The following is a 57,671-nucleotide window of genomic DNA, read 5'->3' as shown; positions in this document are numbered from 1 at the left end:
CAACGAAGGGCGCGACAAGCACCTTCGCTCGGACGATTTCTTCAATGCCGACAAGTTCCCGGCGATCACGTTCACGAGCACGTCGTTCGAGAAGACCGGCACCGATACCTATGTGATCAAGGGCGACCTCACCATCCGCGATGTCACAAAGCCGGTGGTGCTGAATGCCCGCTACACCGGTACCGTGAAGGATCCCAGGGGCAACACCAAGATCGGCTTCAAGGCGACCACCGCGATCAATCGCTTTGACTTCGGCGTGAAATGGAACAAGGCCGTGGAGGCAGGCGGGCTGGTCGTGGGCGAGACCGTGGACATCACCCTGCTGATGGAGTTCGCACAGGCGAAGTGATCCCCGGCAGTACACCGGAGCAGGACCAGAGGTGAAGGGCGGAGACGGCACAACGTTCTCCGCCCTTCGCCGTTCTTCCGTCAGGCCTTCCGTCCCCATTTCAGCCACTCCCACTGCGCCGGTCCGGCCGGCGTTTCCGGGCCTTCGTCCCCTTCACCCGTTTTCCTTTTGCCTTTTTCCCCTCCTTTGATATATTGCGTTCTCTCACATCCACCCCAGAGGAACATTCATGAGTGCCGCACCCGAACCCCTCCTGGTCGCCAAAGGCGACAGGGAAGTCTTTCTCCTCCCCACGATGGCCAACCGCCATGGCCTGATCGCCGGCGCGACAGGAACCGGAAAGACGGTCAGCCTCCAGGTCCTCGCCGAACACTTCAGCCGCATCGGTGTGCCCGTGTTCATGGCCGACGTCAAGGGAGACCTCTCCGGCATCTCGCAGGCAGGCGTCAGCAAACCGAAGATCGAGGAGCGCATCAAACAGCTCGGCCTGCAGGACTTTGCGTATGCCGCCTCACCGGCGGTCTTCTGGGATGTGTTCGGCGAGCAGGGCCACCCGGTCCGTGCCACCATCTCCGAGATGGGGCCGATGCTGCTGTCGCGCCTCCTCGCGCTGAACGATACGCAGTCGGGTGTGCTCACCATGGTCTTCAAGATCGCCGATGATAACGGGTTGTTGCTGCTCGATCTCAAGGACCTGCGCGCGATGCTCGAACACGTGGGCAACAATGCGTCCGAGTACAAGACAAGCTACGGCAACGTGTCGGCCGCCAGTATCGGTACCATCCAGCGCGGTTTGCTCGGACTGGAGGAGCAGGGCGGGGACACGTTCTTCGGCGAGCCCGCGCTTGACCTGGAAGACCTGATCCAGACCGACACCAAGGGGCGCGGGATCATCAACATTCTCGCCGCGGACAAACTCCTTCTCTCGCCGCAACTCTATGCGACCTTCCTTCTCTGGATGCTCGCGGAGTTGTTCGAACGCCTGCCGGAAGTGGGGGATGCCGACAAGCCGAAGCTGGTGTTCTTCTTCGACGAGGCCCATCTGTTGTTCAACGATGCGCCGAAGCCGCTGCTCACCAAGATCGAGCAGGTCGTCCGGCTCGTCCGCTCAAAAGGTGTCGGCGTCTACTTCATCAGCCAGAACCCGCTCGACATCCCCGACGTCGTTCTCGGGCAGCTCGGGAACAGGGTGCAACATGCGCTTCGGGCGTTCACACCGCGCGACCAGAAGGCTGTGAGGGCGGCGGCAGAAACGTTCCGGGCCAACCCCGGGCTCGATGTGGAGAAGGCCATCATGGAACTCGGCGTCGGTGAAGCACTTGTATCGTTCCTCGATGCGAAGGGAACGCCGGGCGTCGTGGAACGTGCCCTCGTGTGTCCGCCCCACGGGCAGATCGGGCCGGTGACCCCCGATCAGCGTGCGGCGATCATCAAAGGCTCCGTGCTCTACGGCCACTACGAGAAACTGGTGGACCGCGAATCGGCGTATGAGAAGCTCAGGGCCCGGGTGGCCGGGGCCGCGGCGGAACCGCAGCAGGCGCGTGGCGACGCGCCCGTGCCCCTCCCGAAGACGCGCGGGGGACGCGAGCCTGAATCGATCATGGCGTCGATGGCGAAGAGCGCACTCCGCGCCGCCGGCACGCAGATCGGCCGTGAAGTGATCCGGGGCGTGCTGGGATCGATCCTGGGGGGCAGGAAGAGGTAGCGGCCCACAGGCCAGCGACCGGGACATCGGCATCTGTGCCGGAGAATGAGAAGGGCGAGAGAACGTGTGGGTTCTCTCGCCCTTCTGCGTCACGGCCGGACCGGCAGCAGTTGCGCTACGATCCTGTTGTCTGCTCCGTCTATTTCCGGGGACCTGCTGCTTTCACTTCTGCCGGGCACCCGTCTTCGTACTTCTTGAAATTCTCCACGAACCGCGTGGCGAGTTCCTTGTATCTGCGCATATACTCGTTCTTGTCCGGCCATGAACCCGAGGGGTTCAGGATGGACTCCGGGACGCCGTCGCACTGCTGCGGCACGCTGAATCCGAATACGGGGTCGACCGTGTACGGCACATCGAGCAGCTTCCCGCTCAATGCTGCGTTCAGCAGCGCGCGTGTACCTGATGCTGATGCGCTTGCCGATGCCGTACGGCCCGCCGATCCATCCCGTGTTCACCAGCCAGCAGGTCGCCCCATGCCGGAGGATCTTCCGTTTCAGCAGATCAGCGTAGAACGCCGGGCGGTGCACCATGAACGGCGCACCGAAACAGGTGCTGAAGGTCATCTCCGGTTCCTTGCTCAACCCCACCTCGGTCCCGGCGATCTTCGATGTGTACCCCGAAATGAACTGATACAGCGCCTGGTCGGGCGTGAGCTTTGCGATCGGCGGCATCACCCCCGATGCATCGCAGGTGAGGAGGATGATGTTCTTCGGATGCCCGCCCATCTTCTCCGGCACCGCGTTCGCGATGAAGTCCAGAGGATACGAGGCACGCGTATTCTCCGTCAGCGATTCGTCATCGAGGTCGATGATGCGCGTGACCGGGTCATACACGACGTTCTCGAGCACCGTGCCGAACCGGTGCGTCGCTGCATAGATCTCGGGTTCGGCCTGCGCGGAGAGCTGGATCACCTTCGCGTAGCATCCGCCTTCGAAGTTGAACACGCCGTCGTCACTCCACCCGTGCTCGTCGTCGCCGATCAGCCGCCGCCCGGGATCTGCCGAGAGTGTGGTCTTCCCGGTGCCGGAGAGCCCGAAGAACAACGCGGTGTCCCCCTCCGGCCCGATGTTCGCCGAACAATGCATCGGCATCACCGTCTGAAGGGGGAGGAGGTAGTTGAGGATCGTGAAGACGGACTTCTTGATCTCGCCGGCATACCCGGTGTTGCCGATGATGCAGAGCTTCTGCGCGAAGTTCACCACGATGAAGGTGTTCGTCGCCGTGCTGTCGATCTGCGGGATGCCTTTGAACGACGGTACAGCGATGACGGTGAACTCGGGCACATGGCGCCGCAGCTCTTCGTTCGTGGCGGGCATGAGGAACATGTTCCGCGCGAAGTGGCTGTGCCACGCGTACTCGGTGATGATGCGCACCGGCAGGCGGTAGTTCGGATCGGCACCCGCGTAGCAGTCCTGCACGAAGACGTCCCGCCCCTGGAGGAACCCCTGCAGCCGGTTGTACAGGTCGTTGAACTTGTCGGGGTTGAACGGCCGGTTGTACTCGCCCCACCAGATGTGGTCCTCGGTCGACGGTTCGCGCACGACGAACTTATCGTTGGCGGACCGCGCCGTGTGTTTCCCGGTATTCACAATGATCGGGCCGTTCTGTGCGATGCGCGCTTCGCGGCGGAAGGTGATCTCTTCGTACAGCGCCTCCGTGGGGAGGTTCCAGTAGGCCATGCGCAGATTGCTGAGCCCGTGGGAGTCGAGGCCGAAGTCGCTCTTGACCGCGGAGGCCTCGCCCTGTGCCGGGGTCTTGATATCCAGAATGTTGTTCATAGCCAGTCCCGTGTCATTTTGCGTTCGCCGATGTAGATCTCGTTCGGAGCGGTCGGGTCGAGTGCCCACTTGATCCGCTCGATGCCCTGCTTGATATCCTTCACCGTGGTGGCATAGCTCAACCGGAGGTGACCCTCCATGCCGAACTCCTTGCCCGGGACGGTGACCACGAGGGCCTTCTTGAGGAGGAACTGGGAGAGCTCGACGGAGCTCTTATTGTAGGCGCGGAAGTCCGGCAGGCAGTAGTATGTTCCCTCCGGCGGTGTGATATGGATGCCGTTGAACGCCCGCAACTCCTGGATCATCACGTTCCGGTTGTTCTCCAGCGTCATGCGCAGCGTCTCCACCACGCTCTGGAGGCCGATGAGGGCACCTTCGGCCGCGGCCTGCAGGATCACGGAGGTACAGGAGGTGGTCTGTGCCTGGACGTTGGTCATGACCTCCACGATCTTCCGGGGAGCAACGACCCAGCCGATCCGGAACCCGGTCATGCCGTACAGCTTCGAGATGCCGTTGATCGAAATGACCTTGGTCGAGTCGAGGTCCTTCGTGGTGCAGCTATAGGCGGACGTGGTACGCTTCCCATCGAACACCAGACGGTGATAGATATCGTCCATGATGAGATAGATGCCCTTGCGTTCGCACAGCTCGACAAGTTGTCCGATCAGTTCCGCCGGATACACCGCACCCGACGGGTTGTTCGGGCTGTTCACGATGATGGCCTTGGTGTAGGAACTGACCGCGCGCTCGATGTCCGCCATGCGCGGAATGAACTTGCCATCCTCGGGCGTTACGATCACCGGCACGCCGTACACCATCTTGATCATCTCGGGATAGCTGACCCAGTAGGGGGCGAGGACGATCACTTCTTCCTGGGGGTTGACGATGGTGAAGAGGAGATTGAAGAGTGCCTGCTTCGCGCCGGCGGAGACCAGGATGTTCTCGGGTGCGGCGATCCGGTCGTAGTTCTCTTCCGTGTACCGGATGATCGCTTTGCGGAGCGAGGGAATGCCCTCGGTGGGCGTGTACTTGATGTCGCCGGTGTTCAGCTTCGCTGCAGAACTCAGGATCGCGTTGATCGGCGCGCGGTTCTTCGGTTCTCCGGCGCCGAGATGGATGACCGCTTCGCCACGCTCCCGGAGCAGCCGGGCCTGTTCATTGAGCGCGAGGGTCGGGCTTTCGGCGATGGATCGTGCCAATTGACTGATGCTCATGCGTACGTTCGCCTCCTGATGACTTGGGTTTGGAACTGGGAGAGCAAATTGTGAAGGGTAGAAGAACGGGGTACCAGTGACCGAAGTTACCGAAATCGACTCTGGGAAGCAACCGTGCCGCGATGCCCGGTCCGGGTGCGGGTGTTGAGACTTTCAACGCTCGCGCGAGTGGCCAATTGTGACCTCCTGCATGATAGAACACGCAGGGTCGGGGTTCTCCATGCCCGAACATGTCAAAACTGTGAAGTATCTCTGGACATACAGTTGGCACTCCGCTTGCAAGGATGAAGCGAGATGCAGGGGGACACCGTCAGCTACCACGCTCAACCACACCTGGAGGTCGTATCCATGAAGAAGATTTGGCTCATGCTGTTGTTCGCGGTCCTGGTCACCGGTCTGCTCTTCACCATAGGCGGATGTTCGAAAGATGACGACGGCCCGTCGGGGCCGGCGACGACCTCGATCTCCGCGAACGGTACGCTGGCGCCGACCTCGCGTACGCAGGCCCAGGGTACATTGTTCGTGACCGATCAGGATGGGAACGCGATCACCGGTCTGACCTCGTCGAACATCACCGCTCGCTTGCGTTGGGGGACGGCGAAGGTGACGGTTGCCGACTCACTCACCGGCACCATCATTCTGCAGACGCTGTCGCAATCCGGCAAGAATATCGCCGTCGCCATGACCATGGATTACAGCGGCAGCATGTACTACGGTGCATATGACTCTGTTGCGAGGAAGTATGTGACGATCAAGAATATGGAGACCGCCGTGAAGACGTTCGTCACGGCCATGGGCACCTCGGACCGCGCCGAGATCATCAAGTTCGGTGACCTCGCACAGGTGTCCGTCGTCCAGCCGTTCACGTCCGACAAGAACCTGCTGTTGCGGGCCGCGGACACCCTGTCGTTCGACCGCAATCTGACCGCGCTGTACAGCTCCATCGTCCGCGGACTGATCGACGCATCCGGGCAGTCCTCCTCGAGCTACGCCCGTGCCGTGGTCGCGTTCACCGACGGTGGTGAGAACGACTCGAATGTCCCGCGGGATTCGATCTTCCGCGCGTCGCGGCGGAATGCGATCCCGGTCTATACGGTCGGACTCTTCGACAGCGCCTATCACTCGACACCTCCGGGTGCCTACAGCTCGGAGCGGGATCTGGTCCAGATCGCCGACAGCACAGGCGGGTTCTACTTCTACGCGCCGAATCCGGCCCAGCTGGTCCAGGTCTATCAGCGTATCAGCGGACAGTTGTCCAACGCGTACGCCATCACGATCAATTGGCCGGGCACGGGTCTGCCGCCGGCCGGCACGCAGGTGAGCGTCATCATCACCATCACGCATAGCGGATTCACCTCGACCTTCACACGGACCTACACCATGCCGTAAGAAGGAGGCGGGACGCTGAGCCCGAAACCGGCCTCCGCCTTGGCGGGGGCCGGTTTTTTGCGTATATTATCCCACCGGTAACGCCTGTTCTGCTGCAACCCCCCAGTGGAGATCCCCATGTCACAACGCCTCGTGCAGGAATGCAATGCGCTCATCAAGCGCCACAAGATCGAGATGATCGATCTGAAGTGCATCGACCTTACCGGTGCACTGCACCACATTTCACTCCCGGTCCACCCGGGCCTCCTTCAACGCTTGCTCAATGAAGGTGTCGGGTTCGATGGATCGAGTTACGGATTCCGGAAGGTCGAGAACAGCGATATGATCATGATCCCCGACCTGAAGACCGCGGTCCTGGATCCCTTTCGTACCATGCCCACGCTGAGCTTCTATGCGAATATCTTCCTCACCGATGAGGCCCGCACGCCGTTCTCGCAGGACGGACGGGCGCTGGCCGTGAAGGCCGAGCAGCTTCTGCGTGATGCTGTCGGCGTCGATACGTCTCTCTGGGGTCCGGAATTCGAGTTCTACATCTTCTCGCGTGTGCGCTTCGACACCCGCACCTCTTCTTCCTTCTATGAGGTGGAGCACGCCGAAGAGTTCTTCAAGAACGCATATCATGCCGCGAATCCGTTCGATGTCTATGACGATTTCCGCGACGATGCCTGCGCGCTGCTCAAGCGTTTCGGGATCAAGGTGAAATATCATCACCACGAGACGGGTGAACGCGGACAGCAGGAGATCGAGACACACTTCGCCGATCTGCTCACGACCGCGGACAATATCATCACCGCGAAGTACGCGCTGTTCAACTTCGCGCGACAGCGCGACCTCTTCATCACGTTCATGCCGAAGCCGATGTACCAGCAGGCGGGGAACGGGATGCACCTGCACCTCTTCCTCACGAAGGATGGAAAGAATGCCTTCTACCAGAAAGGGGAGTACGGGAACGTGAACGCCCTCGGACGGCACTTCATCGGCGGGTTGCTCAAGCATGCCCCCGCGCTGTCGGCATTCACCAACCCTTCCACGAACTCGTACAAGCGCCTTGTGCCAGGCTTCGAAGCTCCTGTCGCCCTCACCTACGGCATGGGGAACCGTGCCTCGGCGATCCGCATCCCGAAGTATGTGTCCAATCCGGCGGAGACGCGCTTCGAATATCGTCCGCCGGACGCCACCGCGAATCCGTATCTCTGCCTGTCGGCCATGCTCCTCGCGGGGCTCGACGGCATACGCAAGAAGATCGATCCGGTGAAAGAGGGGTACGGGCCGTTCGACAAGAACATCCAGGACGATTCAGCGCGCGAGCATATCCAGTTCCTTCCGCGCAACCTGGATGAGGCGCTCGATGCCCTCGCGGCCGACCAGGAGTTCCTCAAGCAGGGAAGCGTCTTCAGCCAGGAACTCATCGACCAGTGGGTGAAGTTGAAGGAGCAGGAGATCAAGTCGATCGGGACGATGCCTCATCCCTTCGAATACAAAATGTACTTCAATCTCTAGGAAGAATGATGGTCATGAGGACAGTGGTATTCTGGACCCTTGCCGTGGTTGTGACCGTGGCATCCGGCATCTATCAGCGGAGGACGGGGCCGACGTACCCGCTCTCGGGAACGGCCGACCTCCGGGGAGGATCGATCGCATACTCGCTTCCCCGCAGTCACGGCGGCGATGGGGATCAGGAGGTCCGCATCACGACCGGTGCTGTTCCGGCGACGGGCACGCTCGCATGGAAGCGCCACAAGACGAACGATCCGTGGATGGCGGTGGAGATGACACAGGAGAACGGTGCGCTCGTCGCGAGTCTTCCGCACCAGCCCCCGGCAGGGAAGTTGGATTACAGGGTCACCCTGCGATCAGGTGAGACGAACGTGCAGTTGCCCGTTGAAGGTGGCGTGGTCATCCGGTTCCGCGGCGATGTGCCCGCGGCGGTCCTTGTCACGCATGTCGCCGTGATGTTCCTCAGCATGCTGTTCTCGGTGAGGGCGGGATTGGAATTGTGGGGGACCGGCAAGAACCTGAAGCAGATGATGTATGTGACGCTTGTCCTGATGGGTATCGGTGGGTTGATCCTCGGGCCGATCGTACAGAAGTACGCTTTTGATGCCTACTGGACGGGGTGGCCGTTCGGACATGATATGACGGACAACAAGACCCTTGTCGCGTTCCTGGCATGGGGCGTGGCCGTCGCCATGTTCCACCGGGGGAAGCATTCTGCGCGATGGGCGTTCGGCGCGGCGGTCGTGACGCTGATCGTCTTCCTGATCCCGCACAGTGTGCTGGGATCGGAATTGAACTACGAAGAGATGGACAAGGCTGCGAAGCCTGCGGGTGCGGCCCTCACGTTGCCGGCGCGGATCGATCGGCCGGGACAGGGCATCGATGGGGGCACGGCCACCCGGCCGGGCACTGCGTCAGAAGTGCTCGCATTGCCTGCGGCCTGACCGGCGAGCGGCCATACTATCTCTGTATCCTCAGGTCAAAGATGCGGTCGTCCCGCTGCAGGGCGCGGACGACCGCCATCCCTTCCGTCACCCTGCCGATGATCGTGTAGCGCCCGTCCAGATGTGGCTGTGGTGAGTGTGTGATGAAGAACTGCGACCCTTCCGTGTCCTTTCCTGCACTCGCGATCCCGATGGTCCCTTCCCCGTACTGCAATGCAGAGAACTCCGAACGGAGTGAGAACCCCGGGCCGCCCCAGCCGTCGCCGCGCGGGCATCCGCCCTGCGTGACGAAATTGGGGACCACGCGGTGGAAGGTGAGGCCCCTGTAGAATCCCCGTTGCTCCGAGAGCTTGACGAGTGCCATCACCGTGAACGGCGCGGCATTCTTGTAGAAGGACGCCTGGATGGTCCCGCGTGCGGTCTCGAGCGATACCTGTAACGTCTCCGGGAGAGCGCGCAAGAATGTGAAGTCGAAGTCCGTGTAGAATGCTTCCTGTGCGACGGGGAGGCGTGAGACATAATCCGTTCCCGTGATCCGGCCCAACGCTTTTGCCGCCGCGATCGCGATGGTCCGGTCGGAGGAACGGAGGTGGTCCAGCAGCGGGAGCACCGCCCGGTTATCGCCTATCGTGCCGAGGGCGCCGATGAGTTCCTGCATCGCCTCGAGCCCGTCAGGGAGTCGTTGGGCGCTCAGAGCCTTGAGCAAGAGCGGGACGATCGACTGATCGCGGATGATGGAGTCCGTCAGCGCACCGGCGGCCGTTCCGGTGATGGCGACATCTTCGGATGACACGGCCTCGAGCAATGCGCCCCGTACGGATCCGGGAATGCTCTGGTCCCACGTGCATCTGCGGGCGAGCGCACTGAGTCCGTCAATGGCACCACATGCGCGCACCGGATCGGAGGAACGCGACATTTCGGTGAGCCGGCGAAGCCCGGACGGATCTCCCGTTGCTCCGAGGGCCCGGAGAAGATCTGCGTGCAGGTGCCGGGGCGTGGTGGCAGTGGGGAGTCCATGCGGGAACGCGGCCGGACCGAGCAACGCCGCGGCCGACTGTGCGGCTTCAGACTGCACGGTCCAGACGAAATTCCCTGATTCGTTCATCGCGAGCCGCCGGAGGTGCTGGAAGAGCTCTGCTGCACCTCCCAACGTGTCGGCCGCAACGAGGTCGGAGTTTCGCAACGCCGCGAGCGCCGTGACGGCGACCATATTGTCACTGTCATAGAAGGCACGCCGGAAGATAAGCAGCGTGCTCGGGTCGGTCCTGACCGGGAAGGCCGTGAGTGCCCTGAGGGCATTCACGCGGACGCGCCAGTCGCTGTCGAATTCCGCGAGCCGCCGGAGGGGGTCCAGTCCGACCCGGGTGTCTTTGAGCTTGCCAAGGAGAGCCGCGAGGTTCATGCGGACGAGCGGATCCGGATGCTGGCGGAGGAGCGCGAGGTGTTCGATCTCCGCTGCGATCTCCGGTGTCGCCCCTGTCCGCTGAAGGGCGTACATGGTCTGCCAGGTCGTTGCATCCTGTGGATAGGTATGGCGCAGAAGATACCTGGTTGCCGCAGGGCTGGTGACCCCACGGATCGCGAACCGAACGAGGGCCATGGTCAGGCCATCGGTATGCTGTTCGTTCGCACTGTTGCCGTACCGGATGAGGAGGTCGGAGAGCGCATCGGCAGATGCGAACTTGCCGAGTTCTTCCATGAGTTCCGAGGGCGTGCCAATGTCGGGAAGACGCTTCCAGATCAGTTCGCGTTCGAGCGATGCCCGTGCGCTGGATGAAAGAGGGAGGGCGGTTTGCCCAATGGCGAGACAGGCGGACCGCTGGACGTCACGATCCGGGTCCTGCAGCCGGCCCATGATCACTCCGAGCGCGTTGCTGTCCTGGATGCTGGCGTACGCACGCACAGCCCGTTCCCGGACGATGGGGTCGGCATCCTCGAGCAGGGCGCTGAGCGAGCCATCGTTCTGCGTCCTCCGGTCCTGGATCCTCAGGATCGTCTCCAAACGCTCGATGCGCTTGTTCGCCCGATCGAGGGCCGTCTGGGCATGGAGGGTGGGCAGGACAACAACGAGAAGCAGGACGAGTGTGGTCCGGGTGCGCATGAGAGCCCCTCAGGTGGTGGCAGATCTTCAGGAACATAGACAAATCGGGGGCAAAGCTCAAGGCTCGGTTTGATACTCTGTCTTCAAATCTCTATATTAAAGATTCACTTGAAGGAGTAAACGGTGGCGACTTTCACGAAAAGAACACACACCTGCGGTGCATTACGTCTGGAATCGACCGGGACACGGGTCACCCTGAACGGGTGGGTCGATGTCCGCAGGGACCTTGGCGGTGTCATTTTCATCGATTGCCGTGACCGTTACGGCAAGACCCAGGTGGTGTTCAATCCGCAGAATAACGCCGATGCCTACCAGCTTGCGAAAGAGCTCAGGAGCGAATTTGTGATCTCCGTCTCCGGGGTGGTGGAGAAGCGCCCCGCAGGAACGGAGAATCCGGACCTGCCGACCGGGATGATCGACGTCCTGGCGGACGATCTGCAGATCCTGAGCAAAGCCGACACGCCACCGTTCCCCATCGATGACAGCGTGGAGGCGAACGAGGATATACGGTTGAAATACCGCTACCTTGACCTTCGCCGGCCCGAGCTCCAGCGGAACATGATGCTCCGGCACCAGCTGTATCAGCTCGTGCATGCCTATTTCCACGAGCGGCAGTTCATCGAGGTGGAGACCCCTGTTCTCATGAAGAGCACGCCCGAGGGGGCGCGCGACTACCTCGTGCCGAGCCGCGTGCATCGCGGAAAGTTCTATGCCTTACCGCAGTCGCCGCAGACCTACAAACAGATCCTGATGGTGGCCGGGTACGATCGCTATATGCAGATCGTGAAGTGCTTCCGGGATGAGGACCTGCGGGCGGACCGCCAGCCGGAGTTCACGCAGATCGACGTGGAAATGTCCTTCGTGGATGAATCCGATATCCGCGACCTTACCGAAGGATTGATGCAGCGCGTCTACAAGGAATTCAAGGGCGTGGACCTGACGCTCCCGTTGCCGCGGCTCACGTACAAAGAAGCGATGGAGCGGTATGGCAGCGACAAGCCCGACACACGGTTCGGCCTGGAGATCGGCTGCCTGAACGACCTCGTGCGCGAGGCGCCGTTCAAGGTGTTCTCGGAGAACGTCAAGCGCGGCGGGGTGGTCGGTGGCTTTGTGGTCCCCGGCGGCGCGTCGTTCACGCGGAACCAGATGGACAATCTTGTCGACTTTTCGAAGTCGCTCGGTGCAGGCGGGCTTGTGTACATCAAGTGGACCGAGAACGGTCTGGAAAGTCCGAACGAAAAGTTCCTGGGCAAGGAGCTTCTGGAACGCATCACCACGCACCTGGGCGGGAAGCAGGGCGACCTGGTCATGATGATCTCTGACACATGGAGCCGGGCATACAATTTCCTCGGGATGCTCCGCCTGGAGATGGCGCGGCGGTTGAACCTGATCGACGAGACGAAGACCGCGATGCTCTGGGTGACGGAGTTCCCGCTCCTGGAATATGACGATGAGGAAAAGCGGTTCGTGGCGGTGCACCATCCGTTCACGTCGCCGCATGCGGATGATATCGCGCTCCTCGACACCGAGACGGGGAAGGTGCGCGCGCGCGCCTATGATCTCGTGCTGAACGGCACCGAGATCGCAGGCGGAAGCATCCGTATCTTCGACCAGACGCTCCAGAAGAAGATGTTCGCATTGATGGGGATCGGTGAAGAGGAAGCGAACCGGAAGTTCGGGTTCCTCCTCTCAGCGTTCCGGTTCGGTGCCCCGCCACACGGCGGGATCGCCTTCGGGTTCGACCGTCTGATGATGCTCCTCACCGGCATGAAGTCGATCCGGGACGTCATTGCGTTCCCGAAGACCGCCAGTGCGGTGTCGTTGATGGATGAAGCCCCGAATGAAGTGGACGAGAAGCAACTCCGGGAACTGCATATCCGTACGGTCTGAGCCGCGTCTTGATCCGTCTGTCAACCGCCCGAGGGCGGCAACTGTCTATACAAGAGTGTGAAGAAGGATACGACAATGTTCGAGAATCAGAAAGCAGGCATCAAGGAACTCACGGAACGGCTCAAGGGTCTCCGAGGTTATCTTTGACCTCGATGGCAAGGAAAAGATCGTAGCAGAGCTGCAGGCACGGTCGCACGCGGCGAGTTTCTGGGACGACAATGTTGCCGCCCAGAAGGTGATGCAGGAGATCGCCGGACGAAAGTCGTGGATCGATCAGTGGACGGCCCTCGCACGAAAACTGGATGACGCGCAGTCCCTGATCGAACTTGCGGAAGAGTCGGGAGAGGGTTCCTACGAAGCTGAGATCGTGGGTGAACTGCAGACCGTGCGCACCGGGATGGAGGAGCTCGAGTTCCGGAACATGCTCAGCGGTGTGGACGATGAGCGGAACTGCATCCTCGTGATCCATGCCGGGGCCGGTGGTACGGAGGCGCAGGACTGGGGCGAGATGCTGCTGCGGATGTACATCCGCTGGGCGGAAGCGAAGGGGTTCACGGTGGCGTTGGTGGACCGTCAGGACGGTGACTCGGCGGGGATCAAGAGTGCGGCGGTCGAAGTGACCGGGCAGTACGCGTACGGGTACCTCAAGGCGGAGAACGGTGTGCACCGGCTCGTCCGCATCTCGCCGTTCGATGCCAACGCACGCCGCCACACGTCGTTCGCTTCCGTGTTCGTCTATCCGGAGATGGAGGACGACGTCGAGATCGAGGTCAATCCTGTGGACCTGAAGGTCGACACGTTCCGTTCGGGCGGCAAGGGCGGGCAGAATGTGAACAAGGTCGAGACCGCGGTGCGTATCACCCACGTCCCCTCCGGTATCATCGTTGCCTGTCAGCAGGAGCGTTCGCAGTTCCAGAACAAGGAACGCGCCATCAAGATGCTGAAGTCGCAGTTGTACCAGCGACGCAAGGAAGAGGAAGAGGCGAAGCGGGATGCGATCGAGAACACCAAGAAGAAGATCGAGTGGGGGAGCCAGATCCGCTCCTATGTCTTCCATCCGTACAACCTGGTGAAAGACCACCGGACGGATATCGAGACGAGCAATGTGGCCGCCGTCATGGACGGCGACCTTGATGCATTCATGCGCGGCTTCCTGATGGCTTCAGGGACGAAGGGTCCATCATAAGATGCAGTACACCCACTTCATCGCGTCGCGTTACCTCCGGTCACGCCGCAATGCGGGGTTCTTTTCATTCATTGCCGGGATCTCGGTGCTGGGCGTGATGCTCGGCACCGCGACCCTCATCATCGCGCTCTCCGTTCTCGGCGGGTTCGAGAAGGAGATCACCGAAAAGGTGGTCGGCTTCACGAGCCACGTGCAGGTGAGCGGGTTTCAGAACTTGCCTTTGCGCGAGTACCGCGAGAACGCCCTCCGCATCTCCACCTGTTCACCCTCCGTCATCGGCGTCATCCCGTACGTCGCGCGCGAAGCGTTGATCCGGTCGCGCCACGGCGTGGACGGCATCCTTCTCAAAGGGATCGACGGGACCAAGGAGGAACTGGCCGCGCGGAAGTATATGGTCGCCGGTGAGTTCATCCTGGAGCAGCCGCAGGGTGCCACACCCGGGATCGTGCTCGGACGGAAACTCGCCTCGCGGCTCGCGGTCGACGTCGGAGACAAGGTCGTCGTGTTCGGCGTCGGGCGCATCCTGGAGGGCGGGCAGGGGCGTGCGATGGCGTTCAAGGTGACCGGGATCTACGAGAGCGGGATGGCGGAATACGATGATGTCTATGCCTACGCCCCGTTGAAGGAGGCGCAGATCCTCTTCCAGGTGCCGGATGCGGTCTCCGGGTACGACATCCAGCTCAGCCGCGCCGACAGCGCGGACGCTGTCGCAGAGCGGATCACCGACATGCTCGGATATCCGCATTTCGCGCGGACGGTCTTCGAATCCTACCGGAATCTCTTCAGCTGGATCGAACTCCAGAAGAAACCCATCCCGATCATCCTCGGGCTCATCATCATCGTCGCCACCGTGAACATCATCGGAACGCTGCTGATGATGGTGCTGGACAAGACGAGGGAAGTGGGTGTGCTCGCCGCGATGGGGGCGACCAGGTGGGGGATCACGCTTATTTTCCTCCGCCAGGGGCTCTTCATCGCATTGCTCGGCACCGCCCTCGGCGATCTCCTGGCATTCTCTGCGCTCTTGCGCAGCAGGAATTGCACATCTTCTCGCTTCCCAGCGACATCTATTTCATGACGTCGGTGCCGGTGCTGCTGCGGTGGGAGGATTTTGCGCTGGTCTCCGTGATCACCGTTGCGCTCTGTCTCCTGAGTGCCCTCGTGCCGGCGCGGCTCGCCGCACGCCTCGATCCTGTCTCAGCCATCAGGTTCTCCTGAATGTACTTTGAACGGTTCATAGCGGCCCGGCTGGTGCGGTCGAAGCGGCAGATCCGCTTCATCAATATCATCATGCTCGTGTCCATCATCGGCATCACCGTCGGCGTTGCCGCGCTGATCATCGTGCTGTCCGTGTTCAATGGCTTCAACAGCGTGGTGACGAAGGTCCTGGTGGGTTTCGACCCCCATCTCCGCATCGAGGCGGCCAGCGGGCCGTCCCTGGCCTCGACCGACAGCGTGCTGGATGTGGTCCGGCGTGACCCCCGCGTTGCTGCTGCCGCTCCCTACATCGCGGGGAAGGCATTGATGATCGCGAACAGGATGCATAAGGTCGTGATGGTCAAGGGCGTGGTCGATTCGACCATCGAGGGGGTCTCCGGAGTGAAGCAACGGACGGTCCTCGGAGCGTTCGCGTTCGGTGATACCCCCGGCGAGTCGGGTGTTGTCCTGGGGCAGACACTCGCGGACAGGATGGGGACGATGGTCGATGCACAGCTCGCGATCCTCAGTCCTGTGGGCGTGGATGCCATGATGGTGCAGCTGAGCGATCCCATCATCCGCCCGTGCGCGGTGCGGGGCATCTACGATTCGAACAACAAGGACTATGATGCCCACTATGCGTTCGTCTCCCTCGAGACCGCACGCGAGATCTTCCAGATGGATGGCACGGTGAACGGTGTCGATGTACGGCTGCACACGATCGAGGTGTCGGACGAGACGCGCGACGACCTGCAGAAGGCCCTGGGTCCGGCATACCGCGTGTCGACGTGGTTCGACCTGCACAAGGACCTGTATTCGGTGATGCAGATCGAGCGGTGGACCGCGTACATCATCCTCTGTCTGATCGTCGGCGTCGCGTCATTCAATGTGCTGGGGTCTCTGACGATGGGCGTGATCGAGAAGCGCCGGGACATCGGGGTCTTGAAGGCGCTCGGGGCGACACGCAGCAGCATCCTGCGCATCTTCATGGTGGAAGGGCTGCTGGTCGGTACGCTCGGGACCGTCCTGGGGTCGGTGCTGGGGTCTGTTCGTGTGCTATCTGCAGATCAGGTTCGGCCTGTTCCCCCTTGATCCGACCGTCTATATCATACCGGCGATCCCGGTCGAGGTGCGGTGGACCGATTTCATTGCCGTTGCGGGCGCGTCCATGCTCCTCAGTTTTCTTGCATCCTTGTATCCTGCACGGCGGGCTGCCAGCCTCACGCCCGTGCAGGCCATCCGATGGGAGTAGTCAGTCCTATGGCGACGACAGAGCTGGGACCGCTGATCAGTGCGCGGGAGATCACGAAGACGTTCTTCACCGGCGACCGGGCCACAGGGAAGTTGTGTGTGCTGCGCGGCGTGTCCCTTGACATCACGGCGGGGGAGATCATCGCGATCGTCGGCGCTTCCGGGGCAGGGAAGAGCACGCTGCTCCATATCCTCGGGACACTGGACCGCCCGACATCGGGCGAGGTGATCGTCGGCGGAAAGAACGTGTTCGCGCTGGATGACGAGGAGCTTGCGCGCTTCCGCAACCGGTCGATCGGCTTCGTCTTTCAGTTCCATCATTTGCTCCCGGAGTTCTCCGCTGTGGAGAATGTCGCGATGCCTGCGCTCATCAACGGTGCGAGGCTCGCCGATGTGCGGGGACGCGCGATCGCATTGCTCGAAGAGGTCGGGGTTGCCGGACGTGCCGACGCGCGCCCCTCGGAACTCTCAGGTGGTGAACAACAGCGCGTTGCCGTGGCGCGCGCGCTGATCAATGAACCGCATGTCATCCTGGCCGATGAGCCCTCGGGAAATCTCGACAGCGCGAACGCGGATCTGCTGCACCGTTTGATCTGGGATCTGAGCAGGAGGAAGGGGCAAACGTTCATCGTCGTGACGCATAACGAGTCGCTTGCAGGCAAGGCTGACCGCGTGATGAGGATCGCCGATGGGGCGATGCACCAACGATGAAACGCACGCAAAAACCTGCGTTTAGATTTTTTTATGGGAATTTTGCGTCAGACCACTTGACATTGAGAATGAATCCCTTATATTTACGGTTGACCTATACGACAGTTTCTCCCCTGACTGTTGTACGTAACATGGTCAAGCCCGGCGTTCCCCCCAACGCTGGGCTTTTGTTTTGTGGGGGGGTCACCTTGTAACGGAGAACATACCCGTGGCAAAAGCAATCAGGACCAAGGGTCGGACCCGGAAGTCCCTGGCCGACGATCATCTGCCGTTCACGAAACATAATTTCATGATCATGGGTGCAGGCCTGGCCTCCATTGTGCTGGGCTATGCGGCAATGGCCGAAGGAAGTGTTGAAGGGTTCCTTCCGCTTGTTGCAGCACCGATCCTTTTGTTGCTGGGCTACTGCGTGCTGATCCCGCTCGGCATTCTGTACCGCCCGTCCATGCTCTCACGGCAGTCCGGACAGAGCGCCGCATCACAGCAGCAGCCCGCTTGATCCGGCGTCCGGAGAGCCTCGCATGAAGCGTATCCTCATGCTTCTCCTGGCCGGAGTTGCTGCCGTTGTCCCGGCGACGCTCCGCGCAGATGATCCGCCCGCACCGAAACCTACGGTGCGGGTCTTCCAGGAGTTGATGTCCGCCGTGGCCGATAGCCTGTTCGCAGTTCCTGCCACTCCGGGAAATGCGACTGTTCGCTCCGTGGTCCAGCCCGCTGCACATGCATGGTACCTTGAACACGTCATTCATTCGTCCGCACGCGCACATGGGCTCGTGCCGTCCGAAGATCTGCGGCACAGTGTGATGCACGCTTCGGCCTCGAACAGATCGGGGTGACCTATGAGGATGCGCGCCGCACGTGGATCTTCGGTGAACAGGTGATGGACCGCACGGTGCGTCTGGCCGGCACCGTGAAACTCGTGGAAGTGGGAACCGGAGCGATCCTCGTGTCCCGCCCCTTCACATCCTCCGTCCGTGATACCGTGCCCGTGGTGGGTTTCGAATCCCTGGAGTCTCCCGGCATACCCTCCACACACGGTGTGGCCCCTCCCTCCGGCATGTTCTCTTCTCTCGTGGAACCGATCGTGCTCATCGGGAGCGTCGCTGTCGCAGTGTATCTCCTGTTCAGCGTGAGGAATTGACGGATGCACGCGTTGCTCGGCGTAACTCTTCTGCTGGTCCTCTTCACCTTCGCGGGCGACGTCCAGCACGACACCCTGCGGGTTGCTTCCGCGCCCGTGGCTGTGGTGAGCGACACCTGTCGCGTCGAGCTTCTTGCGCTCGGCGACATCAATCTCGGCCGGCGCGTGGGCCGCATCCTCCTCACGGGAGATACGCTTCATCCCTTCGTGAACGTTGCCCCGGAACTCGCCCGCCACGACATCGTCTTTGCGAACCTTGAGTGTCCGGTATCCGAACAGGGGGGACTGACCGAACATCCGCGGAACAACCTGATCTTCACCGCACCACCGGTCGCGGCATGGTCCTTACTGCGGGGCGGCGTGACCGTTGTCTCCACCGCGAATAATCATGCGCTCGATTTTGGTGCCGGGGCAGCGCGTGAGACGCTCCGGTGGCTTGATTCCGTGGGGATCGCGTACGCCGGTTCCGCGACTCCCGCCGGGGACGTGTACCGGCCCGCCGTGATCATACGCAATGGCATCAAAATCGCCGTTTTTGCGGTCACCGATTTCGTCAACGGCTCGCCCCGGGGATGGGAACACGTTGTCGCCCCTGCAGATACGGGCCGGCTGTTTCCTCGCCTCAGGGTATGGCAGGATTCCGCGGATTTCCGTATCCTGAGTTATCACGGTGGTGATGAGTATACCGGGCGTGCGCCCGAGCGTGTGCGTGCATTCATGCGTGCGGCACTGGCCGCGGGGGCTGATCTTGTCCTGGGCCATCATCCGCATGTGCCGCATGGCCTTGAACGCCGGGGCGACAAATGGATCGCTCACTCCCTGGGCAATTTTGTGTTCCGTCAACCGGGGAAATTCTGGGCGGAGCACGCGATCGCTCTGTCGGTGAGCATCGAAAAGGCCGATTCGGTGTGTCGCGTCGGAAGGATCCGGGTCCTTCCGGTGCGTTGTGATTTCCAGCCTTCGTGGCTGGCCCCCGGACCTGAATTTGACAAAGTCCGTGCGCGCATCAGCGCACTTTCATCCGATGGCGTAGAGGAGTTCGTACAATGGTAGTCCGGAGTTGGATCGTAGCCTGTGCTGCAGCGCTTGTACTCGCCGGGTGTGGCGGCGGTGAGGTGACCAGGGTGATGTCGGTGGAAGACCGGTTCGCCCACGCGAAGGAGCTCTTTGAGAAGGGAAGCCACCTCGACGCGGTCAATGAGTTCACGGTGATCACCCTCCAGTACCAGGGGAGCGCTTTCGCCGCCGATGCGCAGTTCTATCTCGGCGAGTGCCGCTTTGCGCGGGAGGAATACCTGCTCGCGGCATTCGAATATTCGGTCGTGAAGCGCAACTATCCGGCAAGCCCGCGGGTGGCCGATGCGCAGTATAAGCTGGGCGTGTGTTATTACTCGTTGTCCCCACGCTCATCGTTGGACCAGCAGTACACGCGTCGTGCCCTCGACGAACTGCAGAGCTTCGTTGAGTACTATCCGTCGCATGAGAAGGCGGTGGATGCAGAAGGGAAGATCAAGGACCTCACCGTCCGGCTGGCAAAGAAGCAGTATGAGACCGCGAAGCTCTATCGTACGATGGAGTACTACCGGGCGGCATTGTATTACTACGATGACGTGATCGAGAAGTACCACGACACGGAATACGCCCCGCTCTCGTCGATCGACAAGGTGGAGCTGCTGATGAGCAGAAAGCGCTACACCGATGCCGCCACCGAAGCAAAGCGTTTCCTGGAACGATATCCCAATTCGGTTCTGCGCGGACGCATGGAATCCCTGAAGAAGGACATCGACGAAGAATTGCTGTCCCGTCAACCTGCTTCCGCCTCGGGAGGCAAGGGAGGAACGCTCTGATGGACCCCCGGCCGGTTGCGGCGTCACAGGTGACCACCACCCAGCTGGTTCTCCCGAATGATACGAACCAGCTCGGGAACCTTCTTGGCGGCACGCTCATGCATTGGATCGACATCGTTGCGGCCATTGCAGCGCAGCGTCATGCCGGCCGCGTGTGCGTCACCGCCTCGGTCGATGAACTTGCCTTCCATTACTCTGTGCGCCTCGGGGAGGTCGTCACCCTCGAGGCTTCCGTGAACCGCGCCTTCCGTACATCCATGGAGATCGGGGTCCGCGTCACCGCGCACGGAAACGCTTCCGCGCCCACGCGTCATGCGAACACCGCCTATCTCACATTCGTGGCGATCGACGAGGCCGGGCATCCGGTCCCGGTCCCACCCGTCGTGCCCGGCACTCCCGAAGAAACGCGCCGCTACGAGCAGGCCCTCTCCCGCCGGGAGAACCGTCTCGCCCGGCGGCGGACGGAACAGGAGTAGACCTCTCTCCGATGGTTGCACCGTACAGCACATTGCAGCACCGCATCCGTAGCTCACGTGACCTCGTCATGGGCGTGTTCGCGGCTCATCTGTTCTGGGCGTACGCCGCGTATTCGCAGCGCTCCGGCGTATCCTTCGGCCCGTACGTTGAAACCGGTACCCCCGGCGTTCCCGTCGCTGTCGCAGTGCATGTCTCAGCACTCGCACCATTGCCGACCATCCTGGTCGCATACAACGGGCGCACCGGCGTGGATGAATATTCTCTGACCTCCGGCGGGCATTGCGTGGCGGTGGCCTCGTATGCCACTGCTCGCCAGCCCGGCTTTCTGTCGCTCGCCGATATCGATGCGGATGGCAATGAAGAGCTGGTCATCCTCAGCGAAGATGGGAGCCACATCGAGATACAGCGGCCCGGAGAAGGACAGGGGCAACGTACGCTGTTCCGTCTCGACCAGCGTGCACAACGCCTCGTCGTTGCCGACATCGACAACGATGGGAGGAAAGACATTCTCTATTTCGGCAGGAATATGGCGGGGGTGGGCACCCTCGTGGGGGGGACGGTACGGTTCGTTCAAGCAGGGGCCGTTGCTCTTTCCGGAGACGTCGGCCGGCGACCTGGTGGCCGCAGACCTGAACGGCGACAGGATCATGGACCTCGTGCTCGTGCAATGGCTCTCGGACCGGCTTGCGGTGTACTTCGGGATCGGTCAATATCAGTTCTCCGAACAGGTGACGCTCGCACTTCCCGGTGAGCCGGGCCGCATCGCATTCATGCCCGTGCAACGAAAACAGGTGCTGCGCTTCCTCGTGACCCTTCCTGCGAACAATGCCGTGCTCCATGTCGTTGGCAATCCGGCAGGGGAACTCGTGCTCCGGGATACGATCCCGCTCTCCGGTCATCCCGGTGCCGTCAGTTTTGCGCTCGTCAACGAAGACCAGCTTCCGGATATGGTCGTGAGTACGACGAATGGTCTCGCTGTGGCACTGGGTACAACAAGCACCACGTTCGGGCCACTCACACTGTTCGGCGCCGGCGCCGGAAGCCCGTCGTGGACGCTCGCAGATGTGGACGGTGACCGGAAGACCGACATTGTCCTTGCTGATGAACGCGATCGTCGTATCGTCATCCTCGGGAATGCACAGCAAACCGGCCTTGCAGCGTGGCCCGCGGAGTATGCCACCGGAGTGCGGCCGGCAGCGGTGACCGTGACGGACTGGACAGGCGATGGTGTCGAGGATATCCTCGTCGCCAACAATGGGTCGGCGAGCATCGGTCTGTTCGAAGGGACGACGCCAGGCAGGCTCTTCGGGCAACGGACACTTACCGTGCCGGGTGAGCCTGAAGATGTCCGCGTCGTACCCGGAGAATTCCCGCGTCCGTGGACGATCGTGACGGTGGATCCGACGACGGATCAGATCGGCGTCATCCGTCGCGCCGAACGCTTCGAACGCTCCCGCGTCCTGATGGTTCCTACACCGCCGGGACCCCGGTTCCTGATGGCCGAGACCGACCGCATCACAGGGCGGCTCGTCATAGGGATCAGAAGTGGCAACGGTACGTCCGGCAAGCCACCACTTCTGTTGTATCAGGAGATCTCCGGCCAGCAGTTCGTGGAACGCTCGTACCGCTTTTCCCTGCCTGTGACGATCACCTCGATGGCCTCCGGGTCCTTCGCGGGACATGGCAAGCCGGACGTCGTTCTGGCGTTCCGCGAACGTCCGCCCAGAGCGTCGTCGGTCGCATTGGCGCCGGCGCAGGCGAATTATGACTTTCGAAAGATCCAGCGCCTGGTCACTCTGCCTGACTCGACCCTGAGCATCAAGCTGTTGGGGAGCGGCGCCGTTGATGGCGACAGTCTTCCTGACCTTTTGATGTTCACCGGCGCACCCTCGCGCAGGATGTACGTTGCGTATGGCGATTCGGGGGGAAGCGTGCAGCTGGACCCCATCGTGGTCGAAGGCATCGATCCGATCGATGAGGATGGCATGGTTGTCCGCGATGTGAACGGAGACGGCCGGGCCGACGTTGTCTACATGGATGGTGCGCGGGACGGGGTCTACGCGTTGTTCGGCCTCGGGCACAGGCGCTTCTCCGAGCCCGTCCTTGTCCTGCCGGCGCACGGGGCGGAGCACTTTGGGCTTCGGATCTCGCCGGTCACCGGACTGCTTGACGTCGTCCTCAGTCATCCACGGAAACATACCCTCACCGTGCACGCGGGGGCGTTCTCGCAATGATCACACTCCGGCTCCTGTCTGCGCTTTGCATCCTCGGCGCGTGTGCCCTCACCGCGCACGCGCAGGAGCGAAGCATGGTGCATGATGCCGCCGCGCAATTGCTCGGGAACAGCGCTCAGTTGCCCCCCGAAGGTGAGCCGATTAAATGCGGCCTCTCTGCCGTGACCAACGCGCTGAGCGTGAAAGGACGCGTGCTGGCAGGTGCCGCATCCACGATGCTGTCGCGTCCACTCCTGCAGACCAGCCTGGTCCGTTCCGGGTTCCGCGTGCATTTCGATACCACGGGGTTCAACACGCCCACGCTGCTCGATGGCACCGGCGCGGCGGTGCCCGGAACTGCACGCGCCTATGTGGACTCCGTCTTCGCGAGCCTGGCGTACGTGGCACCGATCGAGACACAGGTGCTCGGGTATGGCGTCCTTCCGTCCGACGATACGTTGAACGGGGGCCCGGAATACGATGTCTTCATCATGGAACTGGGAAGCATGTACGGATACACGACGCCGGATGGCTCCCCGCCGGATGGCGGGACGGCGACCACGTTCATGACCATCGACAACGACTACGCGTTCGTCCATCCGGCCGTGAACCGTGGGCTCCCTGCATTGCACGTCACGATCGCGCACGAGTTGCATCATGCCCTCCAGATCGGCAACTACGGGTATTGGCAGAACGACGTGTTCTTCTATGAGATCACATCCACATGGATGGAGGATGTGCTGTATCCGGAGGTCAACGATTACTACGAATACCTGAAGGCGTCCTGGGGGCATTTCCGGACACCGGAGAGGGCGTTCACTTCCAACGACCTGATCTGCTATAGCCGGAGCATCTGGGGGCATTACATCGCCGCACGGTACGGGCGCGATATGATGCGAACGACCTGGGAGCAGATCCGCGCGATGGCGCCGATGGCGGCGATCGACAGGGCGCTGAGAACGAAAGGGTATGATGCGCAGGGAGCCTTCGCCGATTGGAGTTTGTGGAATCATTTCACCGGGACACGCAGCGAGCCCTCGAAGTACTATCCGGACGCCGCGGACTATCCTTTGATGATGGAGATCCCGGTGGAGTACAGGCCTCCCTCGCGCGAGATCACCGGGAGCCTCGCACCGTTCGCTGCGCGGTATTATCAGCTCATGCGGTCCCCGGATACCATGACCGTGATCGTGGCGAACGTGGACCTTGCTGCCGCGACGGCACAAGCGGCGGGGAAGGATTACGCATTCGATTTCCGGTCGACGCGGCCGAATGACGGATACCGCATAACACCGATCGGACTGTTCGCACATCTCGGCGTCGCCACGCCCGTGCACTGGGCGAGCTGGTTCGTCGTAGGCGACACCGTCCGACGGAACATCGATGCGTCGCAATTTGCCGAAGGCCGGGCCTTCCCGAATCCGTTCTTGCCGGGGAACCACGCGCGTGCGGCCATGCCGGTGGATGGCACGGATCAGGTCACCGGCAGCGTATCCGTCTTCTCCAGCGGGCTGGACCCGGTCTACACGTCCGGGACAAGTTCGTCGTCCTGGTATCTGGACCGCCAGATGTTCTTCTGGGATGGCAAGGGAACGGATGGATCCGCGGTCCCATCCGGCATCTACATCTACGTGATCGACCTCGGGGACAGGCGGGTGACGGGCAAGATCGCACTGGTGAGGAGGTGAGCGTGGCGCTACACATCAGCGGTGAGAATATCCGGCACTCGTTCAACAGGAAGCTGATATTCCGGGACGTGTCGTTCGATGTGCACGCGCGCCACTCCCTGATGATCGCCGGCCGGAACGGGGCAGGGAAATCGACGCTCATCAAGATCCTCTGCGGCGTACTGACGCCCACATCGGGCAGGGTCACCGTGCACGCGGATGATGCCGGCGATCATTTCGCGGTGCTGGGCCGCCTCGGTCTGGTCGCACCGTATCTCCAGGTGTATGAGGAGTTCTCGGCAATGGAGAACCTCCACATGAGCATGACCCTCCGGGGAGCCCGGCCGGATGATGGACGCGCATCGCAGCTGTTGGAACAGGTCGCTCTCGACCCGAAGCGCACGGACCCTGTCCGCGGATTTTCCTCCGGGATGAAGCAGCGGTTGAAATATGCCATGGCGCTGATACACCGGCCACCGGTGCTTGTGCTGGATGAACCCATGTCGAACCTGGACGCCGATGGCATCGCGATCGTACGCGGGATCATGCAGGATCAATTGCGCGAGGGGATCCTGGTGGTGGCAACCAACGACAGGACGGATCTCGCGGCACCGGACAGGGAGGTGGATCTCAATGCCCGCCGTTGAACGCTCTGCCGGCCGGTGGCTACGGTCCACCCTTGCGGTGTTTCTCAAGGATTGGCGCTCGGAATTGCGCACGCGGTACGCGATCAGTGCGCTCGGAATGTTCGTCGTCACCACCCTCTCGATGATCATGTTCTCGCTTGCCGGTGAGGCCCCGTCGCTCGAGGTGCTTGCCGGGATGCTCTGGGTGGTGATCTTCTTCGCGGCGATGTCCGGCCTGTCGAGGACGTTCGTCATGGAGGAAGAGCGTGGGACCTCGATGACGCTGCAGTTGCAGGCGCCACCGAGTGCCGTCTATTTCGGGAAGCTGCTCTTCAATCTGCTGCTCGGTGCCGGCCTGACGCTTCTGACCGTGGCACTGTACGCGGTGTTCATCTCCGGATTCGTCGTCACCTCCTACGGGGTGTTCGCGGCCGGGATCGCGCTGGGAAGCATCGGGCTCTCTGCGGCATCGACGATCATCGCTGCGATCATTGCGCGGGCGAACACGAAGGGAACCCTCTACCCCGTTTTATCGTTCCCAATATTGTTACCTGTCCTGATGACCGCGATCCGGACCACCCGGATGGCCTGCGAGGGGACCGCATGGACGGATGTCGGGGGTGAATTTCAGGTCCTGATTTCGTATATTGTCGTCGTGGTGACTGCGTCGTATATGCTCTTTGAGTACATCTGGAAAGACTGAGTATGGTGTGGCGGATTCTTCTCGGTATCCTTCTCACGCTGGTGATCGTTGCCGCTTTTGCACTCCCCATCGTCCCGGCGCCGACATCACTGCTGGAGTTCCCCTTCATCCCCGGCCTCGAAGAAAAGGCCCGCATCATCTTCTTCCATGTCCCGACGGCATGGCTGAGCGTCATGGCGTTCTTCACCGGGATGTTCTACGGGATCCGCTATCTCCGGAAACGCGATATCCGGGATGACCTCCGGTCCTCGGCAGCAGCGGGACTGGGGCTCCTGTTCTGCATCCTGGCGACGGTGACAGGAATGATCTGGGCGAAGTTCAACTGGGGTTCGTTCTGGAACTGGGATCCCCGTGAGACATCGATCTTCGTGCTGCTCCTGATCTACGGCGCCTACTTCGCGCTCCGTTCGGCAGTGGAGGTGGAAGAAAAGCGCGCAACGCTCTCCGCCGTCTATTCGATCATCGCCGCCGTGACGGTCCCATTCTTCGTGTTCATCATGCCGCGCATCATGACGGGGCTGCATCCCGGTGCGGCGGGCGACCCCGATGGCGCGGGGCCGGTGATCGAGTTCAAGATGTCGCCGGGCATGCGCATGGTGTTCTTCACGTCGCTCTTCGCCTTCACGCTGCTCTTTATCTGGATGTTCACGCTGCGCGTGCGCGCCGCGTTGCTTGAGTATCATCATCAGTCGAAAGGATGACCGTGGAGTTCCTTGCCGAACATCAGCTGTACATCGTCATGATCATCGTGGTCGGGATCTGGCTGGGCCTGTTCGCCTATCTCTGGCGCCTCGATGGACGCTTGAAAAAACTGGAACGTACCACTGAGAACAACGGGTAGAAGGGAGGAGCGTCATATGAATGCTAAAATGATCATCGGGTCCATCGTGGTACTGGTCTTCCTCGGGTTCGGGGCGTATTCGTTCATGGACAGCAACGTGGAATATACCGACATCGCCGGAGCCATGGCGAAGAACAAGAAGGTCCAGTTGAAAGGCACGTGGAACCGGGAGAAGGACTCCGCGTTCAATCCCTCCACGAGCCAGTTCACGTTCTATCTGGTGGATGATGCCGGACGCGAGTGCAAGGTGGTGCTGGACGGCGCGGCGCCGAACAATTTCGAGATGGCAACGAGTGTCGTCGCAAAGGGGAAGTTCACCGGCGACGGCTCCTTCCACGCCTCGGAGGTTCTCACGAAGTGCCCATCGAAGTACGAGGCCACGGGGGCAGAGGTCACGGGCAAGGCATCGTGACAGTGCAGTGAGCGGGGAGGGCCGTCGTCAGACGGCCTCCCGGTGTGAGCGGTTCCGTTCTTTCCATCAGCAGGAGTCCCTATGCTCGGCGGCATATTCGTCAAGGTCGCATTCGTGTTCGCCCTACTCTCGGTCGCCGGCTACATCCGGCATCACCTCAAAGCCACGGACCGGTCACTCCTCTTCGGACGTCTCTTCTTCCACGGCACGGTGGTGATGGTCGCCGCCAGTGCCGCAACTCTGTTGTACCTCATCCTCACCCATCAATTCCAGTACTCGTACGTGTGGAGCTACAGCTCACGCGCGCTCTCCACACCCCTCCTGATCTCGACGTTCTATGCAGGGCAGGAGGGCAGCTTCCTCCTCTGGGCGCTGTTCACTGCGGTGATCGGCATCTTTCTCCTCCGCCATTCCTCGCGCGTCGGCTACGAAGCTCAGGTGATGAGTGTGTTCATGGGCATCGAACTCATTCTGCTCGTGATGCTGCTCGTGAAGAACCCGTTCCTGTACGTCTGGGAATCCTTCGCCGAGGTCGGACCCGGATTCGTTCCGGCCGATGGACGGGGCCTGAACCCCCTCCTGCAGAATTACTGGATGGTGATCCACCCGCAGGTCCTCTTCAGCGGATTTGCATCGATGGCTGTGCCGTATTCCTATGCAATGGCTGCTCTGTTGAAACTTGGCATGCTCTGCTTCATCCTGGTCGTGTATTCGACGTTCCTGACCCGGAGCGGTGTCCTCGGCGACACGTCGGTGCATTCCTTCGGGGAGCCCGGCATGGCAGCATACTGGCTCCTGATCGGCATGCTGATCATCACCATCGGTGCGCCCATCGTCCTCTTCGTGCGACGGTGGAAGGAGATCCCGCGGCGTCCGGCGAAACACAGCATCTACTCGCGCGAATTCGCGCTGTTCCTGGGAGCCTCGACCCTCGTCTTCATCGCCGTGTTCGTGATCGTCGGCACCTCGTCGCCGATCATCACCGAGGTGCTGTATGGAAAGAAAAGTGCCGTCGATATCTCGTACTATGCCACCACGATCGTCCCGCTCGGGATCCTCCTGGGACTGCTGATGGGACTCGGGCAGCTCCTCTGGTGGACACGCTCGGACCGGTCGGCGCTGCTCCGCACACTTCTCATCCCGGCAGGAGTCGCATTGCTGTCGGTGCCCGTCATGCTGTATGCCGGTTCCCGAGACCCGCTCCTCATACTGTTCGTGTTTGGCGCCTCGTTCGCGCTCGTGGTGAACCTGATGGCCGGTTGGACCATCGTGAAGGGGAATCCGAAGATGGCCGGCGGGGCGGTCGCCCACATCGGTATGGCGGTCATGTTCCTCGGGTTCGTGTCGTCCTCGCGGTTCGGCGGGACCGAGACGGTGTCGCTTCCCCTGGGAACACCGACGCAGGCACTCGGCTACACCCTGACGTATATGGGACAGCGGCCGACCGAGGACGGAAAATTCAGGTTCGATGTGCGGGTCGAGAAGGAAGGGCACGCGATCACGTTGTCGCCGATCATGTTCAACAGCGAGTACATGCAGAACGTGATGCGTAACCCGGATATTGCGAACCTGAAAGACCGGGACTTTTACCTTGCGCCCCTCGGGCTGGAAGAGTCCGGGGCGGCAGCGTCAGGGGCGTCACGTGAGATGCTGGTCGCCGAGGCGAGTGTCAAGCCGCTCATCAATCTTGTGTGGGCCGGATTGATCATTCTGCTCGTTGGTGTGGCGGTCACGATCGTGCGGCGGGCCGGCGATGTCAAGGTGCGCGGGATCCGGTCGGGGGCGTTACGGTCGGGGAGCAGCGATGACCCCGACGCCGAATTCGTGCACGAGAGTGCCACCGATGTGCGCCGTGATCCAGAGCAGGAGGAGAGCCGCGCCGGTGAGAAGAAGGAAGAGTTGCGGTGATCCCGGCGGGAGCTCGCGCCGGCACGAGAACCGCCACCCGGTGAGCAGGAGGAATGCCACGGACGAGGCGAAGGCGAGTTGTTCATGATCTGACAGGGCCGCTGCCGGCATCACCGGCAGCGCACCCGCGGCACTCTTTGCCATGAGGCCACTGGCAGCCGATGCCAGCACTCCTGCTGTTCCCGCGACCGCGTTCCACCACCCTACAACGCTTCCTTGTTTCCTCCCCCGAACGTACGCGAAAAGGTCCGCGAGCCATCCTACCGTGAGGAGCGCCACCGGAAAGTGGACAAGCATGGGGTGCAGGGACGGCATATCAGGTATTCAGTGTGAAGATGTCCGGGATGGCCAACGGCGCGGGTGAATAGAACGCTTCGCCGTACTGTACGCCGATCTTGTCGCCGTAGTACTCGAGGCGCGTACGCACCATTTCGAGGAACGCCGGTGTACTCAGCACCGTGCCGGGTTCATCGCTGTTGGGATCGTAGAATTGCGATCGGTACGCGCGCATCGCCTCGACGCGAGCTTCATAGGTGTCGCTGACGTCCACGATGAACGACGGCTGGAACTCGTGCCACTGCATGTAATGATACACCGCGCGCGGGCGGAACGATTCCTGCGGGTTGCCGTCGAGCGAAGTCTCGACCCGGCGCAATCCCGCATCGAACCACGCCTTGCGGCAGAGCGCATGGGAGCTTTCATGGTCGGGATGGCGGTCGATGGAGTGGGGGATGAGAAGGACGTGCGGTCGCACTTCCCGGATCACCGTCACAAGCCGGAGAACATTCTCCGGCGTCTTTTCGATGTTCCCATCGGGGATGCGGAGATTGGTGCGGTAGTGCACGCCGATAGCCTTCGCAGCGTTCTCCGCTTCCATGGCACGGATCTCACGGCTGCCGCGCGTTCCGAGTTCGCCTTCGGTAACGTCAACAATGCCCACCCGCCGGCCCTGCCGGACCGCCTTGATGAGGGTGCCACCGCACGACAATTCGACATCGTCGGGGTGGGCACCTATGGCAAGAATGTCAATATTCATGCGATAAATATACGGCCTTCGGGGATCGGATTCAATGTGTGCTTTCGTCTGATTTTTCCTATATTGCGCCCACTCGCATTTGCCAACACCGATCCACGTCAGGGGCTTCATGGCGGACCAGGCACCACTCAGCGTCAGCGCGCTGACACAGCGTATCAAGTTGTCCCTTGAGCGGACGTTCCCGTCGCTGGCCATCGTTGGCGAACTCTCCAATGTGAAACTCCATTCTTCCGGGCACCTCTACTTCACGTTGAAAGACGAAGCGGCCCAACTTTCCGGCGTGATGTGGCGAAGTCGCGTCCCCACGCTGAAGTTCCGCCCGGCCGACGGCCAGAAGGTCGTGGTCCAGGGCCGTATCACGGTGTATGAGGTTCGTGGGACCTATCAGGTCGATGTGACGTCGATGCGGACCCTTGGTGCCGGGGACCTGCAGCAGGCTTTTGAGGAACTGAAACGGAAGCTGATGGAGGAAGGGCTGTTCGATCCCGGGCGGAAGCGTCCGCTTCCGCCATATCCCGAACAGATCGGACTGATCACCTCGCCGACGGGGGCGGTCCTCCATGATATGCTGCATGTGTTCCGGAGGCGGTATCCGGTGGCATCGCTCGTGTTCCGGCCCACCCGGGTGCAAGGTGCGGGGGCGGGGCAGGACATAGCGGAGGCGATCGCTGATCTGAACCGGCTCGGCGGACTTGATCTTATCATCCTGGCCCGCGGCGGGGGGTCGCTCGAGGATCTCTGGCCCTTCAACGAGGAGATCGTGGCCCGGGCGATCGCAGGATCCCGGATCCCCATCGTGAGCGGTGTCGGGCACGAGGTGGATGTCACCATTGCGGATTTCGTGGCGGATCTCCGCGCCCCGACCCCCACGGCGGCGGCGGAGATGTCGGTTCCCGACCGGCGGGCACTGATTGAACTTCTGGAGAATTCTCGGTATACTATGTCGAGTGCCATCGAGGACCGGATCGCACTCCACAGGCGCCACATCCAGCAGATGCTCAAGAGTTACGCTCTGAACAGGCCTGTGGACCTGCTCGCCCGGCATAGCCAGCATCTGGATGAACTGACCCGCTCCATGTCAACGTCCCTTTCCCACCTGTTTGAACTCACCGCCGCACGAGCCCGCGGAACGACCGAGCGCCTGAATGCGTTGGATCCCCGGTCCGTCCTGAAACGCGGATATGCGATCGTCCGGAAACAGGGGAGGATCACGGGAAAACGGAAGGGTATCGCCGTCGATGATGCGGTCGAGATCGAATTCGCGGATGGGACTGTCCGCTCTACCATAACGGATATCTAAGATGGCCGGAAAGAAGCCCGCCGCCGGGAAGGGTTCGTTCGAAGAATCTTTGCACCGGTTGGAGGAAATTGTGAACCAGCTGGAGCAGGGAGATGTTCCATTGGAGGACTCCCTGCGCCTGTACGAGGAAGGGATCCAGCTTTCCAGGGTCTGCGCGGAGAAACTTACGCGCGCGGAAACGACCCTGAAGAAGCTGAACAAGGACCTCGACGGGAAACTCACATTGATGGATGAAGAACAGGAATGAGCGGTCAGCAATCATATCCGTACCTTGACAGGGTGAACGTGCCCGCGGATTTCCGCGGATTCACGGTCCCTGAACTCAAAGGCCTCAGCAACGATGTGCGGGAATTCCTCATCGAGGTCATCTCCAGGACGGGGGGGCACCTTGGTGCCGGTCTGGGCGCTGTGGAGTTGTCCGTTGCCCTGCACTATGTGTTCAACACACCGTACGACAAATTGGTGTGGGATGTCGGGCATCAGGCCTATCCGCACAAGATCCTCACCGGCCGCAAGGACCGGCTCCATACGATCCGCCAGTACAACGGACTGAGCGGCTTCCTCAAGCGTTCGGAGAGCGAATACGACACCTTCGGTGCTGGCCACGCCAGTACGGCCATCTCGGCCGCCGTCGGTATGGTCGCCGCACGGGAAACGTCCGGCAAGAAGTACAAAGTTGTGGCGATCGTCGGCGACGGCTCCATGACCGGCGGCATGGTGTATGAAGGGATGAACAATGCCGGCTTCATGAAGAAGGACATGATCGTCGTGTTGAACGACAACAACATGTCCATCGCCCCGAACGTCTGGGCGATCTCGAACTATTTCACCGAGCTGATCGCCGATCCGCGCTACAACCGTTTCAAGAAGAATGTGTACGATCTCACGGGCAAGCTGGACAGTGGGGCGACCGGATCCGCCGCGTGACGGCGCGGCTCGAAGAAGGCATCAAGGTCATCATCACGCCGGGCATGCTCTTCGAGGCCCTGGGTTTCCGATACTTCGGACCCATCAATGGCCACAACATGGCGCAGCTCGTCCGTATCTTTCAGGAGGTGAAGGACCTGTCGGGACCGATCCTCGTCCATGCGATCACGCAGAAGGGGAAGGGGTATCGTCCCGCCGAGCTGGACGAACAGCGGCTGCACGGTGTGACACCGTTCGACAAGGTGACGGGCGTGTCGCCGAAGAAAGCCAGCGGGCCGCCGGCGTACACCAAAGTGTTCGGTACCGCGGTGGTCGACCTTGCCCGGCAGACACCGAACCTTGTTGCGATGACCGCGGCGATGCCGGATGGGACCGGCCTCGACCAATTGCAGCGTGAGATGCCCGAACGTTTCTATGATGTCGGGATCGCGGAGCAGCACGGCGTGACCTTCGCTGCGGGACTCGCCACCCAGGGTGCGATCCCGATCGTTGCGATCTACTCATCGTTCCTCCAACGTGCGTTCGATCAGATCATCCACGATGTGGCGTTGCAGCATCTGCACGTGATCTTCGCTCTTGACCGAGCGGGGGTGGTCGGGGCCGACGGCCCGACGCATCACGGCGTGTTCGACCTGAGCTATTTGCGCCCCATTCCGGGCATGGTGATCATGGCGCCGAAGGATGAGAGCGAATTGCGGGACATGCTGTACACCGCCGTGAAGCATACGGGCGGGCCGGTGGCGATACGCTATCCACGCGGCAACGGTCTGGGTGTGCCCCTGAAGCCGGATTTCACATTGTTGCCGGTCGGCAAAGGGGAGATCCTCCGGACCGGGAAGGATGTCGCGATCCTGGCGATCGGAGACATGGTTGCGCCGTCGTTGCAGGCGGCGACGGCATTGGCGCATGAAGGCATCGAATGCGAGGTCGTGAACATGCGCTTTGTGAAGCCGCTGGACGGGGCGTTGCTGGACGACATTCTCTCGCGGTTCAAGGCCATCGTCACGGTCGAGAACAACTCTGTCCTGGGCGGATTTGGCGGCGCGGTCAGCGAATTCGTCGCAGCAGCCGGTCATGCGGGTACCCGCCTTACGATGCACGGCATCCCTGACCGTTTCGTAGACCACGGATCTCCTGCGGAACTTGCTGATGAACTCGGGTTGGATGGCCCCGGGATCGCAGCGGTCGTCCGCTCGGTCCTTCATCCCTCATCCTCACTCACCGTCGGATAGAATATGGAAAAAGTGCGCATCGGCATCGTCGGGGTCGGTTGGGTCGCCCAGGTGATCCATCTCCCCATCCTGATGAAGCTCCCGGAAGCAGAGGTCGTGGCCATTTGCGATAAGGACAAGGCCAAGGTGCGCCTGGTCGGTGAGAAGTTCGGGATCAAGAACCAGTTCACGGACCTCAACCAGATGCTCGCGATGGAAGGGCTCGACGCCGTCATCGTGTGCACGTCCACGAATGCCCATCAGGAGGTGGCCGTGGCCTCGCTGAAGGCCGGCAAGGATGTGCTCGTGGAGAAGCCGATCGCGCGGACGTATGCAGAAGCCGAAGCGATCGCTGCCGCGGCGCGCGAGTCGAAGCGGAAACTCATGGTCGGCATGAATCACCGGTTCCGGCCGGATACCATGATCCTGAAGAGCTTCATCGAGGGGAAGGAACTGGGCAAGATCTACTACGCACGTGTCGGGTGGCTCCGGAAATACGATCTCGATCGCGCGTGGCTGACCCAGCGGGAAAAGTCGGGCGGTGGCGTGTTCATCGATCTGGGCATCGTGATGCTCGACATGGCGCTCTGGATGCTCGGGTATCCCCAGGTCGTGCGCCTCAACGCCGCGAATTATAAGAACCGTACGAAGCAGGTCGAGGATACATCGGTGGTGAGCCTCGTCCTGAACACGGGTGCGACGGTCAACATCGAGGTGAGCTGGTCGATGTGCCTTGATGAGGATGTCTATTATTGCTACCTCCACGGTGCGGAAGGCAGTGCGTCTCTTTCACCGCTGAAGATCAATAAGGAGCTGCACGGGAACCTTGTGAACCTTGCCCCGGCAAAGATCGACTCCGGGCATCAGCTCTTCAAGCGTTCGTACGAGAACGAATTGAAACACTTCCTGGGAGCGGTGAAGGACCTGCACCCGGTGATCTCCACAGGCGAGGAAGCGGTGCAACGGATGCGCGTCGTCGATGCCGTGTACCGCTCCGCCAAGAAGGGGAAAGAGGTCGCTGTCACGCCATGAGCACGGCCCCGGACCCAAAGCGGATTCTCGTCGTCGACGATGAGCGGGACATCGTTGAGTTGATCCGGTATAACCTCACCAAAGAAGGGTATGAGGTTGCGACGGCCTACAACGGGAAGGAAGCTCTTGCCCAGGCAGGGAACGGCACCGCGTTGGTGATCCTGGACCTGATGATGCCCGTGCTGGACGGCTTTGCCACGTGCAAGAAGCTCAAGACCACGCCCGGGACCGCCGGCATTCCGGTGATCTTTCTCACGGCGAGTTCGCGCGAGGTGGACGAAGTGGAAGGGCTCGAGCTCGGAGCCGACGACTACATCCAGAAGCCCATCAGTCCGCGGAAACTCGTTGCCCGCGTGAAGGCGGTATTGCGCCGGCGCGAACAGAGCGGCGACGATGCGAATGAGCCCCCGACGATCCACCAGGGCCGCCTGACCATCGACCGGAGGAGTTACAGCGTCCGCATCGGGGAACGTGATGTGTTCTTTCCCCGTAAAGAGTTCGAGATACTGGCGCTGCTTGCCGCACACCCGGGGAAGGTCTTCACGCGCGAGATGCTCCTGAATACGATCTGGGGGAGCCAGGTGATCGTGGTCGACCGGACGGTGGACGTGCACATCCGGAAGGTCCGCGAGAAATTGGGCGATGATGCCGACGTGATCGAAACGATCAAGGGCGTCGGCTATCGCTTCAAAGCCTGACCCCGCCCCATGAGACTCCGCTCCCGAATCGCCGTTACCTACATATCCCTTACCGTTGCAGGTGTCGTCCTCGTCAGTCTCATCTCCTCCTGGCAGATCCGCCAATTCATCACCACACGAAGCACCGGGACCCTTGCGGCCCAGGCCGAGCTGTTCGGACGGCAGATGGAGCTGGGACTGCTGCCCTGTGACGGCCGGGCTTCGACGGATTCGATCCTGTCGATGTCGGCGGCTGCCATCGGGGTGCGCCTGACCGTGATAGATCACGACGGCAGGGTGGTATTCGATTCTGTCGTGCCGCGCGACTCGCTCCGCTTCCTGGAGAACCATGCCTTCCGGCCTGAGGTGCAGGCGGCGCGCGCGCACAGGACGGGTTCGGACCGGAGGGTCAGCCATACCAACGGGAACGAATATGTCTACGTGGCGCGCCGGCTCGCCATGCCGGGGGCAGATGTTCTCGATGGCGGCGTCCTGCGCCTGGCGCTTCCGGTGGCCGATATGCGGGCCCTGGATGGCCAGGTACAGACCATGGTATGGATCATCGGGTTCATCGTCGTGGTGATCGTTGCCGTTGTGAGCATGCATGTTGCCGGGAGGATCACGCGGCCCATCCAGCATATCGCGCGAACGGCCGCCGCGATCACGCAGGGGGACCTGAATGCGCGCATTGTGGAAACGGGGGGTGATGAGATCGCGTCACTCGCCGCGGGCATCAATGAAATGGCCCGGACTCTGGGAGCGGACCTGGAGCGACAGCGGAAGCTCGAGCGCGTGCGCACGGAATTCCTCGGCAACGTTTCGCATGAACTGCGCACACCCATCTTCTCGATCCAGGGATACCTGGAAACGCTGATGGATGGGGCCGTCGACGATCCCGCGGTGAACCGCGAATTCCTCGGGAAGGCCCACACGCATGCTGAACGGTTGAACGCGCTCCTGAATGATCTGATCGAGATCTCCCGGATCGAATCCGGCGAAATGAAGATGAGCTTCCGCTGGTTCGCGCTGAACCAGTTCCTTGACGCCGTGGAAGAGGACATGCGGCCGCTGGCGGAGAGGAAACAGATCTCGCTGACCACGGAATACCCCGCAGTGCCCGATCTCAGGGTCTGGGGCGATCGCGACCGCTTGAAGCAGGTGATGGTGAACCTGATCGAGAACGCGGTGAAGTATACGGAGCCCGGCGGGAAGATCCGTGTCGGGGTCGCGCTCGAAAAGGACCAGGCGAAGATCTCGGTGACCGATTCGGGGATCGGCATCCCCGGGGAGCATCACCAGAGGATCTTCGAGCGGTTCTACAGGGTGGATAAGGACCGGTCGCGGGATGTGGGAGGGACGGGCCTTGGCCTTGCGATCGTGAAGCATATCGTCGAGGCACACGGAGGAACGATCGGTGTGACCAGCGAGCCTGCAAGAGGAAGTGTATTCACATTCTCGGTGAAACGATGAGCAAAGCACTTGATGAGAAGTTCATGACGGCCGCTCTCGATCTGGCCGTGCAAGGCGACCGGGCGGTCAGTCCGAACCCGATGGTGGGGGCGGTCCTCGTGCGTGGAGGCCGTATCGTGGCACGAGGGTATCATCGGTACTTCGGTGGGGCGCATGCAGAAGTGGATTGCCTCTCACGCTACCGCGGCGATCTCACCGGCACCACGATGTATGTGACCCTCGAGCCGTGCAGTCATTACGGCAAGACGCCACCCTGTGCACAGATGCTTGCATCGACGCCGATCAAGCGGTTCGTCATTGCGATGGTCGACCCGAACCCGGCGGTCTCCGGTGCGGGTATCACGATCCTCCGCACAGCGGGCAAGCGTGTCGATGTGGGCGTGCTCGGAGGTGACGCTGCGGATCTCAACCGCCGATTCGTCCGGGCCGTTACCCGGCATCGGCCGTATGTTCATCTCAAAGTTGCACAGACGCTGGACGGGAAGATCACGAAGGGGGGTGGTGGCCGGGATCTGATCACCGGGCCGGAAGCCCGCCGTGTCGTGCATGCGATGCGTACCGACTTCGATGCCGTGCTCATCGGGGCGAACACCGTGAGGGTGGATGACCCGCGGCTGACGGTGCGCGACATGCCGGGCGATGATCCCCATGTCGTGGTGCTCGATGGTCAGTTGACTCTCTCTCCTGACGCCCGCTTGATCCGCGCCTCGAAGAAACGCACGGTCTATGTCATTGTGACCCCGTCAGCGTTGCGCCAGCGCCGGGCCCGTGCCGTAGCCCTTGCGCGGGCAGGGGTCCAGGTGCTTGCTGTCGATGCAACGAAAGGGCGGCTCGACCTCCGGAAGGTCCTTGGTGTGCTCTATGATGAAGGCATCGGGTCGCTGCTTGTGGAAGGCGGGGCAGATGTCTTCGGGCAGTTCGTGGCCGGAGGGATGATCGATGAGATGAGTGTCTTCATTGCACCGGTGCTCGCTCCCCGTGGGGTTCCCGCGTTTCCGTCGGGTGCTCTGGCCGCGGCGGTGAGTGAAGCGTCATACATGCACACACACGATGCGGGGCGCGATATCTGGCTCCATGTGATGTTTGATTGAGGAGGCGGCGATGTTCACGGGTATCGTACAGGAGATAGGTTCTGTCGCCGGGGTGGTGAAGCGTGCGGGGGGCATCGTGCTGAGCGTGCGGGCACCAGGCGCGGCGAAAGAACTCAGGGTCGACGACAGCGTTGCGGTCAGCGGCGTCTGCCAGACCGTCGTGCGCTGCGGCGGCGATACATTCGAGGTGGAGGCCGTGGAGGAGACCCTGCGGAAGACGACGCTGGGATCGCTGAACCATGGTGCAAGGGTGAACCTGGAACTGGCCCTCCGGGTGGGCGACCGTCTGGGCGGGCACCTTGTGCAGGGGCACGTGGATTGTGTGGGGGAGATCGTGGGGGTGGAGAAGAGGCCGATGAGCTGGATGGTGACCGTCGGGTTTCCGGAGGAATTTGCGCGGTACATCATTCCCGTGGGCTCCATTGCCGTTGATGGGATCAGTCTGACGGTGGCCGCGGTAGGGCAGCGCAGATTCACCGTATCGGTGATCCCGCATACATTGGAGAAAACGACCCTTGTGGATGTTGCGGCGGGGAGACAAGTGAATCTGGAGTTCGACCTGGTCGGGAAGTACATCGAGCGGCTGACAGCGGGGAGAACTGGAGGAGGGGGAGGGATAACCGGCGAAAAATTGAGTGGTTGGGGGTTTTAGTACTTGATTTTTCCACGGGAGTTTTGTATCATTCAATACTACGATTGAACAGGAACGGGGTTTATGTTCACACTTCTTATTGTGGTTGAGCTGGTCATCAGCATTCTGTTGATCCTTGCGGTACTGATGCAGTCGAGCAAGGGCGGCGGGTTGGCAGGATCATTCGGTGGCGGGAACGTTGGCGTGGTCTTCGGCGTGCGTCGCACGGCGGATTTTCTCACGCGTGCAACGCAGATCCTTGCCGGAGTGTTCCTTGTCCTCGCGCTCGTGATCAACATCTTTTTCCTCCCGCGCGTGTCGTCGAGCGGGGGCAGTGTCCTGCAGCAGCAGGGTCAGCAGAAGACGATGACGCCGCAGCTTCCGCCGCCCCAGCAGCAGGCGCCGGTACAGTAACGGAGAAGGTTCTTCTCCCCGTCATTGTTGTACCGCACCCATGGCTCAATTGGTAGAGCAACTGACTCTTAATCAGTGGGTTCCAGGTTCGAGTCCTGGTGGGTGCACAACCGATCGACAACAGCCTAAGGGGTATGGTCGATCACGTGAAGATGCAATGACGAAGACAGCACAGCCCGACGATGTTCGGGCTGTGCTGTCTTCGTTTTGAGGGGGCACAGTCCTCCTCCCGCGGTCACACAGGACGATATCAGCAGTCCGCTCAATAAATATTTTTCCGCAGATCGTCCATCCGATTCGCCAACGATAAGTTCAAATCGCGATGGCCCGGTTTGATGCCCGCATATCTCTTGCACTGTCGCACGACATCACTCCAGGAACGATCATCGCGGGGGAAGGTCTTTTCACCTTTTCTCGGAGAGATGTGCGTGATGCTTTCCCGATGCTCACAGGATTTCCGGCAAGACGGTTCTTGATGAGCGCGATAGGTTCGAGGACCCGCACTGGTGCTGGGAGTCAGCACGACATTTCACGCAGAAGACTTGAAACTGCATCACGGATTCTCTACACTTCATCTGCTTCGAACAATCCATCCTCGCCTTGCCTGCATGTATCAATCAATCGTCAAAGGATGCCGTATGAAAATGCTCTGCACGTTCATACTTCTGGTATGCGATGTGGTGTACGTCCTTGCCCAGGGTGTGTCTCCCGCCTCCGGGGGGCTCGGGCACCTTCCAGCAGCGGTCGATACCGCTCGCAGTATCGCGCCGTTCTTCACGCAAGCCCAGGCAACCCCCGGGGTTCCCGATGCCGATGGTTTCATCCAGCGCTGGCTCCTTCTCGAGCCGATCAACAAACCGAACCGCGGCAATACTGTCTTCACCGACTCGTATATCCGGAGAAATCTCGATACGGCCTACTTCCCTGGACAGTTCGCGACGTTTCCTCGCAACGGGGAAAAGGTCAAGGTCGGTGATCAGGAACTTGTCTGGCATGCCCTCGAAACCTCCAGTTTCAACATCAAGCTTTTCCGCTTCGCGTACGGACTGAACAAGCAGACATACGGGGTGGTATTCCTGGCTGCCACCGTCATCGATTGTCCCAAAGAACTGAAAAATGTCCGCATGGCAGTGGGATCCAATTCGGCTTCCATGTGGTGGCTCAACGGGAAGGAAGCCGTCATGCTCTCCGGTGACCGTCGCATGGTGATGGACGATGGTGTTTCAAGACGCCTCACACTCAACAAAGGCAGGAACATCATCCGCGGCGCCGTCATCAATGGCCCGGGCATGAGCGATTTCTGCGTCCGCTTCATTGATGAGCACGGCCAGGCGGTCAAGGATCTCACCATATCTCTTGATCCCCGGAAGTAGGACAGGTCTTTCCATTGCTCTCAATCGACATGATCTCGGAGGTTCAATGAAATTCAGAATTGTGGCAGTCATCGGTCTTGCTCTTCTCTCGTCCCGCCTGACGGGCTGGGCCCAGGCGTTGAACGGTCAGCCGTATATTCACGATCCTTCGACCATCGCCCAATGCGACGGCAAGTACTATACCTTTGGCACCGGTGGCGGCGGCCTGATCTCCGTCGATGGCTGGACGTGGAACCCCGGCGCTGAGCGCCCCGGCGGCGGATTGGCACCCGATGTCATCCACATTGGGGATCGCTACTACGTTTCCTATGCGAAGGGGGGCGGAGGACTCGCAGGCGGGCATGCGAGCAATGTGTACGTTATGTGGACCAGGAGTCTTGATCCCAAATCTCCCGACTTTGGATTCAAGGACGAGACACTTGTTGCTTCCTCTGACGGGATCGAAGACTGTGATGCCATCGATCCGGCATTCCTTCTCGATCCCACCGACGGACGGCTGTGGCTGACGTACGGAACATACTTTGGGTTCATTCGCATCGTTGAGCTCGACCCCACAACAGGCATGCGCATGCCTGGCAACAAACCGGTAAATATTGCGATCGACTGCGAAGCGAGCGCCATGATGTATCGCGATGGATGGTATTACCTTCTGGGCACGCACGGCACCTGCTGCGACGGCGCGAACTCCACGTACAACATCGTGGTGGGTCGCTCAAAGAAGATCACCGGCCCCTACCGGGACAACATGGGGCAGGACATGCTCAAGGGGGGAGGCAAATTTGTTGTCGGAGCGAGTGGCCGGTTTGTGGGTGCGGGCCATTTTGGACATATGGTCCTGGATGCATGTGTGGAAAGATTCTCATGCCACTACGAAGCCGACCTCGATCGCAGCGGCTTCAGCGTGCTCGACATTCGCCCACTGCTCTGGAGAGATGGCTGGCCCGTCGCCGGTGACAACTTCAGGGGCGGTGTGTTTGAGATTCAGTCTGAGCGGAGCGGATTTGCACTGGAACTTGCCGTGGATTTCGTTCGCATGCCGCGCATCTGGCGCGGACCCGCTGGCGGCCCCGGTCCGGGAACTCCGCCCCCGGCTCCTCAACCATCGGGAACCAATCCGCCAACCCCTCCGCCCCCGGGTGGGGGCTTCCCGATGATCCCTGGTTTCTTCAATCGGGTCCCAGATGGACCACTGGTTTCCATTCCTGCCCAGAGTCTCGATTCGGTGGCCAGGGGCTGGCCGTCCGGCACCATCGACATCAGAATAGGCGATTTCATGTCCCGGCCGCATCAGACATGGTCGATCACTCCGGTCGCCGATGCCGGTGGATATCCCGGTGCACCGTATTTCAAGATCACGATCGCGGGAACAGATCGCGCTCTGGCGGCTACCGCCGATGCTGAACTCGTGGCGGTTCCGGGATTTACCGGAGCACCTGAACAACTCTGGCGGATCGATCAGCTGACGGACGGTACATATCGCATCATGCCCAAACTCGTTCCCCAGTCAAAAGAACAGTTCGTGTTGACCGCAGTGGGGACCAGTACGGTCACGCTTGCACCTTTCGATCCCAGAAGTGACGTCTCGCGCTGGAATTTCAAGACGCCTTGAGGAGGTTGGACGCACCATCGCGTGTTCGAACGCTGAACCCGGATCGATCGCAGACCAAACGTATCACACCATGTGATTCTGTCACAGACGGAAATTGGATCGCCATGAAAACATTCTGTGTCTTTCTTGCGATATGGATGATATCGTCAGCAGTCTTCTGCCAGGATAAAGACGTGAATCCTGTGCTGACCATCGAAGGCGGAAACGTCGTGGGGGTGGTGACCCCAACGAAAGGTATAGTCGCGTACAAAGGGATCCCGTTTGCGGCTCCTCCGGTTGGCGACCTGCGTTGGAAGGAACCGCAACCGGTCGTGGCCTGGAAAGGAACACGAGTGGCAGACACGTACGGTGCCGCCGCCAAGCAGGTAACATGGGACCCGCAAAGTTTCTATGGCAAAGAATGGCGTGCCAGCGGTTCCGTCCCGTTCAGTGAGGACTGCCTCTATCTCAATATCTGGACGCCCGCTGCAGGCCAAGCGGACAAGAAGCTCCCTGTGGCAATGTGGATACATGGTGGCGGTTTTCGTGAAGGCTTTGCCTTTGAACCGGAAATGGACGGCGGTGAGGAATGGGCGACGCACGGCGTCATTCTGGTGTCGGTAACGTACCGCCTCGGCGTTCTTGGGTTCCTCTCACACCCGCTACTGTCGGCCGAAAGTCCACATGGCGTATCGGGCAACTATGGGCTCCTTGACCAGATCGCAGCGCTGAAGTGGATCCATAAGAACATCAGGCAATTTGGCGGTGATCCCAACAACATAACGGTCTTTGGTCAGAGTGCAGGTGCAGGGAGCGTTCAGGCACTGTGCGCATCCCCGCTGTCGAGACAATTGATCAGTCATGCCATAAGCATGAGCGGCGGGGGCCTGGGCAAGTTTCGGATGGGGAGTACGGATTTTGACACTGTCCAGTTGGCAAACAAGGCCTTGATGGATTTTGGGAACAAGACAACGCTGAAGGATATGCGTGCGCTTTCGTTTGAAGAGCTTCTCAAGCTGTCCAATGACTATGCAGCAGCAACGAAGAAGACCATCTTCTTTGGCCCCATCGTCGATCATTACGTGTCGGAAGGTTCCTTCGATGATGTGGCAAGAGCAGGGAAGATCGCCGACGTTCCATACATGTTTGGGTACACTGCTAACGACTTGTTCGACATGACGAAAGCGGTTGTGGACTTCTGCGCCCTGCGTGCCGAAACGAGCAGTAGGCCGGCGTATGCGTATGTGTTTTCCCGCCAACTACCAGGGGATTCCAGCGGCGCATTCCACTCTGCTGACCTGTGGTATGTCTTCCATTCGTTCAGATACAGCTGGCGTCCATTCACAGCCGGCGACCATGCATTGAGCACTAAGATGATCGGGTACTGGACGAACTTCGCGAAATGGGGCAATCCCAATGGCGCAGAAGATGGCATCTGGACATCGTACTCTGCCCGGGACCCAAAGCTCATGGAATTGAATGTGGATGGAAACGATGCAGACTGCACAATGACCAGCTCTCCCAAGTACCGAGGCAGTACATTCAAGTGGCGGTGACCACGAACGGCGCCACGACACCCTCCGCCCGTTGCCTGGCCGATCATTTCACGGTCAAGCTCATCAAGCGCCTTGCGAGCTGCCGAGGGCAACCAATGTCACACGAACCGCCGTGAACCGGCCTGGCCTCCCGGTCTTGGCGGATCATTTTCCTGGCAATGGACAAGCGGCAACCGGTCGTCGGTAACTGCTTGTGCAGTAGTAATCTTCGATCTTCGATGTTCAATCTTCAATTAGTCTTCGATCTTCAGCAAGCCTCGGTGATCACCGGGGCTTTTTCATACCTTGACACTCTCCGAACCATTCTCTACTTTGCTCCTCGAAGAAGAGCATTCCGATCCTTCGGGTCTTTCGTCACGAGTGCAGATGGAGGCACAAAGCCTGCCTGTCTCTCCCGGCGCTCAGGCGCCGGATGTTCGTGCTGTCGATGCGTGGTAATGGTAGAGTGCTGGGTTGAACATGGAACAACGGAGTTCTGATCGTATGAAGACACGTGAACGTACCGACGTTGTGAGCCGCAATCTCATGTGTTGTTCCTGGGGGATCGCCGCCGTTGCCATATGGCTGTGTGCCGCTCCCTCTGCGATCCTGGCGGGGGAGGGAAACCAAGACAAGCCTGCTCCGGAAAGGGATCCCCGACGGCTGGTCTATCTCGTGCCGAATTTTCACCCGGCATGCTGCGGCTGGCTGACCGACTGGTCCACCGAGCGGAACTACTGCGCCAACAACTACATCGATCACCTGGACCGTGTGCGCGACGACCCGAACTACGCATTCGCGCTCTCCGAGGTTCCGAATATGATCGCCATGTTCAACTTTCACCCGGAGCGAAAGGATGAGCTGATACGTCGCTTTCAGGAAGGGCGGGTGGAGCCGTGCAACGCCTTCTTCCTCGAATCGACGATCAACCTGTCGGGGGGCGAGGCGCTGGTCAAGAACGGCGTAGAGGGTTTGCGCTGGCAGAGCCAGGTGCTCGGAGTCCGTCCGCGTTTTGCCTGGATGATCGACGTGACGGGGACCCACGAGCAGATGGCGCAGATCACCGCCGGGCTCGGCCTGGACGCTCTGTTCTATACCCGCCACAATCCGACCGGTTCCACAATTCACTGGGCTGAATCTCCCGACGGCACGCGGGTGCTGGCCATCGCACCGGGGCACTACAGCGAGTGGAACCCTCTTTTCAAAACCCCGCAACTCCTCGACGACGTGGCGCTTCGGGAATTGAAGGAGGATCTCGATTACCGGATGGGGGTGAAGACGATGACTCCCGAGGAGATCGAGAAACGGCCCTTCAAGTGGGACGGCATGAGGCAGCGTGTTCCCGAGGGGGCTCCAGTGCTGATCCTGGCAGGCAACGGAGACTACAGCGTCGCCCCCGCGTACAAGGGATATCCGACCGAGTTCATCCGTCAATTCAAGAGCGTCGCTCCCCGGATCGACCTGTCCTTCGTAACCCCGGGCACATACGTGGACGCGATCCTGCCCGCGGCCCGATCGGGAGCAATGAAGTTGCCCACGATGCAGGGGGGAACGAAATTCAGCTTCAACTCTTTCTGGATAGAAAACCCGCGCGTCAAAACCGCGTTTCGCCGCGCGGAGCAGGAGCTACAGGCGGCCGAGATGCTGTCAACGATCGCCAGCATCGAATCCCGTTCCACCTACCCGGTTCAGCCACTGTATCATGCCTGGCTCATGCTGCTGCTGAACATGGACCGCAATTCCCTGTGGGGATCGGCAGGCGGCATGGTCTTCGAGCATCCGCATTCGTGGGACGTCCGCGACCGCTACGAAGCCGTGGGCGCCATCGCCCGCAGAGCGTCTGAGGAGGCGATGGGCGCCCTCAGTGCGGAGGGATCTTCTTTGGCGTTGTTCAACCAGCTCAACTGGGAACGACGCGATCCGGTACTGGTGAACCTCCCGGAAGGAAGCGGCCTGAAGGGCGTCCGGTCTCAGGCTGTGCCCGGGACGCCGTACGTCCTGTGTGAGCCAACGCTTCCTTCGGTTGGGACAGCCTCTCTTGAGCCCTCGTCAAATTCTCCCGAACTCCCGAAATCGGTTCCTTTGCCCGACTCGATCGATACCCGTTTTTACCGGGCGCGGATCGATCGGGGCACAGGTTCGCTGACAAGCCTGAAGCTGAAATCCTCAGGTCGGGAAATGCTGGGTGGGCCGGCGAACGTCATCGTGGCTGAGAAGCCGAAGACGCAGGCGGGCGATCCGGGGGACCATATGCTCGACCGGCCGGAGCGTCTGACGCTGGCAAATTCGAACCAGTTCCTCCCGAAGATCTCCGTGCAATCGGGGTCCCTGGCCACGATCGTCAGGATCGAGTCCGGATTCTATGGGGGCGGCGGCATGATCCGGACCATATGCTTCTACGACGATTATCCGCGCATCGATTTCGAGACCGACCTGAACGACATCCCCGACAGCACCGTGGTGGTGGCGGAGTTTCCGCTGAGCGAAGAGATCGTCGAGATTCGCCGCGGCATTCCTTACGGCTTCTCGCACGCGGCCTGGTCGAGGCCGAACCCCGGGCTGCACGGCCGGACCGAAGGGATCGTCCCGGCGGTGCGCTGGTCGCACTACGCGTTCGAAGGCGGAGGTGGAGTGGCGTTGCTCGACCGCGGTCTCTCCGGGCGCGAAACGACCGGCAGGACACCGATCATCTTCCTGCTCAACGCCACAGACAAGTACTACGGTTACGTCAATCCGTGGTTGAGCGGCAAGGGGAAGCACCGGCTCGAGTATGCCCTGGTCGCTCACGACTCTGCCTGGGACAAGGCGCGCATTCCACAACTTGCGTGGGAATTCAACTGTCCGCCGGTCACGGTGCCCGACCGCGGAACAACCGCTCCCCGATCGTTCGTCAAAACATCGGAGAACATGATCGTTGAAGCGATCCGCCGCGAAGGTTCGGATATCGAATTGCGCATGGCCGAGTGCCTGGGAATCGCTGGCTACGCCGAAGTGAAGCTCTCGATGCCCCATGAGCAAGCGGCGCTCACCGATCTCGACGGCGCCAATCGTGTCCCGCTCAAGCCCTCCTCCGTCTACCGTTTCCCCGTACGTCCGCAACAGATCGTCACGATGCGTTTTCGCACCCGGAATACCGTAGCCGAAATTCAGCCCCTGACCGATTGGAGTCCGCTGGTTCCCGGGGCAAAGCGTGCAGCACTCAGCACCCGCATCGACAAGAAGGGCCATCCACCCCGCGGCGATGTGCGCTAGGATATGGGGTCCAACGAACCCTGGCTCGTAAGCTGTATCGGGGGGCTATCGTGCAACTCCAGACCCCGTTGAACTGCCTGGCGGAGGGACTCTTGGACCCGCATGCGATCGTCGCCGATCCACGGAACCACGATGAGTTCGAGGCGGCGGCATGATGGAGGGAGAGCGTCCTCCGTGTGCGATGCTCAGAACAGAAGCACTATGTCAATCCAGAAAACACCGGGGCACCTAATGAACCAGAGTGAGATTCCTGCGGAAGAACATCTCGAGAACGTAACGCGGCAACAGTGGAAATGGTCTGCACTGGCGGGGATGGCGTCCTATCTTGATGCGGGGTCGATCGTCGCGCTGGGCGCGGGGCTTGCGTTGTTTCAGGCGTATCTTGGCCTGAGCTCCACGGCCGTGGGGGCTCTTGCTGCGATCGGCCCCAATGCACTGGGTTGTGCCCTCGGATCGGTGATAGGTGGGCGTCTTGGTGATCGGCTCGGGCGCAAGCGCATCTATCAGTACGACCTGCTCGTCTACGCGGCCGGGATCCTCTGCATTGCACTGGCCGTGAATCGTGAGATGCTGTTCGCCGGAACGTTTGTTGTCGGCGTCGCCGTGGGCGCCGATGTTCCCACCTCACTTGCCTTGGTAGGTGAAATAGCGCCCGCGAAAGCCCGCGGCAAACTCCTTGGCCTGACGCAGGTTGCGTGGTCGATCGGCCCGGTCATCGTCCTGCTGATGGCAGCGGCATTGGCTCCGCTCGAATTGCTCGGCATTCGCATCGTCTTCCTGCATCTCTTTGTGGCGGCGATCGTGACGTGGGCACTGCGCCAGGGGCTCGCAGAATCTGCTCGCTGGAAGTCCGCGTCGCGATCCGGCCGTATGCTGGTCCGGAATCTCTTCTCGGGTGCGAACTTGTGGGCGTTGCTCTGGACGGGGTCGATCTACCTGTTCTGGGCTCTCGCTGCGGGAACATCCGGGATCTTCTACCCCTACATCATCCGGACGCTCAACGCCGGCGATCAGGCCGCAAGTGTGGCGGTCACAAGCATTGGGTTTCTCGCTTCGATCCTGTTCACCACCACGATCTTCATGCGGTTCTCCGACCGCGATCATGCGACGCGCAAACGCCTGTGGGGGATCGGGGCCGTAGCCCAGACGGCTGCGTTCGGGCTCTTCCTCGTGCTGCCGTTCAGCATCCCTGTCATCATCGCCAACATCGTGCTGTGTGCGTTCGGTGGGTCGCTGGCCGGTGAGGCGTTCTATAAAGTGTTCAGCCAGGAACTGTTTCCCACTCTTCTGCGAGGGACCGCGCAGGGCCTGACGTTTGGCGTCGCCCGCACGATGCTGGGGATCTGGAGTTTCTTCGTGCCGACGCTTGCAGATGCCGGCTTTCGTCCCGTGGCAGCACTCTTGATGGTGTTCCTGGCGATCAGCGGCGGGATCGGTTTCTGGTTCATGCCTGATACTTCGGGCAAGACGTTGGAGCAGATCGCATCAGAGCGGGGGGGATGAGGCCCGCGTGTCATTAGTGGATCAGCGTGGGACGCCCGGTCCTCACACATCGAAGAACATGAGGATTGTCATTTAAATTTCGTTTGATTAGATTGTTGTGGATCGAAGGAACGCGGTGACTCCTTCTCGATCCTCCGCATTGTTGTGCCTTGCATTGTCTCTGCAATCGATAGCACCGTGGTTCTCAGCCCCGTCGTTCCAGGCGGCTGCATCACCTGTTCTTGCTCAACCCATGCGCTCACGTTCACCAACGCGATCCGGCGAGAACCGTCTTTCCTGAGATCGCATTCCGACCGCGCACGAACGAATCGCGATCCTCTGACCTAGAACCCAAGGACCATGACCATGTCGCTTACCCCGAAATTCCTCGCCACCGGCATCGGCAGCATGCCATTTGCCGACGTTGAACACGCAGTGAACGTCTCATTGACCAGACTCCATGCGCCGATCTGGCCGCAATTGCCGAAGGCGGGATTGCACGAACAGATGGAGATCCAGTACTCGGAAGGGATGCCCTGCAGCGTCATCGACGAAGTGAAAGGACGGATGTTCTTCGACACGTCAGTCGATTACTCCGAATCGTTTGCGCGCTTCTACGAAACGTACATGGAGGCCATGGATCCGGAATCAGGGTCAGGGGATTGTTCCTCCATGGCCATCACGCCGGCTTTCTCCAAAGGGATCTACGCCATGGAGAAAGCGTTGCATGGGCTGGGCCGGACGCTTCCGTTGCTTAAGGTGCAGACCACCGGACCGTGCAGTTTCAGCCTGACCATCGTCGATGAGAACAAGCGCGCCATCTACTACAACGAAGAATTCCGCGACATGATCATCAAGGCACTGGCCATGAAGTGCCGCTGGCAGATCCAGAAGTTCCAACCCTATGCCGATAAGATCATCTGCTTCATCGATGAACCCATACTGTCCGCATTCGGCAGTTCGACCTATGTCTCCGTGAAACGAACCGATGTGGTCGATCACCTCACCGAAGTGGTGGCTGCTGTGCATGCGGACAATGCCCTCGCCGGCGTTCATTGCTGCGGGAATACGGAATGGAGCATTCTGATCGATGCCGGTGTGGATATCGTGAACTTTGATGCGTTTCAGTACGGGGAGACCATCGCCATGTACCCCGCAGGCATCAAGTCGCTCTTTGCCCGTGGCGGCTGCCTCGCCTGGGGAGTGGTGCCGACGTCCCCGGCCATCCGGGAACAATCGGTGGCGAGCCTGATGACCCAGCTTGAAAAGGTTATGGATCATCTTGCCTCCAAAGGGATCGACAAGCAATTGATCGCGGAGCAGGCCATCATTACACCATCGTGCGGGACCGGCTCGATGGAGCCCGCGGATGCCGAGCGGGTGTTCGAAATGACTGCAGCCCTCTCGAAAGCGATGCAGGAGAAATATCATTTCTAGGATCAACCCATTGACACTGGCGATCTCAGGCAAGGGGGAGTTGGGAAATCAACGCTGGCGGCGGTGCTGGCACTCTTGCTGGCCCGGGGCGGGAAACGCGTGCTCGCCGTTGATGCGGATCCGGATGCGAATCTCGCCTCGGCTCTGGGCATCCCGGCCACCATGCAGCGGGGGATCGTGCCCATCTCCCAGCAGATCGCGCTGATCGAAGAACGGACCGGCGCGAAAGTGAAAAGCTATGGCCAGATGTTCAAGCTGAATCCGGACGTTGCGGATGTCGCAGAGCGCTGCGCATTCATGTACGAGAACGTGGCCCTGCTTGTGCTCGGTGCCATCGAGAAGGGCGGGACCGGCTGCGCGTGTCCCGAAAGTGTCTTCATCCGTGCGCTGGTTTCCGATCTGATCCTGCAACAGGGCGATGCCCTGATCATGGATATGGAAGCCGGAGTGGAACACCTGGGGCGTGCGACCGTTCGCGGGGTTGATGCGATGATCCTCGTGGTCGAGCCTGGCCTGCGGGCGATCGAATGCGCGAACAGATGCATCACCATGTCCGCGGATATCGGATTGACACGCATCAAGATCGTGGCCAACAAGGTGACGGGTCCTGACGATGAACGTTTCATCCGCGAGGCGTTCCCGTTGCATGAACTACTGGGATCGATCCCGTATTCCGGGCTGATCGGTGCTGCCGACCGCCGGGGTGAATCGGTGCTGAACGTTCTGGACGAGCATCTGCTCGGCATATTCACGGGCATTCTTGAGAAGGTGACCGCGTGACAGGAGGGAAGCCTGACAATTTTCTGATCGCTGTCACCGGAAAGGGCGGAGTAGGCAAGACCACGCTTGCTGCGCTCGTCATCCATTGCCTCATACGCGGGAATCGCAGGCCGGTCCTTGCCGTCGACGCTGATCCCAACATGTGCCTCAATCTGGCACTGGGAGTTGACGTCGGGAAGACCGTGGGAGGTGTGCGCGAAGAGGCGCGTGAAGCCGCAGGCAAGGGGCTGGCCACCGGCGTCGCGAAACAACAACTCCTGGAGATGAAGATCGCGGAGAGCCTTGTGGAAGGCGATGATTTTGATCTCATCGCCATGGGGCGACCGGAAGGTCCCGGGTGTTACTGCTACTCCAACAACGTGCTCAAATCGGTCCTGGGCCAGATCGCAGCGCAGTATCCGTATGTGGTCCTCGACAATGAAGCAGGATTGGAGAATCTGTCGCGCCGCCTCGTCCAACGGGTGGATCTGCTCATGATCGTTGCAGATCCCTCCCAGCAGGGCCTGGAGACCATCCGGCGCATCCATGCGCTTGCCGTTGAAATGGAGATCCGCTTTGAGAAGCTGGTGGTCGTCATCAACCGCGTGCGACGGGATATCCGGGCGGAGCAGCTCGCAACGATACGATCGGCAACGCATGCGGACGATGTCGTGATCCTCCCTGATGATGACGAGATCGCGGAGTTCTCTGAAAAGGGTACTTCTCTTCTGCTGCTGTCAGAGGGCAATACGGTCGTGCAACGACTGGACGCCCTGCTGGCCACGTACTGCCACACACCCTTGCATGGACAAGGGTCATGATCCCCATTGACAGGAGACGGTAGACACCCGATGAAAGCCGAAACGAACACGCATGGAGTATGGGATGTTGCTACTGCCGAGATGCTTGTCAAGGCGGACAACGACTGCATCGATACCTGCTTCTCCCGCATGGAGACGCAGAAGAATCAGTGCCGGTTCGGCAAGGAGGGGTTGTGCTGCCGCATCTGTCACATGGGCCCCTGCAAGATCACACCGAAGTCGCCCCTGGGAGTGTGCGGTGCTGATGCCGATACGATCGTCGCGCGGAACTTCCTGCGTGAAGTGACAGGTGGTACCTCCGCTCATTCCGATCATGGCCGGCATTTGATCCTCCGGCTGAAGAAGGTCGCCGAAGGGAAGGGGAATGGCTATCAGATCAAGGACGAAAAGGCGCTCCGCTACGCCGCGGGCTTGTATGATATCGAAGAACAGGGCCGGAGTGCGAACGATGTGGCGCTGGACCTTGCGAATCTGTTCATCGCAGAGATGACCTCCCAGGAAGAGATCCTCAAGACCCTGTCGCTCGCTCCGGACAAGCAACAGAGCATCTGGAAGCGCCGGCACGTGCAGCCGCTCGGCATCGACCGCACCGTGGTCGAGTCCATGCATCGCACCACGATGGGCGTCGATCATGACTACCGGAACATCCTGATGCATGCATTCCGGACGGCCCTCGCCGACGGATGGGGCGGTTCCCGCATGGCGGTGATCGCCTCGGACATTCTGTTCGGTACGCCCTCACCCGTCCGTAGCAAGTCCAACCTGGGCATCCTGCAGGAGAACACGGTCAACATCCTGGTCCATGGCCACGAACCGGAGCTTTCCGAGATGCTTGCGGTGGCTGTGCAGGATCCCGGGATCATCAGGGATGCGAAAGAAGCCGGAGCGGAAGGGATCACGCTGGCCGGCATTTGCTGCACCGCCAATGAGATCCTGATGCGGCATGGGATCCCCGTGGCAGGCAACTTCCTGCAGCAGGAACTGGCGATCATCACCGGAGCGGTGGAGATGATGATCACGGATGTGCAGTGCTGCATGCCGAGTTTGCCCGACATAGCGCAGGCCTATCACACGCTGATCGTCTCTACTTCCGAGATCGCACAGACGATCGGATCGGTGCACCATGTCTTCAAGGAGGATGACGGGCTCGAATCCGCACGATCGATCGTGCGTCGTGCGATCGAGAACTACAAGAACCGCGATCCGAAGAAGGTGAGCATTCCGTCCGCATCAAAGCCTCTGGTTGCCGGGTTCAGCGTCGATGCGATCAAGTACATGCTGGGAGGGCGCTTCAGGGCATCGTTCCGTCCCCTGAACGACGCCATCATTCAGGGACGCATCAAGGGGCTGGTGGGCATCGTTGGGTGCAGCAACCCCAAGGGGCCGTTGGAATACTATGTGAACACACTCACGAAGCGGTTGATCGAGAGCAATGTGCTTGTCCTGAAGACGGGATGTGCCGCGATCGCATCCGCCAAAGAAGGGATGCTCCTGCCGGAGACCGCTCTGGAGCACGCGGGGCAGGGGTTGCGTGAAGTGTGCGAGGCCGTCGGCATTCCGCCTGTGCTGCACATGGGCAGTTGCGTTGACAATGCGCGTATCCTTGAGGCCGCCACGGAAGTCGTGCTCGAGGGCGGCCTGGGCGATGACCTGTCGCAGATCCCGGCCGTGGGCGTCGCACCCGAGTGGATGAGCGAAAAGGCGATCGCGATCGGGTGCTACTTCGTCGCTTCCGGCGTGGATGTCATCCTGGGGCATCCGTTCCATGTCGCCGGATCGGAGAATGTGACCCGGTTCCTCACGGGGGAGGCCACGGAACTGTTCGGCGGTTCGTTCCATGTGTGTCCCGACCCGGACGAAGCGTTCGTGAAGATCATGGCATTGCTCGACGCTTCCAGGGAGAAACTGGGGATCAACAAGAAGGCGGAACGCAAGTTGTACGATATGAAAGACAGGAGAGAATTGGATGTCTAAACTGATATGCAGTAGTGCGATCGACGGTGCCGTCGAATGGGTCGCACAGGCGGAATTGAAGTTGGATGAAGCACTTCAGGCAAAAGGCGCACATTGTCCGGTCAGCTTTCCGGGCACTGCATATTACCTGCCGATCATCTATTCCTTCACCGGCGAGAAGGCGGAGACGCTCGGGGATCTGAGCAGGATCCTCCGTATCGCGAAGGGATATCTGCCGGAGCGTCCGTCGGACAAGGTCTGGCTGCCGTATCTGGGCAATACACTGGATGCAGGAGTGGCGGCGTTGTTCGCGTGCGAGATCATCGAGGCCTGCAAATATGTCGTCGGGCCGGATCCGGTCAACGGCATCTGGCTCGGTGCAGCCACTGATACGATCATGCGTGAACGGGGGATCGAATTTGTTGACGGGACTGCCCCCGGCTTTGCCGCGATCACCGGTGCAGCGCCGACCAACGCGATCGCCGTGAAGATCGCCCGGGAGTTGCAGGAGAAGAATCTCTACGTCTTCATGGCCGGCAGTCTGAACGGCAAGCAGTTCGCCGATCAGCTTGCTGAAGAAGGCGTGCAACTGGGGTGGGAAACGCGTCTGGTGCCGTTCGGCAGCGATGTCTCTGCCCTCGTCTATGCACTCGGGTTCGCGAACCGCGCGGCACTCTCTTTCGGTGGCGTGAAACCCGGCGACTTTGCCAGGAACCTGAAGTACAACAAGAACCGCATCTTTGCCTTCGTCCTTGCACTGGGCGAGGTCTCCCCGGCAAAGTACGCGGCTGCAGCGGGAGCCATCAATTATGGTTTCCCCGTTATCGCAGACACGGATATTCCGGAGATCCTGCCGACCGGTGTCTGTACGTATGAGCATGTGGTTGCCAACGTCCCGCATGATGTTCTCGTGGAAAAGGCACTGGAAGTGCGCGGCTGCAAGATCAAGATCACGAACGTGCCCATCCCGGTCGCGTACGGGCCGGCGTTCGAAGGCGAGAGGATCCGGCGGACCGATGCCCATGCGGAATTCGGCGGGAACAAGACGGCGGCATTCGAATTCGTGACGTCGAAAGAACTGGATGAGATCACCGACGGTGAGATCACCATCATCGGCCCGGATATCGACGCGATCGCGGAAGGCGCCTTCCTCCCTCTGGCCATATGGGTCGAGGTGGCAGGTCGCAAGATGCAGACGGATTTCGAACCCATTCTGGAACGGCAGATCCATCATCTGATCAATGGCGCGGAAGGTATCTGGCATATGGGCCAGCGCGACATTGTCTGGACGCGGGTGTCGAAGCAGGGGTTTGCCCGGGGACTGCGGCTCAGACACTACGGCGAGATCATCCACGCCAAGTTCCTCTCTGAGTATCCGGCGATCGTTGACAAGGTGCAGGTCACGCTGATCACCGATGGCGACGAAGTGAACAAGAGGCTCGCGGTTGCACGCAAGGTGTACGACGAGCGGAACCGCCGTCTGGAATCCATGACCGATGACGCGGTGGACACGTTCTACTCCTGCCTCCTGTGTCAGTCCTTTGCACCGAATCATGTGTGCGTGATCACGCCGGAACGCCTTGGCCTCTGTGGTGCGTACAACTGGCTGGACGGCAAGGCTGCCTACGAGATCGATGAGACCGGCCCGAACAAACCCATCCGGAAGAACGAGTGCCTGGATCCGGTGCGGGGGATCTGGAAGGGCATCGATGACTATGTCTACATCAACAGCCACAAGACGATCACGAGCTTTTCGGCGTACTCGATCATGAACAATCCGATGACCAGCTGTGGATGCTTCGAGGTCATCTGCGCGTATGTACCGGAGTGCAACGGCGTCATGGTGGTCAATCGTGAATATCAGGGAGAGACGCCGGTCGGCATGACATTCTCATCTCTGGCCGGCAACGTGGGCGGTGGTTTGCAGACGCCGGGTTTCATGGGATGCGGGAAGGTGTTCCTGACATCACGGAAGTTCCTCTTCTCAGAAGGCGGGCACAAACGCCTTATCTGGATGACGAAGGAACTCAAGACCCTCCTCGCTGACGATCTGCAGAGGCGATTCGGCGAACAGGGAGTGCCCGATCTGCTCGACAAGATCGTCGATGAAACCATGGCGATCGATGCGCATGAAGTGCGCCGGCACCTCGAGCGGAATGGCCATCCGGCCATCACGATGGAAGACATGGGCGAGTATGCACGAGCGGCCGCAGGAGCGCCGGAAGCCTCGGCACAGAGACCTGCATTGGTGACGGACACGCTCGCAAAGGAATCCCCATCAGGGATGTCCGCGGCGAGGGTCGCGGCCCAGGCGGTTGTGTCCACGAGTGTAGCTGAGGAGGAGGATCGTACGGCCATGCGTGTTTCAGCTGCCGATCTCGAGCTATTGAAGGCGGATCTGATCCGTGAACTGAAGAGGTCGATCACCAGTGAGGTCGTGGGTGAGATCGTCAATACGCTGAATGCGAAGTTCCTCGGAAAGGAACCGGAAGCCCCCATTGCGGCTGATGTGAGATCCATGGTCCCCCCGGCCGCGCCGATCATCCCGGCAGCAGCTCCACCTGCCCCCACCGCGGCCGAACGGATAAGCCAGGTGGAAGCATTTCAGATCCGGAAAGAAACGGCGGAGGTCCCCGTCTGGCGGGTATTGCTCGGAGCAACCAAAGCCGAAGGTGGTACGCGAGGCCGGACATACACCATCGGCGGCGAAACGTGCATGCCGTTCCATCTCTGGGAAGGAGCAATGCCACACCGTCCGCTGGTGGCCATGGAAGTGTTCGATGTCGTGAATGAGAAGTATCCACCGGTGCTGCGGACGGCGTACGGGGATCTTCTCCATCGCCCGGCGGAAATGGCACGGGCATGTGTTGAGAAGCACGGTGCCGACCTGATCAGCGTCCGCCTGGAGGGGACGCACCCTGAGAAGGGAGGTCGCACTCCCGAGCAGGCCGTTGCTCTGGTGAAAGAAGTGCTTGCCGCGGTCCCCGTTCCTCTCATCATCACCGGTCACAGCAATTACGACAAGAACAACGAAGTGATGAAGGCGGTGGCCCAGGCGTGCAGCGGAGAGAAGCTGCTGTTGAACTGGGTGGAGCAGGACAACTACCGGACCATAGCCGGTGCGGCGCTTGCATTCGGCCATGCACTTGTATCGCAAAGCCCTATCGATGTGAACATTGCGAAACAGATGAACATTCTGCTGACCAACATGGACGTCAAGCCGGAGCAGATCGTGATGGACCCGATGACAGGCGCCACGGGGTACGGCATGGAGTATACGTACTCCGTCATGGAACGGATCCGTCTCACCGCCCTGAACGGCGACCGTATGCTGGCGGGGCCGATGATCGTTTCCCCCGGACAGGAATGTGCAAAGATCAAGGAATCGCGCGCGACGGAGAAGGATTTCCCTGAATGGGGAGAACTCGAAGACCGGGCGGCCCTCTGGGAACTGACCACCGCGATCTCGTTCCTCTACGCAGGTGCTGATATCCTTATCATGTACAATCCGAGATCTGTCGCGGCTCTGAAGAAGACCATCTCTCAGTTGTTGGACCAACAATAGCAGACGAGGAAGCATCGCATGGCGCTTACCGGCTTGCAGATACAGAAATTGCTGCCCAAGACGAACTGCAAAGAATGTGGTTCCAACACATGCCTGGCATTTGCCATGAAGCTCGCAGCGAAGCGGGCGGAATTGGCGCTCTGCCCCTATGCGTCCGATGAGGCGAAAATGGTCCTCGGGGCAGCCGGCGAGCCCCCGGTCAAGATCATAGCCCTTGGAGCGGCGCGATCGCTCAAGCTTGGCGACGAATCCGTCCTGTACCGCCACGAAAAGACGTTCGTCAACAAGACCGCCTTTGCGGTGAATATCAACGACTCCGATGAGGATGCGACGATCGACGCCACGCTGGCGAAGGTCAGGGACTATGTGCTTGAGCGCGTCGGGGAAACCATCCGGATCGACATGGTGGCGGTGACGCACACGAGCAATGAGCCCGGTCGCTTTGCGGAAGTGGCAAAACGGGTGTGGGCGACACTGGAGCGGCCACTGGTTCTTTGCAGTACGGATGTGGAGGCGCTCGCAGAAGCAGCGCGTGCCGTCCCCGGTTCCCACAGCGTGCTGGCCGCTGCCACAGAAGCGACGTCGGACCAGCTCGTTCAGGTCGCCCGGGAATGTGAGCATTGCCTGGCTGTCACAGCACCAGACCTGAACAAGCTCGTTGCCTTGACGACCCGTGTAAAGGCGGAAGGATTTGATGATCTTCTGCTGCAGTATCCAACACTCTCACTGGCAGAGCAATTCCAGACCAATACAACCGCCCGGCGGGCAGCCATCAAAGACAGTTACAAACCTCTCGGGTACCCCGGTCTACATGTCATCCCGCCCGGCGATCTGCTTGACACGACGGTGGCGGCCCTGAATGAGATCTGCAAGTACGGTGGCATCTGTGTGCTGCCGGAATTCAATCCCGCGCAACTTGCGACGTTGCTCACGTTCCGGCTGAATCTCTTCACCGATCCGCAGAAGCCCATTCAGGTGGAGCCGAAGCTCTATCCGATCGGTGAACCGAAGCCGGATGCTCCGGTGTTCGTGACGACGAACTTCTCCTTGACCTATTTCATCGTGTCAGG

48 protein-coding genes, 1 tRNA gene and 2 pseudogenes (2 of these 51 running past the window's edge) are annotated in these 57,671 nt (G+C 60.6%); 47 read left to right on the top strand and 4 right to left on the bottom strand.

The features are described 5' to 3' along the window. Together IPI01_03190 and IPI01_03185 are read left to right on the top strand one after the other, a co-directional pair. Positions 1–349, top strand: the 3' portion of a protein-coding gene (locus tag IPI01_03190; GenBank protein MBK7256824.1) for a polyisoprenoid-binding protein. It extends 242 nt beyond the left edge of the window; the window shows 349 of its 591 coding nt (coding positions 243–591); its start codon lies beyond the left edge, outside the window; it ends in the stop codon at positions 347–349. Positions 350–578: 229 nt separating this feature from the next. Next, positions 579–2,054 (top strand): DUF853 family protein, encoded by a 1,476-nt coding sequence (locus IPI01_03185; protein MBK7256823.1) that lies wholly within the window; start codon positions 579–581, stop codon positions 2,052–2,054. A gap of 139 nt (positions 2,055–2,193) precedes the next feature. Here IPI01_03185 and pckA read toward each other — a convergent pair. Then, positions 2,194–3,832, bottom strand: a pseudogene (pckA, locus tag IPI01_03180) (phosphoenolpyruvate carboxykinase (ATP)). Continuing rightward, positions 3,829–5,046: a pyridoxal phosphate-dependent aminotransferase gene (locus IPI01_03175; GenBank protein MBK7256822.1), complete on the bottom strand. Its 1,218-nt coding sequence runs from the start codon at positions 5,044–5,046 to the stop codon at positions 3,829–3,831. The pseudogene pckA and the gene IPI01_03175 overlap by 4 nt, the downstream one beginning before the upstream one ends. 348 nt (positions 5,047–5,394) lie before the next feature. Here IPI01_03175 and IPI01_03170 point away from each other — a divergent pair, with 348 nt between their 5' ends. From IPI01_03170 to IPI01_03160, 3 genes are all read left to right on the top strand, one after another. Then, positions 5,395–6,435: a VWA domain-containing protein gene (locus IPI01_03170; GenBank protein ID MBK7256821.1), complete on the top strand. Its 1,041-nt coding sequence runs from the start codon at positions 5,395–5,397 to the stop codon at positions 6,433–6,435. 117 nt (positions 6,436–6,552) lie between these two features. Beyond that, complete coding sequence (glnA, locus tag IPI01_03165; GenBank protein ID MBK7256820.1) at positions 6,553–7,935, top strand: type I glutamate--ammonia ligase; 1,383 nt, start codon at positions 6,553–6,555, stop codon at positions 7,933–7,935. A 14-nt stretch (positions 7,936–7,949) separates the two neighbouring features. Then, positions 7,950–8,876 (top strand): hypothetical protein, encoded by a 927-nt coding sequence (locus IPI01_03160; protein ID MBK7256819.1) that lies wholly within the window; start codon positions 7,950–7,952, stop codon positions 8,874–8,876. A gap of 16 nt (positions 8,877–8,892) precedes the next feature. Here IPI01_03160 and IPI01_03155 read toward each other — a convergent pair whose 3' ends face one another. Beyond that, on the bottom strand, positions 8,893–10,977 hold the full coding sequence (locus tag IPI01_03155) for a peptidylprolyl isomerase (protein ID MBK7256818.1): 2,085 nt from the start codon (positions 10,975–10,977) through the stop codon (positions 8,893–8,895). 123 nt (positions 10,978–11,100) lie between these two features. On the opposite strand from IPI01_03155, the gene aspS reads away from it, so the two are divergent. The 21 genes from aspS (at position 11,101) to IPI01_03050 (ending at position 29,047) form a co-directional block, all read left to right on the top strand. Then, positions 11,101–12,867: an aspartate--tRNA ligase gene (aspS, locus tag IPI01_03150; GenBank protein MBK7256817.1), complete on the top strand. Its 1,767-nt coding sequence runs from the start codon at positions 11,101–11,103 to the stop codon at positions 12,865–12,867. 85 nt (positions 12,868–12,952) lie between these two features. Continuing rightward, on the top strand, positions 12,953–14,053 hold the full coding sequence (gene prfB, locus IPI01_03145) for a peptide chain release factor 2 (protein MBK7256816.1): 1,101 nt from the start codon (positions 12,953–12,955) through the stop codon (positions 14,051–14,053). Between the two features lies 1 nt (position 14,054). Continuing rightward, positions 14,055–15,131: an ABC transporter permease gene (locus IPI01_03140; protein ID MBK7256815.1), complete on the top strand. Its 1,077-nt coding sequence runs from the start codon at positions 14,055–14,057 to the stop codon at positions 15,129–15,131. Next, on the top strand, positions 15,128–15,271 hold the full coding sequence (locus IPI01_03135; protein ID MBK7256814.1) for a hypothetical protein: 144 nt from the start codon (positions 15,128–15,130) through the stop codon (positions 15,269–15,271). The genes IPI01_03140 and IPI01_03135 overlap by 4 nt, the downstream gene beginning before the upstream one ends. Further along, positions 15,272–16,342: an ABC transporter permease gene (locus IPI01_03130; protein ID MBK7256813.1), complete on the top strand. Its 1,071-nt coding sequence runs from the start codon at positions 15,272–15,274 to the stop codon at positions 16,340–16,342. Then, complete coding sequence (locus IPI01_03125; GenBank protein MBK7256812.1) at positions 16,302–16,502, top strand: hypothetical protein; 201 nt, start codon at positions 16,302–16,304, stop codon at positions 16,500–16,502. The genes IPI01_03130 and IPI01_03125 overlap by 41 nt, the downstream gene beginning before the upstream one ends. Before the next feature lie 8 nt (positions 16,503–16,510). Further along, positions 16,511–17,212 (top strand): ABC transporter ATP-binding protein, encoded by a 702-nt coding sequence (locus IPI01_03120; GenBank protein MBK7256811.1) that lies wholly within the window; start codon positions 16,511–16,513, stop codon positions 17,210–17,212. Between the two features lie 208 nt (positions 17,213–17,420). Then, the gene (locus IPI01_03115) at positions 17,421–17,711 is read left to right on the top strand and encodes a hypothetical protein (protein ID MBK7256810.1); all 291 of its coding nucleotides are present in this window, start codon (positions 17,421–17,423) and stop codon (positions 17,709–17,711) included. A gap of 22 nt (positions 17,712–17,733) precedes the next feature. Next, positions 17,734–18,048: a hypothetical protein gene (locus tag IPI01_03110; GenBank protein ID MBK7256809.1), complete on the top strand. Its 315-nt coding sequence runs from the start codon at positions 17,734–17,736 to the stop codon at positions 18,046–18,048. Further along, the gene (locus IPI01_03105; protein ID MBK7256808.1) at positions 18,045–18,353 is read left to right on the top strand and encodes a hypothetical protein; all 309 of its coding nucleotides are present in this window, start codon (positions 18,045–18,047) and stop codon (positions 18,351–18,353) included. The genes IPI01_03110 and IPI01_03105 overlap by 4 nt, the downstream gene beginning before the upstream one ends. A gap of 3 nt (positions 18,354–18,356) precedes the next feature. After that, a complete protein-coding gene (locus tag IPI01_03100) occupies positions 18,357–19,406 on the top strand; it encodes a CapA family protein (protein MBK7256807.1) in 1,050 nt (349 codons plus the stop codon). Further along, positions 19,400–20,200 carry an outer membrane protein assembly factor BamD gene (bamD, locus tag IPI01_03095; GenBank protein MBK7256806.1) on the top strand — a complete coding sequence of 267 codons (801 nt, stop codon included), beginning with the start codon at positions 19,400–19,402 and terminating at the stop codon, positions 20,198–20,200. Before IPI01_03100 ends, bamD begins: the two co-directional genes overlap by 7 nt. After that, the gene (locus IPI01_03090; protein MBK7256805.1) at positions 20,200–20,676 is read left to right on the top strand and encodes an acyl-CoA thioesterase; all 477 of its coding nucleotides are present in this window, start codon (positions 20,200–20,202) and stop codon (positions 20,674–20,676) included. Before bamD ends, IPI01_03090 begins: the two co-directional genes overlap by 1 nt. Before the next feature lie 618 nt (positions 20,677–21,294). After that, positions 21,295–22,911: a VCBS repeat-containing protein gene (locus IPI01_03085; GenBank protein ID MBK7256804.1), complete on the top strand. Its 1,617-nt coding sequence runs from the start codon at positions 21,295–21,297 to the stop codon at positions 22,909–22,911. 74 nt (positions 22,912–22,985) lie between these two features. Next, entirely contained in the window at positions 22,986–24,578 is a 1,593-nt protein-coding gene (locus IPI01_03080) for a hypothetical protein (GenBank protein MBK7256803.1), read from the top strand. 2 nt (positions 24,579–24,580) lie between these two features. Further along, positions 24,581–25,204: an ABC transporter ATP-binding protein gene (locus IPI01_03075; protein MBK7256802.1), complete on the top strand. Its 624-nt coding sequence runs from the start codon at positions 24,581–24,583 to the stop codon at positions 25,202–25,204. Further along, positions 25,191–25,886, top strand: a complete 696-nt coding sequence (locus tag IPI01_03070; GenBank protein MBK7256801.1) for a heme exporter protein CcmB — start codon at positions 25,191–25,193, stop codon at positions 25,884–25,886. The genes IPI01_03075 and IPI01_03070 overlap by 14 nt, the downstream gene beginning before the upstream one ends. A 2-nt stretch (positions 25,887–25,888) precedes the next feature. After that, positions 25,889–26,587 carry a cytochrome c biogenesis protein CcsA gene (ccsA, locus tag IPI01_03065; protein MBK7256800.1) on the top strand — a complete coding sequence of 233 codons (699 nt, stop codon included), beginning with the start codon at positions 25,889–25,891 and terminating at the stop codon, positions 26,585–26,587. Next, positions 26,584–26,727, top strand: coding sequence for a CcmD family protein (locus IPI01_03060; protein MBK7256799.1), 144 nt, complete (start codon positions 26,584–26,586; stop codon positions 26,725–26,727). The genes ccsA and IPI01_03060 overlap by 4 nt, the downstream gene beginning before the upstream one ends. A gap of 16 nt (positions 26,728–26,743) precedes the next feature. Beyond that, the gene (locus IPI01_03055) at positions 26,744–27,139 is read left to right on the top strand and encodes a cytochrome c maturation protein CcmE (GenBank protein MBK7256798.1); all 396 of its coding nucleotides are present in this window, start codon (positions 26,744–26,746) and stop codon (positions 27,137–27,139) included. Between the two features lie 81 nt (positions 27,140–27,220). Then, complete coding sequence (locus IPI01_03050; GenBank protein ID MBK7256797.1) at positions 27,221–29,047, top strand: hypothetical protein; 1,827 nt, start codon at positions 27,221–27,223, stop codon at positions 29,045–29,047. Between the two features lie 316 nt (positions 29,048–29,363). Here IPI01_03050 and bshB1 read toward each other — a convergent pair whose 3' ends face one another. Next, positions 29,364–30,083, bottom strand: coding sequence for a bacillithiol biosynthesis deacetylase BshB1 (bshB1, locus tag IPI01_03045; GenBank protein ID MBK7256796.1), 720 nt, complete (start codon positions 30,081–30,083; stop codon positions 29,364–29,366). Positions 30,084–30,192: 109 nt separating this feature from the next. Here bshB1 and IPI01_03040 point away from each other — a divergent pair, with 109 nt between their 5' ends. The 21 genes and pseudogenes from IPI01_03040 to IPI01_02940 form a co-directional block, all read left to right on the top strand. Continuing rightward, on the top strand, positions 30,193–31,383 hold the full coding sequence (locus IPI01_03040; protein ID MBK7256795.1) for an exodeoxyribonuclease VII large subunit: 1,191 nt from the start codon (positions 30,193–30,195) through the stop codon (positions 31,381–31,383). Between the two features lies 1 nt (position 31,384). Next, the gene (gene xseB, locus IPI01_03035; GenBank protein ID MBK7256794.1) at positions 31,385–31,630 is read left to right on the top strand and encodes an exodeoxyribonuclease VII small subunit; all 246 of its coding nucleotides are present in this window, start codon (positions 31,385–31,387) and stop codon (positions 31,628–31,630) included. After that, positions 31,627–33,542, top strand: a pseudogene (locus tag IPI01_03030) (1-deoxy-D-xylulose-5-phosphate synthase). Before xseB ends, IPI01_03030 begins: the two are co-directional and overlap by 4 nt. Positions 33,543–33,545: 3 nt before the next feature. Continuing rightward, positions 33,546–34,553, top strand: a complete 1,008-nt coding sequence (locus IPI01_03025; GenBank protein ID MBK7256793.1) for a Gfo/Idh/MocA family oxidoreductase — start codon at positions 33,546–33,548, stop codon at positions 34,551–34,553. Further along, entirely contained in the window at positions 34,550–35,251 is a 702-nt protein-coding gene (locus IPI01_03020) for a response regulator transcription factor (GenBank protein ID MBK7256792.1), read from the top strand. The genes IPI01_03025 and IPI01_03020 overlap by 4 nt, the downstream gene beginning before the upstream one ends. Before the next feature lie 9 nt (positions 35,252–35,260). Continuing rightward, positions 35,261–36,700 carry a HAMP domain-containing protein gene (locus IPI01_03015; GenBank protein MBK7256791.1) on the top strand — a complete coding sequence of 480 codons (1,440 nt, stop codon included), beginning with the start codon at positions 35,261–35,263 and terminating at the stop codon, positions 36,698–36,700. Then, on the top strand, positions 36,697–37,791 hold the full coding sequence (gene ribD / locus IPI01_03010) for a bifunctional diaminohydroxyphosphoribosylaminopyrimidine deaminase/5-amino-6-(5-phosphoribosylamino)uracil reductase RibD (protein ID MBK7256790.1): 1,095 nt from the start codon (positions 36,697–36,699) through the stop codon (positions 37,789–37,791). The genes IPI01_03015 and ribD overlap by 4 nt, the downstream gene beginning before the upstream one ends. A 10-nt stretch (positions 37,792–37,801) precedes the next feature. Next, positions 37,802–38,443 (top strand): riboflavin synthase, encoded by a 642-nt coding sequence (locus IPI01_03005; protein MBK7256789.1) that lies wholly within the window; start codon positions 37,802–37,804, stop codon positions 38,441–38,443. Positions 38,444–38,506: 63 nt separating this feature from the next. Further along, positions 38,507–38,836: a preprotein translocase subunit SecG gene (secG, locus tag IPI01_03000; protein ID MBK7256788.1), complete on the top strand. Its 330-nt coding sequence runs from the start codon at positions 38,507–38,509 to the stop codon at positions 38,834–38,836. A 34-nt stretch (positions 38,837–38,870) separates the two neighbouring features. Continuing rightward, positions 38,871–38,943: transfer RNA gene (locus tag IPI01_02995), tRNA-Lys, on the top strand. A 537-nt stretch (positions 38,944–39,480) separates the two neighbouring features. Then, a complete protein-coding gene (locus tag IPI01_02990) occupies positions 39,481–40,209 on the top strand; it encodes an acetylxylan esterase (GenBank protein ID MBK7256787.1) in 729 nt (242 codons plus the stop codon). Between the two features lie 46 nt (positions 40,210–40,255). Continuing rightward, positions 40,256–41,818 (top strand): family 43 glycosylhydrolase, encoded by a 1,563-nt coding sequence (locus tag IPI01_02985; protein MBK7256786.1) that lies wholly within the window; start codon positions 40,256–40,258, stop codon positions 41,816–41,818. Positions 41,819–41,991: 173 nt separating this feature from the next. After that, positions 41,992–43,353: a carboxylesterase family protein gene (locus tag IPI01_02980; protein MBK7256785.1), complete on the top strand. Its 1,362-nt coding sequence runs from the start codon at positions 41,992–41,994 to the stop codon at positions 43,351–43,353. 483 nt (positions 43,354–43,836) lie between these two features. Beyond that, entirely contained in the window at positions 43,837–46,584 is a 2,748-nt protein-coding gene (locus IPI01_02975; protein ID MBK7256784.1) for a hypothetical protein, read from the top strand. 312 nt (positions 46,585–46,896) lie between these two features. Beyond that, positions 46,897–48,087: an MFS transporter gene (locus tag IPI01_02970; GenBank protein MBK7256783.1), complete on the top strand. Its 1,191-nt coding sequence runs from the start codon at positions 46,897–46,899 to the stop codon at positions 48,085–48,087. A 339-nt stretch (positions 48,088–48,426) separates the two neighbouring features. Beyond that, positions 48,427–49,503 carry a hypothetical protein gene (locus IPI01_02965; GenBank protein ID MBK7256782.1) on the top strand — a complete coding sequence of 359 codons (1,077 nt, stop codon included), beginning with the start codon at positions 48,427–48,429 and terminating at the stop codon, positions 49,501–49,503. Between the two features lie 63 nt (positions 49,504–49,566). Next, positions 49,567–50,283, top strand: coding sequence for a carbon monoxide dehydrogenase (locus IPI01_02960; GenBank protein ID MBK7256781.1), 717 nt, complete (start codon positions 49,567–49,569; stop codon positions 50,281–50,283). Next, positions 50,280–51,083: an AAA family ATPase gene (locus tag IPI01_02955; GenBank protein MBK7256780.1), complete on the top strand. Its 804-nt coding sequence runs from the start codon at positions 50,280–50,282 to the stop codon at positions 51,081–51,083. The genes IPI01_02960 and IPI01_02955 overlap by 4 nt, the downstream gene beginning before the upstream one ends. Positions 51,084–51,113: 30 nt before the next feature. Further along, on the top strand, positions 51,114–53,057 hold the full coding sequence (gene cooS, locus IPI01_02950; GenBank protein ID MBK7256779.1) for an anaerobic carbon-monoxide dehydrogenase catalytic subunit: 1,944 nt from the start codon (positions 51,114–51,116) through the stop codon (positions 53,055–53,057). Next, on the top strand, positions 53,050–56,601 hold the full coding sequence (gene cdhC, locus IPI01_02945; GenBank protein MBK7256778.1) for a CO dehydrogenase/CO-methylating acetyl-CoA synthase complex subunit beta: 3,552 nt from the start codon (positions 53,050–53,052) through the stop codon (positions 56,599–56,601). Before cooS ends, cdhC begins: the two co-directional genes overlap by 8 nt. A gap of 18 nt (positions 56,602–56,619) precedes the next feature. Next, on the top strand, positions 56,620–57,671 hold the 5' portion of the coding sequence (locus tag IPI01_02940) for an acetyl-CoA decarbonylase/synthase complex subunit gamma (GenBank protein ID MBK7256777.1). Its footprint extends 286 nt past the window's final position; 1,052 of the gene's 1,338 nt are visible here — the first part of the coding sequence; its start codon is at positions 56,620–56,622; its stop codon lies beyond the right edge, outside the window.

The sequence above is a fragment of the Ignavibacteriota bacterium genome, from assembly GCA_016707525.1.
Lineage (GTDB): Bacteria > Bacteroidota > Ignavibacteria > UBA10030 > UBA6906 > JAGDMK01.
The sequence above is the reverse complement of the archived record's forward strand: the minus strand, read 5'-3'. Positions and strand labels throughout refer to the sequence as shown.

Excerpts from the sequence above, each read along its gene's own strand:
- bamD (MBK7256806.1), top strand. The coding sequence starts at position 19,400 with ATGGTAGTCCGGAGTTGGATCGTAGCCTGTGCTGCAGCGCTTGTACTC.
- IPI01_03135 (MBK7256814.1), top strand. The coding sequence starts at position 15,128 with ATGACGTCGGTGCCGGTGCTGCTGCGGTGGGAGGATTTTGCGCTGGTC.
- IPI01_02970 (MBK7256783.1), top strand. The coding sequence starts at position 46,897 with ATGGCGTCCTATCTTGATGCGGGGTCGATCGTCGCGCTGGGCGCGGGG.
- IPI01_03080 (MBK7256803.1), top strand. The coding sequence starts at position 22,986 with ATGGTGCATGATGCCGCCGCGCAATTGCTCGGGAACAGCGCTCAGTTG.
- IPI01_03160 (MBK7256819.1), top strand. The coding sequence starts at position 7,950 with ATGAGGACAGTGGTATTCTGGACCCTTGCCGTGGTTGTGACCGTGGCA.
- IPI01_03060 (MBK7256799.1), top strand. The coding sequence starts at position 26,584 with ATGACCGTGGAGTTCCTTGCCGAACATCAGCTGTACATCGTCATGATC.
- IPI01_02985 (MBK7256786.1), top strand. The coding sequence starts at position 40,256 with ATGAAATTCAGAATTGTGGCAGTCATCGGTCTTGCTCTTCTCTCGTCC.
- secG (MBK7256788.1), top strand. The coding sequence starts at position 38,507 with ATGTTCACACTTCTTATTGTGGTTGAGCTGGTCATCAGCATTCTGTTG.
- IPI01_03040 (MBK7256795.1), top strand. The coding sequence starts at position 30,193 with ATGGCGGACCAGGCACCACTCAGCGTCAGCGCGCTGACACAGCGTATC.
- ccsA (MBK7256800.1), top strand. The coding sequence starts at position 25,889 with ATGGTGTGGCGGATTCTTCTCGGTATCCTTCTCACGCTGGTGATCGTT.
- glnA (MBK7256820.1), top strand. The coding sequence starts at position 6,553 with ATGTCACAACGCCTCGTGCAGGAATGCAATGCGCTCATCAAGCGCCAC.
- IPI01_03005 (MBK7256789.1), top strand. The coding sequence starts at position 37,802 with ATGTTCACGGGTATCGTACAGGAGATAGGTTCTGTCGCCGGGGTGGTG.
- IPI01_03130 (MBK7256813.1), top strand. The coding sequence starts at position 15,272 with ATGTACTTTGAACGGTTCATAGCGGCCCGGCTGGTGCGGTCGAAGCGG.
- IPI01_03015 (MBK7256791.1), top strand. The coding sequence starts at position 35,261 with ATGAGACTCCGCTCCCGAATCGCCGTTACCTACATATCCCTTACCGTT.
- IPI01_03025 (MBK7256793.1), top strand. The coding sequence starts at position 33,546 with ATGGAAAAAGTGCGCATCGGCATCGTCGGGGTCGGTTGGGTCGCCCAG.
- IPI01_03110 (MBK7256809.1), top strand. The coding sequence starts at position 17,734 with ATGAAGCGTATCCTCATGCTTCTCCTGGCCGGAGTTGCTGCCGTTGTC.
- bshB1 (MBK7256796.1), bottom strand. The coding sequence starts at position 30,083 with ATGAATATTGACATTCTTGCCATAGGTGCCCACCCCGACGATGTCGAA.
- cdhC (MBK7256778.1), top strand. The coding sequence starts at position 53,050 with ATGTCTAAACTGATATGCAGTAGTGCGATCGACGGTGCCGTCGAATGG.
- IPI01_03175 (MBK7256822.1), bottom strand. The coding sequence starts at position 5,046 with ATGAGCATCAGTCAATTGGCACGATCCATCGCCGAAAGCCCGACCCTC.
- IPI01_03050 (MBK7256797.1), top strand. The coding sequence starts at position 27,221 with ATGCTCGGCGGCATATTCGTCAAGGTCGCATTCGTGTTCGCCCTACTC.
- IPI01_03155 (MBK7256818.1), bottom strand. The coding sequence starts at position 10,977 with ATGCGCACCCGGACCACACTCGTCCTGCTTCTCGTTGTTGTCCTGCCC.
- ribD (MBK7256790.1), top strand. The coding sequence starts at position 36,697 with ATGAGCAAAGCACTTGATGAGAAGTTCATGACGGCCGCTCTCGATCTG.
- IPI01_03020 (MBK7256792.1), top strand. The coding sequence starts at position 34,550 with ATGAGCACGGCCCCGGACCCAAAGCGGATTCTCGTCGTCGACGATGAG.
- IPI01_02975 (MBK7256784.1), top strand. The coding sequence starts at position 43,837 with ATGAAGACACGTGAACGTACCGACGTTGTGAGCCGCAATCTCATGTGT.
- IPI01_03070 (MBK7256801.1), top strand. The coding sequence starts at position 25,191 with ATGCCCGCCGTTGAACGCTCTGCCGGCCGGTGGCTACGGTCCACCCTT.
- IPI01_03090 (MBK7256805.1), top strand. The coding sequence starts at position 20,200 with ATGGACCCCCGGCCGGTTGCGGCGTCACAGGTGACCACCACCCAGCTG.
- xseB (MBK7256794.1), top strand. The coding sequence starts at position 31,385 with ATGGCCGGAAAGAAGCCCGCCGCCGGGAAGGGTTCGTTCGAAGAATCT.
- IPI01_02990 (MBK7256787.1), top strand. The coding sequence starts at position 39,481 with ATGCTCTGCACGTTCATACTTCTGGTATGCGATGTGGTGTACGTCCTT.
- IPI01_03120 (MBK7256811.1), top strand. The coding sequence starts at position 16,511 with ATGGCGACGACAGAGCTGGGACCGCTGATCAGTGCGCGGGAGATCACG.
- IPI01_03055 (MBK7256798.1), top strand. The coding sequence starts at position 26,744 with ATGAATGCTAAAATGATCATCGGGTCCATCGTGGTACTGGTCTTCCTC.
- IPI01_03140 (MBK7256815.1), top strand. The coding sequence starts at position 14,055 with ATGCAGTACACCCACTTCATCGCGTCGCGTTACCTCCGGTCACGCCGC.
- IPI01_02965 (MBK7256782.1), top strand. The coding sequence starts at position 48,427 with ATGACCATGTCGCTTACCCCGAAATTCCTCGCCACCGGCATCGGCAGC.
- cooS (MBK7256779.1), top strand. The coding sequence starts at position 51,114 with ATGAAAGCCGAAACGAACACGCATGGAGTATGGGATGTTGCTACTGCC.
- IPI01_03170 (MBK7256821.1), top strand. The coding sequence starts at position 5,395 with ATGAAGAAGATTTGGCTCATGCTGTTGTTCGCGGTCCTGGTCACCGGT.
- IPI01_03100 (MBK7256807.1), top strand. The coding sequence starts at position 18,357 with ATGCACGCGTTGCTCGGCGTAACTCTTCTGCTGGTCCTCTTCACCTTC.
- IPI01_03185 (MBK7256823.1), top strand. The coding sequence starts at position 579 with ATGAGTGCCGCACCCGAACCCCTCCTGGTCGCCAAAGGCGACAGGGAA.